Source organism: Brevundimonas sp. LPMIX5, assembly GCF_003576505.1.
GTDB lineage: Bacteria > Pseudomonadota > Alphaproteobacteria > Caulobacterales > Caulobacteraceae > Brevundimonas > Brevundimonas naejangsanensis.
This window is the reverse complement of record NZ_QWTZ01000001.1, coordinates 165,976-207,967: the sequence shown is the minus strand read 5'-3', so window position 1 is coordinate 207,967 and position 41,992 is coordinate 165,976. Positions and strand designations below refer to the sequence as shown.

At 67.3% G+C, this 41,992-nt stretch carries 39 protein-coding genes (1 of these 39 cut by a window edge); 26 read left to right on the top strand and 13 right to left on the bottom strand.

Going from position 1 to position 41,992, the window contains the following annotated elements; genetic code table 11:
• Positions 1-1,407 (top strand): M48 family metalloprotease (locus D1604_RS01020; RefSeq protein ID WP_233551791.1); only part of this gene is annotated, 1,407 nt, incomplete at its 5' end.
• A gap of 45 nt (positions 1,408-1,452) precedes the next feature.
• A complete protein-coding gene (locus D1604_RS01015) occupies positions 1,453-2,250 on the top strand; it encodes a thioredoxin domain-containing protein (RefSeq protein WP_119411841.1) in 798 nt (265 codons plus the stop codon).
• Between the two features lie 25 nt (positions 2,251-2,275).
• Here D1604_RS01015 and D1604_RS01010 read toward each other — a convergent pair whose 3' ends face one another.
• Positions 2,276-3,064, bottom strand: a complete 789-nt coding sequence (locus tag D1604_RS01010; protein ID WP_119411830.1) for a thiazole synthase — start codon at positions 3,062-3,064, stop codon at positions 2,276-2,278.
• Between the two features lie 194 nt (positions 3,065-3,258).
• Positions 3,259-3,456, bottom strand: coding sequence for a sulfur carrier protein ThiS (gene thiS, locus D1604_RS01005; protein ID WP_003168098.1), 198 nt, complete (start codon positions 3,454-3,456; stop codon positions 3,259-3,261).
• Between the two features lie 181 nt (positions 3,457-3,637).
• Here thiS and D1604_RS15540 point away from each other — a divergent pair, with 181 nt between their 5' ends.
• From D1604_RS15540 to aat, 5 genes are all read left to right on the top strand, one after another.
• The gene (locus tag D1604_RS15540; RefSeq protein ID WP_147399858.1) at positions 3,638-4,090 is read left to right on the top strand and encodes a hypothetical protein; all 453 of its coding nucleotides are present in this window, start codon (positions 3,638-3,640) and stop codon (positions 4,088-4,090) included.
• Between the two features lie 110 nt (positions 4,091-4,200).
• Positions 4,201-4,656: a type II 3-dehydroquinate dehydratase gene (gene aroQ, locus D1604_RS01000; RefSeq protein WP_119411829.1), complete on the top strand. Its 456-nt coding sequence runs from the start codon at positions 4,201-4,203 to the stop codon at positions 4,654-4,656.
• A gap of 40 nt (positions 4,657-4,696) precedes the next feature.
• Positions 4,697-5,185: an acetyl-CoA carboxylase biotin carboxyl carrier protein gene (gene accB / locus D1604_RS00995; RefSeq protein WP_119411828.1), complete on the top strand. Its 489-nt coding sequence runs from the start codon at positions 4,697-4,699 to the stop codon at positions 5,183-5,185.
• A 5-nt stretch (positions 5,186-5,190) separates the two neighbouring features.
• On the top strand, positions 5,191-6,543 hold the full coding sequence (gene accC / locus D1604_RS00990) for an acetyl-CoA carboxylase biotin carboxylase subunit (protein ID WP_119411827.1): 1,353 nt from the start codon (positions 5,191-5,193) through the stop codon (positions 6,541-6,543).
• Between the two features lie 6 nt (positions 6,544-6,549).
• Positions 6,550-7,245: a leucyl/phenylalanyl-tRNA--protein transferase gene (aat, locus tag D1604_RS00985; protein ID WP_119411826.1), complete on the top strand. Its 696-nt coding sequence runs from the start codon at positions 6,550-6,552 to the stop codon at positions 7,243-7,245.
• Here the strand turns inward: aat and D1604_RS00980 are convergent.
• Positions 7,212-7,910 carry a DUF2155 domain-containing protein gene (locus D1604_RS00980; protein ID WP_119411825.1) on the bottom strand — a complete coding sequence of 233 codons (699 nt, stop codon included), beginning with the start codon at positions 7,908-7,910 and terminating at the stop codon, positions 7,212-7,214. The genes aat and D1604_RS00980 overlap by 34 nt on opposite strands.
• Positions 7,907-8,299: an NADH:ubiquinone oxidoreductase subunit NDUFA12 gene (locus D1604_RS00975; RefSeq protein WP_024352998.1), complete on the bottom strand. Its 393-nt coding sequence runs from the start codon at positions 8,297-8,299 to the stop codon at positions 7,907-7,909. The genes D1604_RS00980 and D1604_RS00975 overlap by 4 nt, the downstream gene beginning before the upstream one ends.
• A gap of 219 nt (positions 8,300-8,518) precedes the next feature.
• Here D1604_RS00975 and D1604_RS00970 point away from each other — a divergent pair, with 219 nt between their 5' ends.
• From D1604_RS00970 to D1604_RS00960, 3 genes are all read left to right on the top strand, one after another.
• Entirely contained in the window at positions 8,519-11,134 is a 2,616-nt protein-coding gene (locus D1604_RS00970; RefSeq protein WP_119411824.1) for a TSCPD domain-containing protein, read from the top strand.
• 102 nt (positions 11,135-11,236) lie between these two features.
• The gene (locus D1604_RS00965) at positions 11,237-11,731 is read left to right on the top strand and encodes a pentapeptide repeat-containing protein (RefSeq protein ID WP_119411823.1); all 495 of its coding nucleotides are present in this window, start codon (positions 11,237-11,239) and stop codon (positions 11,729-11,731) included.
• Positions 11,732-11,796: 65 nt separating this feature from the next.
• Positions 11,797-12,648 (top strand): pentapeptide repeat-containing protein, encoded by an 852-nt coding sequence (locus D1604_RS00960; RefSeq protein ID WP_119411822.1) that lies wholly within the window; start codon positions 11,797-11,799, stop codon positions 12,646-12,648.
• A 63-nt stretch (positions 12,649-12,711) separates the two neighbouring features.
• Here the strand turns inward: D1604_RS00960 and aspS are convergent, their stop codons facing one another.
• Positions 12,712-14,544: an aspartate--tRNA ligase gene (gene aspS / locus D1604_RS00955; protein ID WP_119411821.1), complete on the bottom strand. Its 1,833-nt coding sequence runs from the start codon at positions 14,542-14,544 to the stop codon at positions 12,712-12,714.
• Positions 14,545-14,740: 196 nt separating this feature from the next.
• On the opposite strand from aspS, the gene D1604_RS00950 reads away from it, so the two are divergent.
• The 3 genes from D1604_RS00950 (at position 14,741) to D1604_RS00940 (ending at position 19,201) form a co-directional block, all read left to right on the top strand.
• Complete coding sequence (locus D1604_RS00950) at positions 14,741-15,400, top strand: DnaA ATPase domain-containing protein (RefSeq protein ID WP_119411820.1); 660 nt, start codon at positions 14,741-14,743, stop codon at positions 15,398-15,400.
• Between the two features lie 79 nt (positions 15,401-15,479).
• Positions 15,480-17,714 carry an RNA degradosome polyphosphate kinase gene (locus tag D1604_RS00945; RefSeq protein ID WP_119411819.1) on the top strand — a complete coding sequence of 745 codons (2,235 nt, stop codon included), beginning with the start codon at positions 15,480-15,482 and terminating at the stop codon, positions 17,712-17,714.
• On the top strand, positions 17,711-19,201 hold the full coding sequence (locus D1604_RS00940; protein WP_119411818.1) for a Ppx/GppA phosphatase family protein: 1,491 nt from the start codon (positions 17,711-17,713) through the stop codon (positions 19,199-19,201). The genes D1604_RS00945 and D1604_RS00940 overlap by 4 nt, the downstream gene beginning before the upstream one ends.
• A gap of 234 nt (positions 19,202-19,435) precedes the next feature.
• Here D1604_RS00940 and rnd read toward each other — a convergent pair whose 3' ends face one another.
• Positions 19,436-20,590 (bottom strand): ribonuclease D, encoded by a 1,155-nt coding sequence (gene rnd, locus D1604_RS00935; RefSeq protein WP_119411817.1) that lies wholly within the window; start codon positions 20,588-20,590, stop codon positions 19,436-19,438.
• 81 nt (positions 20,591-20,671) lie between these two features.
• On the opposite strand from rnd, the gene purM reads away from it, so the two are divergent.
• Positions 20,672-21,709: a phosphoribosylformylglycinamidine cyclo-ligase gene (gene purM / locus D1604_RS00930; protein ID WP_119411816.1), complete on the top strand. Its 1,038-nt coding sequence runs from the start codon at positions 20,672-20,674 to the stop codon at positions 21,707-21,709.
• 248 nt (positions 21,710-21,957) lie between these two features.
• Here purM and D1604_RS00925 read toward each other — a convergent pair whose 3' ends face one another.
• Positions 21,958-23,550, bottom strand: coding sequence for a S10 family peptidase (locus D1604_RS00925; protein WP_024353008.1), 1,593 nt, complete (start codon positions 23,548-23,550; stop codon positions 21,958-21,960).
• A gap of 203 nt (positions 23,551-23,753) precedes the next feature.
• On the opposite strand from D1604_RS00925, the gene purN reads away from it, so the two are divergent.
• Together purN and D1604_RS00915 are read left to right on the top strand one after the other, a co-directional pair.
• Positions 23,754-24,344 (top strand): phosphoribosylglycinamide formyltransferase, encoded by a 591-nt coding sequence (purN, locus tag D1604_RS00920; RefSeq protein ID WP_119411815.1) that lies wholly within the window; start codon positions 23,754-23,756, stop codon positions 24,342-24,344.
• Positions 24,345-24,453: 109 nt separating this feature from the next.
• On the top strand, positions 24,454-26,526 hold the full coding sequence (locus D1604_RS00915; protein WP_119411814.1) for a M13 family metallopeptidase: 2,073 nt from the start codon (positions 24,454-24,456) through the stop codon (positions 26,524-26,526).
• Between the two features lie 81 nt (positions 26,527-26,607).
• On the opposite strand, the gene D1604_RS00910 is transcribed toward D1604_RS00915, so the two are convergent.
• Together D1604_RS00910 and ndk are read right to left on the bottom strand one after the other, a co-directional pair.
• Entirely contained in the window at positions 26,608-26,820 is a 213-nt protein-coding gene (locus D1604_RS00910) for a hypothetical protein (protein ID WP_024353011.1), read from the bottom strand.
• 186 nt (positions 26,821-27,006) lie between these two features.
• On the bottom strand, positions 27,007-27,426 hold the full coding sequence (gene ndk, locus D1604_RS00905; RefSeq protein WP_024353012.1) for a nucleoside-diphosphate kinase: 420 nt from the start codon (positions 27,424-27,426) through the stop codon (positions 27,007-27,009).
• Between the two features lie 103 nt (positions 27,427-27,529).
• Here ndk and D1604_RS00900 point away from each other — a divergent pair, with 103 nt between their 5' ends.
• Both D1604_RS00900 and D1604_RS00895 read left to right on the top strand, forming a co-directional pair.
• On the top strand, positions 27,530-29,416 hold the full coding sequence (locus tag D1604_RS00900; RefSeq protein ID WP_119411813.1) for an ABC-F family ATP-binding cassette domain-containing protein: 1,887 nt from the start codon (positions 27,530-27,532) through the stop codon (positions 29,414-29,416).
• Positions 29,416-29,661 (top strand): DUF2164 family protein, encoded by a 246-nt coding sequence (locus D1604_RS00895; RefSeq protein ID WP_024353014.1) that lies wholly within the window; start codon positions 29,416-29,418, stop codon positions 29,659-29,661. Before D1604_RS00900 ends, D1604_RS00895 begins: the two co-directional genes overlap by 1 nt.
• A 63-nt stretch (positions 29,662-29,724) precedes the next feature.
• Here the strand turns inward: D1604_RS00895 and D1604_RS00890 are convergent, their stop codons facing one another.
• From D1604_RS00890 to D1604_RS00875, 4 genes are read right to left on the bottom strand one after another with little or no spacing between them, the layout of a single operon-like run.
• The gene (locus D1604_RS00890) at positions 29,725-30,030 is read right to left on the bottom strand and encodes a hemolysin (RefSeq protein ID WP_233551789.1); all 306 of its coding nucleotides are present in this window, start codon (positions 30,028-30,030) and stop codon (positions 29,725-29,727) included.
• A gap of 17 nt (positions 30,031-30,047) precedes the next feature.
• On the bottom strand, positions 30,048-30,398 hold the full coding sequence (locus D1604_RS15850) for a hypothetical protein (RefSeq protein WP_233551787.1): 351 nt from the start codon (positions 30,396-30,398) through the stop codon (positions 30,048-30,050).
• Positions 30,399-30,415: 17 nt separating this feature from the next.
• On the bottom strand, positions 30,416-30,877 hold the full coding sequence (locus D1604_RS00880) for a DNA polymerase III subunit chi (protein ID WP_119411811.1): 462 nt from the start codon (positions 30,875-30,877) through the stop codon (positions 30,416-30,418).
• A gap of 25 nt (positions 30,878-30,902) precedes the next feature.
• Positions 30,903-32,378, bottom strand: a complete 1,476-nt coding sequence (locus D1604_RS00875) for a leucyl aminopeptidase (protein ID WP_119411810.1) — start codon at positions 32,376-32,378, stop codon at positions 30,903-30,905.
• Positions 32,379-32,536: 158 nt separating this feature from the next.
• Between D1604_RS00875 and D1604_RS00870 the strand changes: the two genes are divergently transcribed.
• From D1604_RS00870 to D1604_RS00835, 8 genes are all read left to right on the top strand, one after another.
• Positions 32,537-33,670, top strand: coding sequence for an LptF/LptG family permease (locus D1604_RS00870; RefSeq protein ID WP_119411809.1), 1,134 nt, complete (start codon positions 32,537-32,539; stop codon positions 33,668-33,670).
• On the top strand, positions 33,667-34,770 hold the full coding sequence (gene lptG, locus D1604_RS00865; protein WP_119411808.1) for an LPS export ABC transporter permease LptG: 1,104 nt from the start codon (positions 33,667-33,669) through the stop codon (positions 34,768-34,770). Before D1604_RS00870 ends, lptG begins: the two co-directional genes overlap by 4 nt.
• Positions 34,771-34,810: 40 nt before the next feature.
• Positions 34,811-37,303, top strand: a complete 2,493-nt coding sequence (locus D1604_RS00860; protein ID WP_233551786.1) for an LPS-assembly protein LptD — start codon at positions 34,811-34,813, stop codon at positions 37,301-37,303.
• A gap of 102 nt (positions 37,304-37,405) precedes the next feature.
• Entirely contained in the window at positions 37,406-38,773 is a 1,368-nt protein-coding gene (locus D1604_RS00855; protein ID WP_199683605.1) for a peptidylprolyl isomerase, read from the top strand.
• Positions 38,770-39,789, top strand: a complete 1,020-nt coding sequence (gene pdxA / locus D1604_RS00850; protein WP_119411806.1) for a 4-hydroxythreonine-4-phosphate dehydrogenase PdxA — start codon at positions 38,770-38,772, stop codon at positions 39,787-39,789. Before D1604_RS00855 ends, pdxA begins: the two co-directional genes overlap by 4 nt.
• Before the next feature lie 8 nt (positions 39,790-39,797).
• Positions 39,798-40,610 carry a 16S rRNA (adenine(1518)-N(6)/adenine(1519)-N(6))-dimethyltransferase RsmA gene (gene rsmA, locus D1604_RS00845; RefSeq protein ID WP_119411805.1) on the top strand — a complete coding sequence of 271 codons (813 nt, stop codon included), beginning with the start codon at positions 39,798-39,800 and terminating at the stop codon, positions 40,608-40,610.
• Positions 40,607-41,764, top strand: coding sequence for a pyridoxal phosphate-dependent aminotransferase (locus D1604_RS00840; RefSeq protein WP_119411804.1), 1,158 nt, complete (start codon positions 40,607-40,609; stop codon positions 41,762-41,764). The genes rsmA and D1604_RS00840 overlap by 4 nt, the downstream gene beginning before the upstream one ends.
• Positions 41,765-41,800: 36 nt before the next feature.
• Positions 41,801-41,992: the beginning of a L,D-transpeptidase family protein gene (locus D1604_RS00835; RefSeq protein ID WP_119411803.1), read on the top strand. 855 nt of this gene lie beyond the right edge of the window; the window shows 192 of its 1,047 coding nt (coding positions 1-192); the start codon lies at positions 41,801-41,803; the stop codon falls past the right edge of the window.

Below are 41,992 nucleotides of genomic sequence, written 5' to 3'. Positions count from 1 at the left end.
GCCGCACCCCGCTTCCGGCGCTATCTGGCCGCCGGGGTCGGCGCCCTTGCGGTGCTGACCTCGGCTGTTTCCGCGCAGGCCCAGAGCCTGATCCGGGACACCGAGATCGAAGGCATCATCCATGACTGGTCCGAGCCGGTGCTGGACGCCATGGGTCTTGATCCGAACGAGGTCGAGATCCTGCTGGTCAACGACAACGACCTGAACGCCTTCGCCACGCGCGGGCGGATCATGGGGTTGAACACCGGCCTTATCCTGCGGACCAAGAGCCCCAATCAGCTTCTGGGCGTGATCGCTCACGAGGCCGGCCACATCAAGAACCGCCACACCCTGCGCGACGGCGCCCAGAACGCCGGGATGCAGCCGATGATCATGACCATGGCGCTGGGCGCCCTGGCCGCGATCGCGGGCGCCCCGGACGCGGGCGCGGCCCTTTTGGCCTCCAGCCAGTATTTCGGCACGCTCGGCGCCCTGCGCTACATGCAGAGTCAGGAAGGCGAGGCCGACATCACCGGCGCCCGCGCTCTGGAACGCGCCGGGGAATCCGGGCGCGGGATGGTCGAGTTCTTCGAGAACTTCCGCTCGCAGGAAATCTTCTCGGATCAGCGGCGCTATCCCTATTTCCGCAGCCACCCCTTGTCGTCACAGCGGATCGAGGCCCTGCGTCGCCCCGTCGAAGCCGCCTCCAACTATGAGAAGCGCGACAGCCCGCAGCGCATGGCTGAACACGCCCTCGTCGTAGCCAAGATCAGCGCCTTCATGGACGCGCCCAACGCCACCTTGCGCGACTATCCATCCAGCGACACTTCCCTACCCGCCCGCTACGCCCGCGCCATCGCCTGGTATCGCGACGGCCAGACGCAGAAGGCCCTGGACGCGGTCGACGTCCTGCTGACCGAACAGCCCGAAAACCCCTACTTCTGGGAGCTCAAGGGTCAGATCCTGTTCGAGGAAGGCCGGCCAGCCGAGGCCATCGGGGCCCATGAACGCTCCGTTGAGCTGAAGCCGGACGCGCCCCTGCTGCGCATCAACCTGGCCCACGCCCTGATCGAAACCAATGACACGGCCCGGCTGACCGAAGCCGAAAACCAGCTGAAGCGCGCCCTGGCGCTCGAAGGCGATAACAACCTGGCCTGGCGCCTGCTGTCTCAGGCCTACTCCAGCCAGGGCAAGGAGGGCGAGGCGCGCCTGGCCTCGGCTGAATACTGGTTCGCCCTGCGCCGTTCCGAACAGGCGGCCCAGTTCGCCATGCGCGCGCGCGACATGCTGGACCGCAACTCCATCGAATGGCGCCGCGCCACCGACATCGTCCTGGCCTCGGGCGCGACCGAGAAGGACATCACCGACGCCGAGCGCCGCAATGAACAGCGCAGCCGCTCCGGCGTCATCCCGCCCGGCGGGGAGTGAGCCCTTCCCGCCCCCTGCTGCACTGCCTGATAAGACGAGATGCTGATGACTGACGACGCGCGCCCCGAACCGACCCCGACCGCCACGCCGAAGAAGGCGCGCCTGGGGCTGTCGGGCACGACGCTGGGCTGGGCCGCCGCAGGCATGTCGGCCGTCGCACTGGCGCTGTCGGCGGCGCCCTATCTGACCGGCGGTTTCGGCGAGCGGGTGCGGGCCTATCTGATCCAGAACCCGCAGGTGCTGGACGAAGTGCTGGCCGCACGTGAAACGGCGGAATCCCAATCGCGCGTTCAGAGCATCAACGCCGCCGCCGCCGCCAATCCGACCCTGCTGGCCGCCGATCCGCGCGACCCCGCCTTCGGACCCGAGAACGCCAAGGTGACGGTGATCGAGTTCTTCGACTTCCGCTGCCCGGGCTGCAAGGCGGTCGCGCCCGAATACCGCGCCCTGATGGCCGCCCACCCGGAGGTGCGCTTTGTCTTTAAGGACTGGCCGATCCTGGACCGGGGCGAGGACGTGACGTCCCAATACGCCGCGCGCGCCGCCCTGGCCGCGCATCAGCAGGGCAAATACCTGGCCGTCTATGACGCCCTGATGGCCGAGCGCGCGCTGGACCGCGCCGCCATCGACCGCATCCTGGCCGACAACGGCGTCGACATGACCAAGGCCAACGCCGCCATCTCGGCCCCCGAGATGGCGCGCCACGTCACCGACATCCACACGGCGGCGGCGGCGCTGGGCCTGCAGGGCACGCCGACCTTCTTCATCAACGGCGTCGCCAGCCCCGGCATCGACCCGCGCGAAGTCGGCGCCCTGATCGAGGCTGCCAAGAAAAAGGGCTGACCGTTCGGTCAGCCCCGCTTCATCTTCAGATCAGCCCCGCCAGCGGCGATGACGGATCAGCGTAGAACCGCTTCTTCATCCGTCCGGCCAGATAGGATTCGCGCCCGGCGATGACCGCGTGCTTCATGGCGCTGGCCATCAGCAGCGGATCGCGCGCCTCGGCGATGGCCGTGTTCATCAGCACGCCGTCGCAGCCCAACTCCATCGCGATGGCGGCGTCCGAGGCCGTGCCGACGCCCGCGTCGACCAGCACCGGCACCTTCGATTGCTCGACGATCAGGCGGATATTGATCGGGTTCTGCACCCCCAGCCCCGAGCCGATCGGCGCGCCCAGCGGCATGATGGCCACGGCCCCCGCGTCCTCCAGCTTGCGCGCATAGACCGGGTCGTCGGTGCAATAGACCATGACCTCGAAGCCCTCGGCGGTCAGCAGCTTCAGCGACCGCAGCGTCTCTTCCATGTCCGGGAACAGGGTCTTGGGATCCGCCAGAACCTCCAGCTTGACCAGGGTCCAGCCGCCCGCCTCGCGCGCCAGACGCAGGGTCCGCACGGCGTCCTCGCCGGTGAAACAGCCCGCCGTATTGGGCAGATAGGTGTATTTCGTCGGGTCGATGAAGTCCGTCAGCACCGGCTGGTTCGGATCGGTCAGGTTCACCCGGCGCACGGCCACGGTGACCATCTCGGCGCCAGACGCCTCGGCCGCCGCCGCGTTCTGGGCGTAGTCGCGATACTTGCCTGTGCCCACGATCAGGCGCGAGTTGAAGGTGCGGCCGGCGACGGTCCAGCTGTCGGTGCGGGGAGCGGTGTCAGTCATGCTTCTGACCTAGCGCCGCCCGCCGCCGGGGGGAAGCGCCGTTGCGGGATTTGATGCCCCGGCCTCCCCTTCCCGCTCATCCCGGCGGACGCCGGGATCCAGTCCTTTGGCTATGGGCACGCCCTTCAGGAGTTGCGCTTGAGGCTCTCACTGGATCCCGGCGTCCGCCGGGATGAGCGGAGCATGGGGCGGCCTCAGCCGCCGCCCACGAACTGCACCAGTTCGATCCTGTCGCCCTCGGCCAGCGCCGTCTCGCCGTGCAGCGAGCGCGGCACGATCTCCAGATTGCGCTCGACCGCCACCTTCTTGGGGTCCAGCGACAACTCCTGAACCAGGCCCAGAATGGTCGTGGCTGCGGTGTCCCGCGCCTCGCCGTTGACTTCGATACGCAAACTGTTCGCTCCAAACATGCTGGGTAGAGAGGCAAAGCCTCTTCGGAGACATCAGATAATGGGTGTTCAAGCGTGAGACATCAAATCCCGCGGTTAAAATCTGCTTTTAGCATACCCGCAATTTTTTGATTGAACCGCACTGATCAATTATCCAGTCTACACGTCGAATTTGGAGACGGGAATGAAGCTTACTTTAAATATCCTTGTAAACTCCATGATCCTTGCAAGCGCAAGCATAGTCGCGGGCGCTGCATTAGCTTCAGCCGAACAACATTCGATTGTGCCAGAAATGCTATGGACATACGTGCGTGCAGAAGCTTCAGGTCAAGTTCCTTGCCCTTCTATTGCGCCAACGCTCACTCATCGTGAAAAATTTGCAAATAGCTTGCTTATTGGCGACTGGCTAATCCGTACCGAGAAGGGGTCTATTCGCTGCAATTTCCATCAGACAAGCGGCGGGCGCTGTACGTTTGGAAGTCCAGGATATCTTGTTATAGAACAAGGCGATGCAATAACGGTCTACGACATCGCGGATAGATCGCCTGTCGAGTTCGAGATTCGTGACGGCCGACACGCTTGCCGCATAGGGCGACGGATCCACACACACGGCGACACCATCGTTCCACTTTCCTGAGCTTCTCTCCCCCTACGTCACCCTTTTTCCTCGCCCGCTTTGCGCCGCGCGCCACCTGGGCTACAACGCGCGCTCGATTCCGCGCGGCGGCGCGCCTGTTTTGCGAGCGAATGCCCGAAACTCTCACCCTGTATGTCCTGAATGGGCCGAACCTGAACCTGCTGGGGGTTCGGGAGCCGGATATCTATGGCCGCGAGACGCTGGCCGACGTTCAGGCCATGTGCGAGGCGGCGGCCGACGGCGCCCGCGTCGTTTTCCGTCAGTCGAATCATGAAGGCCAGCTGGTCGACTGGATCCAGGAGGCCCGCACGGAGGCCGACGCCCTTGTCATCAATCCGGCCGCCTTCACCCACACCTCGGTGGCCCTGCTGGACGCGTTGAAGACGCTAAGCATCCCCGTGGTCGAATGCCACCTGTCGAACCCCGCCGCGCGCGAGGCGTTTCGGCATCACTCCTATGTGTCCCTGGCCGCGACCGGCGTGATCGCCGGCTTCGGCCCCCGCAGCTATGAATTGGCCGTCCGGGCCGCTCTGGACCTGGCGCGTCGCGCCGGGGCCAAGGGCTGACCGCCGCGCGCCGTCTGAAGATCAATTAGAAGAGACCCCCATGTCCGACGACAAGAACAACCACATCGACGCCGAACTGGTCCGCAGCCTGGCCGACATCCTGAACGACACCGATCTGACCGAGATCGAAGTCGAGCGCGGCGATCTGAAAATCAAGGTCAAGCGCGAAGTCACCGTCGCCGCCACCCCGATTCAGTACGCCGCCGCCCCTGCGCCGGTCGCTCACGCTGCCCCGGCCGCCGCGCCTGCCGCGCCGATGGCCGCTGACGCCACCACCATCGTCGCCCGTTCGGGCGAAGAGGTGAAGTCGCCGATGGTCGGCACCGCCTATCTGCAACCCGCGCCGGGTTCGGACCCCTTCATCAAGACCGGCGACAAGGTCAAGAAGGGCCAGACCCTGCTGATCGTCGAAGCCATGAAGACGATGAACCCGATCCAGGCGCCGCGCGACGGCGTGGTGGCTGAGATCCTGGTGGGCGACGCCCAACCGGTCGAGTTCGGCGAAGCCCTGGTCGTTCTGGAAGCCTGAGCCCCATGTTCACCAAGGTCCTGATCGCCAACCGGGGCGAGATCGCGCTGCGCATCCACCGCGCATGCAAGGAGATGGGAATCTCCACCGTCGCCGTTCACTCCGAGGCCGATCGCGGCGCCATGTGGGTGCGTCTGGCCGATGAGAGCGTCTGCATCGGCCCCGCGCCGGCGGCCAAGTCCTATCTGAACATCCCCTCGATCATCGCGGCGGCGGAAATCACCGGCGCCCAGGCGATCCACCCCGGCTACGGCTTCCTGGCCGAGAACGCCCGCTTCGCCGAGATCATCGAAGCCCACGGCATGACCTTCATCGGTCCCAAGCCGGACCACATCCGGATCATGGGCGACAAGATCACCGCCAAGCAGGCGGTGAAGGACGCGGGCATTCCCGTCGTCCCCGGCTCTGACGGTGAGGTCGAGACGGTCGAACAGGCCATCGAGGCGTCCAAGGCCATCGGCTTCCCCCTGATCGTCAAGGCGGCCGCCGGCGGTGGCGGTCGCGGCATGAAGGTGGCCCAGACGGCCGACGATCTGGTCGAGGCCGTGCAGACGGCCCAGGCCGAGGCCCTGGCCGCCTTCGGCAACGGCGCCGTCTATATGGAGCGCTATCTCCAGAAGCCGCGCCACATCGAGATCCAGGTAATCGCCGACAGCCACGGCAACGTCGTCCACCTGGGCGAACGCGACTGCTCGCTGCAGCGCCGTCACCAGAAGGTGCTGGAAGAGGCCCCCTCTCCCGCGCTTTCCGCTGAAGGCCGGATCAAGATCGGCGAGACGGTCAACAAGGCCATCGCCGCCATCGGCTATCTGGGCGCCGGGACCATCGAGTTCCTGTGGGAAGACGGCGAGTTCTTCTTCATCGAAATGAATACCCGCCTGCAGGTCGAACATCCGGTCACCGAGATGATCACCGGCGTCGATCTGGTGCGCGAACAGATCCGCATTGCTGCGGGCCTGCCGCTGTCGTTCACGCAGGAAGACATCACCTTCGAGGGCCACGCCATCGAGGTGCGGATCAACGCAGAGAACCCGGACACCTTCACCCCCTCGCCGGGCACGATCACCGAGTTCCACGCGCCGGGCGGTCTGGGCGTGCGTCTGGATAGCGCCATCTACGCCGGCTATTCGATCCCGCCCTATTACGACAGCCTGATCGGCAAGCTGATCGTTCACGGCCGCGACCGTGAGGAAGCGCTGGCCCGTCTCAAGCGTTCGTTGGGCGAGACGATCATCAGCGGCGTCGACACCACCATCCCCCTGTTCCAGAAGCTGTTGCAGGAGCCAGACATTCTGTCGGGCGACTATGACATCCACTGGCTGGAGAAGTGGGCGGCGGCTCAGAAGGCCAAGGCCTAACCCCTCTTGGACGAGCCCGGCTTCAGCGCGAGCGGCGCCTCTGACGTCTTCGGACCGGAGGCGCTGCTCGCCTGCTATGCGCGGGGCGTCTTCCCGATGGCCGAGGCGCACGACGATCCGCGCGTCTTTCTGGTCGAGCCGGACCAGCGCGGCCTGATACCGCTGGATCGCTTTCACATCCCCTCGCGCCTGCGCCGCACCGTGCGGGGCGAGCCGTTCGACGTGCGGGTCAACACGGCCTTCGCGGCCGTGCTGGACGCCTGCGCCGCCTCTGCGCCGGGCCGCGAGGACACCTGGATCAACGCCCCGATCCGCCGCCTCTATGTCGAACTGCATCAGCGCGGTTTCGCCCACAGCATCGAATGCTGGCGGGACGAGGCGCTGGTCGGCGGTCTTTACGGCGTGACGCTGGGCGGCGCCTTCTTCGGCGAGAGCATGTTCAGCCGAGCGACGGATGCGTCAAAGCTTGCCCTGGTCCATCTGGTCGCGCGCCTGAAAAAGGGCGGCTGGCGGCTGCTGGACACCCAGTTCCTGACCGAACATCTGGGCCAGTTCGGCGCCGTGGAAACGCCGCAGGAGGCTTACTTACGGATGCTGCCCTGGGCCATGCAGGCCACGCCCGACATGGACGCCTTCACAGCGCCCCTGAGCGGGGCCGACGCCGTGGCCTACGCCTTACAGCCCACCACCCAGGCGTCATAGACCGGGTGCTGCAGGCCGCTGACGCTGGGCGATGAGGCGAACATCCAGCCCTTGAACACCTGGCGCGCCTCGGTCGGCGCCGCCAGACCACGCGGCTGAACTCCGACCTCCATATAGGCGATGGCGTCCTCGGTCATTTCGTCGGAGGCCGAGACCTCGCAGGCGCGGGCCTTGAACAGCAGGGTCCTGCCGAACCGCACCGGACGGCCGCCCACCTCGACTTCGAACCGCATGGTCTCGGCCGTAGTCTTGTCCACCGCCTGGATGACGGCGATGCGGCGGCGCTGACGCACGCCCGGCGGCGAGGCCGGTTCCGTGGGCGCAGGCGCGACCTCTTCGACCGGGATTTCGTCCGGCGCCTCTTCCTGAACAGCCACTTCCTCGCCCTGAGCCACGATGACAGGCGTCGTCGGCGTCGCGGCGGGCGCGGTCGGCATCACAATGGACGGGCTGTTGGACGGCGCCGGTTGCTGCGGCTGCGTCGCCGGGCCCTGCGGATTCTGCAGCGGCGTACGGGTAGTGTCGCGCAGCATGTCGCCGATCGGATCGGCCGGAGCCGGCGTCGCATCCTGCGGCAGGTCCATCAGGACGCTGGCCACGCCGGCGCCCGATATCGCCAGTCCCGCGACGACCACCCCGGCCAGCAGGACATGGCGAAAGCTCATTCCGGGCTCCAGGCCTGATAGTCGCCAGTGGCGGCCGGGCGTTGGCCCAGGGCGGCCAGCGAGCCCTGCGGGCGACGCGCCATCGGCGTGCCCGTCATGTTCGGCAGGTGATCTTTCTCCCACGCCTGACGCGGCAGCGGACGCTCGGCCGGAGTCTCGTCATAGGTGTAGCGCAGCCAGCCCTGCCATTCCGGCGGCACCTTGGTCGCTTCGGCATAGCCGTCATAGATGACCCAGCGGCGCTTGCGCCCGTCATAGCTGACGGTGTCGCGGGATTCGTAATAGCGATTGCCGAACTCGTCCGTGCCGACCTGCTGGCCGCGTTTGCCAACGGTGAACAGGGTGCCGATCGTGGCGCCGTTCCACCAGGTGAAGATCTTGCTCAGCACGTCGTCGAACTCACTCGAATCCACCGCCCCGGGGAGATCCGGCGGCGCGGGCCGATCATAGAAACCGCGACGCCCTACGTCCAGCGCGGAGCGCACGGGAAACGCCTCAACATCTTGTGGGCAACACCCCCGATAGCCGCAACATCTATTGAACGCCGTCATGATCGCCCGATAGGTTGTCTTCAGGACACGCTCCACCTCCAGCGTGGGAGACGCCTGATGCGCTTCAAGCCCCTGTTTACTCCCCTGAGCGCCGCCGTCCCCGTCGCGCTGCGCGAGATCGAACGCGCCGACGCCGTCGAGAGCCTGCTGGCGCCCGAGGCCTGGCCCGATGTGCAGGTCGAAGCGTGGATAGACTGGGCCGATGCATCATCCCCTCCCCAGCCCGACCTGCCGCTGAACGGCGCCGTGCACGATTGGGCGGCCCGTCTCGCCGTCGCAGGGCGCGAGGGCGGCGCCTTCGCCAACGCCGCCGAGTGCGCCCGATTCGAGGCGGAATTAACGGGCGCGGTCCTGCTGGGTCTGGCGGCCGTCAGCGATGCGGATGCGCCCGCCGCAACCGCCCTTCATCTGGATCTGTCCGAGCCCGAGGCCGAACGCCGTCTGGCCGAGCAGGCCGCCGCCTGGCGCCGCGACCGGCTGGCCGGTCAGGCCGCCGAGGCGCTGGCTCTGGCGCTGTCGAATGTGGCCGACGCCGTGGCGCGGTGTGAAGGCGACGCGGCCGCCTGCGCCGATCCCATCTCCAACCCCGCCCTGACCCGCGCCGCCCATGTCGCGCGCCAGTGCGGCGCCGCCGATGCGGACATCCTGCGCGCCATCAAGGGCGAGGGCCTGTCGAGCAACGCCGCGCCGTCGGCCGACGCCCCGCAGACGCCGCTGATCGTGCTGGCCCAACCAGACACGGTTGCCGCCGGCGGGCCTCTGGCGCTCGCCTTGGCCGAAACGGCGCTGGAAGGCCCTGTCGCCGCCGTGTTCACGCCCGCTGACGCCGACGCAGCCGCCGATGCAGCCGTGGCCGCGCGCGCAGCGATCAACCTGCCCGCTCTGGCCGCCGCCTTACCCCAAGCGTTCGCCTCGGCGTTGGCCGCTCTGACCGAGTTGCTGGTTACGGCGCTGGACCTGACGCTGGACGCGCAGGCCCCCCGCGCCGCCGCACGCCCCATCGCCTTTGGTCTGGGCGGCCTGACGGACTGGGCCGTGTCGCAGGACCCCGCCGCGCCCGCCCTCCCCGCCGCTGCCGTGGCCGCACAGGTCGCGCGCTGCGCCAACGCCGCCTCGGCCGATCTGGCCGCACGGCTCGGCCCCTGCGTGGAGTGGGAGGCGGCGAAGGACGAAACCCTCGCCGCCCTGACCGAACGCGGCGAGCCGGTCGAAGCTCTGCGCGCCCACGGCCGCCGCCATGCGGCCATCAGCCTGTTCGCCGACGACGCCGAACTGGCCTTGCGCCTCGGCGTCTCGCCCTTCGCGGCGACGAATGTCTGGCAGACGGCGGACGGCGAGGTCGAACGTCGCCTCCGCCCCGCCCTGGCCGTAGCCCTGACCCGCGCGGGCGCTGATATCGAGGCGGCCGAGCGCCATCTGTTCGGCCGCCGCACCCTGGCCGAGGCGCCGGGCGTCAGCCACGCCCGCCTGCGCGAACTGGGCTTCACCGATCTCGAGCTCGAGGGGATCGAGCGCGCCCTGTCCTCGGTCGAGGATTTCGCCGCCGCCTTCGCCCCGCCTGTGCTGGACGAGGGTTTCATCGGCGACGTTCTGGGCCTCACCCTGGCGCCGGGCGAGGCCCTGCTGCCGCGTCTGGGCTTTGACGAGGCGGCGATCCGGGCGGCGGCCGATTACGTCTTCGGCCGTCCCGATCTGTCCGACTGGGCCGACGCGCCTGAGGCCCTGCGGCCCCTGCTGTCGCAATCCGGCGAGGTGCTGGAAGCCGGCCTGCGCCGCGCTGTCGAGCCGTTCAGCGACGCGCCCGATCTGACGCCCGTCACGCTGGACTGGCGCGCCAACCGGCTGGATCTGGCCCGCGCCCTTTCTGACGCCGCGCTGAACGGCCGACGCGCCGTCGCCCTGCGCCGGGCCGAGGCCCCCGCCGATTTCCGCCTGCGCCTGCCCGAGATGGAGGCCCCGCGCCGCGAAGCATCCCCCGAGCCCGCGCCCCGCACCGTCGAGCGCGTGGTCGAAAAGGTGGTCGAGCGCGACCGCACCCGCCGCCGCCTGCCCGACCGCCGCAAGGGCTATATCCAGAAGGCCTCGGTGGGCGGCCACAAGGTCTACATCCATACCGGCGAATACGAAGACGGCGAACTGGGCGAGATCTTCATCGACATGCACAAGGAAGGCGCCGCCTTCCGCTCGATGATGAACAACTTCGCCATCGCCATCTCCATCGGCCTGCAGTACGAAGTGCCGCTGGACGAGTTCGTGGACGCCTTCGTCTTCACCCGGTTCGAACCGTCGGGGCGGGTCACGGGCAATGACTCCATCCGCTCGGCGACATCCATCCTCGACTATGTGTTCCGCGAGCTGGGCGTCTCCTATCTGGACCGGCGCGAACTGGCGCAGGTCACGCCGGAGGCCGCCAATCTGGACGGCATGGATGGGGGGCCGACCGAAGCGCCCCAGCCCGTGCCCGCCGCCCGCTTCATTTCCAAGGGCTTCGCGCGGGGCGCGGCGCCAGACAACCTGATCGTCGCCCCCTTCGGCCGCAAGGAGCCCTCTGCGCGCACGACGCCGTCCGTACAGGCTGGTCCCTGCCCCGAGTGCGGCGACCTGATGCTGACGGACCGGAACGGGACGCCCGTGTGCGGCGCCTGCGGCGCGGCGCCCAAGGTTCAGGGCTAACAAGGTTCATGGGCTGAAACGGGACGCCCAAAGCGGGACAGGCTGTCCCGAAACGGCGGCCCGCTTCTTGCTGCAACAGGCCCAAAGCCTGGAGCCATTCGCATGATCCGTCCCGCAATCGCCCTTCTCGCCGCCGTCGGCCTGACGCTGACGGCCCTGCCCGCCTCGGCGCAGAACGCCTCGCAGATCGCACAGGTGCGTCGCGGCGCCTCCTGCCCCGGATGCAACCTGTTCCAGGGCGACTTCTCCGGCATGGAGCGCACCGGCCTGAACCTGTCCGGCGCCCGCATTCGTCAGGCGGACATCAGCCTGTCGGTGATGAACCGCACCAACTTCAGCCGCTCTGACCTGCGCGATGTCGAGGCCTATGGCGCCGTCCTGTCCAGCTCCAACTTCAACGGCGCCGACCTGACCAACGCCAGCTTCGTGGGGACCTTCCTGGAAGGGGCCTCCTTCACCGGGGCCAAGCTGAACGGGACCAATCTGTCGGGCGCCGAAATGGCGCGCGCGCGCGGCCTGACGCAGTCGCAGCTCAATCAGGCCTGCGGCGACCAGAACACGGTTCTGCCTTCTGGCCTACGCATTCCCGCCTGTTGAGCGTCGCCTTCGTTACCGCGATTTAAGTAGGGTTTTTACGGACTAAGGCGCATTCAATAAGGGTGATGAAACGCTCGATTTCTCCCCTGCGCCGTCTGGCCCTCGCCGCCTCAGCCCTCACGGGACTGATGGCGGCCGCCCCCGCCACGGCCGGCGCCGTGGACATGACCTGGGCCCAGGATCGCGACGTCGCCCGCATGGTGTCGCTGGGTGGAAGCTGCACGCGTTGCGAACTGTCGGGCCGCGACCTGTCGGGCGCCACCCTGACCGGCGCCAACTTCGCCCAGGCCACCCTGGTCGGCGCCAATCTGCGCGGCGCTGAACTGGTCGGCTCGAACTTCACCAACGCCAAAATGACCGGCGTCCAGTTGATGGGCGCCGAGGCGACGGGCGCCGTCCTGATCCGCGTCGACCTGAGCGGCGCCAATCTGAGCGGGGCCGAGCTTCAGGGCGTGAACATGAACAGCGCCGTCCTGACCCGCGCCCGCCTCAACGACGCCGAGATTTTCGGCGCCACCCTGGCCAACGTCAACGCCAGCGGCGCCGACTTCAGCAACGCCGACATCAAGGCCTCCAACCTGACGGGCGGGAACTTCAACAGCGCCTCCTTCCGCAACGCTGATCTGGACGGCGCGCGGCTGTCCGGCGGCGACTTCACCCGCACCGATTTTCGCGGCGCCTCCATGCGCCGTACGGACATCCGCGGTCTGGATCTGACGCGCGCGCGCGGCCTCAGCGCCGATCAGGTCTCCGAGGCGTGCGGCGACGCCGCCACCCGCCTGCCCGGCGACATGACCGCCCGCAACTGCCGTATCAGCGGCGTGCGCGTCATCCGCACCCCGCCTGCCCCTCCGGCGCCGCCCGCCCCGCCTGTTCCGCCGCGTCAGCGCAACCTGGTCATTTCATCAGGCAACTGAAGCCCGGATGCAAAAAGGGAGGGGTCGCCCCCTCCCTTTGCCAATTCGACGCTGCAGCGCCGATCAGACCTTAATCGGCAGCTGGGTGCGGATCGACAGTTCCTTCAGCTGACGCTCCTCGACCTCGGCCGGGGCGCTCATCAGCAGGTCCTGGCCCTGCTGGTTCAGCGGGAAGGCGATGACTTCACGGATGGCCTGTTCGCCCGCCAGCAGCATGACGATACGGTCGATGCCCGGAGCCAGACCACCGTGCGGCGGCGCGCCATAGCGGAAGGCGTTCAACATGCCGCCGAACTGCTCTTCGACCACCGAGGAATCGTAGCCCGCGATCTCGAAGGCCTTCAGCATGATCTCGGCCTTGTGGTTCCGGATCGCGCCCGAGCACAGCTCATAGCCGTTGCAGACGATGTCGTACTGATAGGCGCGGATGGTCAGCGGGTCCTGCGTCTCCAGCGCCTCCATGCCGCCCTGCGGCATCGAGAAGGGGTTGTGGCTGAAGTCGACCTTCTTCTCTTCTTCCGACCATTCGAACATCGGGAAGTCGACGATCCAGCAGAACTTGAACTGGTCCTCGTCGACCAGCTTCAGCTCCGTGCCGACGCGGGTGCGGGCCAGACCGGCGAACTTGGCGAAGACGCCCGGCTGACCGGCGACGAAGAAGGCCGCGTCGCCCTTGCCCAGACCCAGCGAAGACATCAGAGCCTCGGTCGGCTCCTGACCCAGGTTCTTGGCGATCGGACCGCCCCACGACTGCTGGTCGTCCGACCAGAAGATGTAGCCCAGACCCGGCTGGCCCTCGCCCTGCGCCCAGGAGTTCATGCGGTCGCAGAAGGCGCGCGAACCGCCCGTCGGCGCCGGGATGGCCCAGACGGCGTTCTTCTCGTCGGCGCCCAGGATCTTGGCGAACAGGCCGAAACCGCCGTCGCGGAAGTGGTCGGACACGTCCTGCATCTTGATCGGGTTGCGCAGGTCCGGCTTGTCCGAGCCGTACCACTTCATCGACTGCTCGAACGTCAGGCGCTCGAAGCCCTTGTGCTTCATCGTCTGGCCGAAGTCGTTGGTGAAGGTTTGCACGCCGTCGATCGGCGACACCGGCTTGCCTTCGCCGAACTCGGTGAACAGGCCGTGCATCAGCGGCTCAATTGCCTGGAAGACGTCTTCCTGGGTGACGAAGCTCATTTCCACGTCGAGCTGGTAGAATTCCAGCGAGCGGTCGGCGCGCAGGTCTTCGTCGCGGAAGCAGGGCGCGATCTGGAAATAGCGGTCGAAGCCCGACACCATCAGCAGTTGCTTGAACTGCTGCGGGGCCTGCGGCAGGGCGTAGAACTTGCCCGGATGCATCCGGCTCGGCACCAGGAAATCGCGCGCGCCTTCCGGCGACGAGGCCGTCAGGATCGGCGTCTGATACTCAAGGAAGCCTTGGGCGACCATGCGGGTGCGGATCGACTGGATCACGCGCGACCGCAGGACGATGTTCCGGTGCAGACGCTCACGACGCAGGTCAAGGAAGCGGTTGCTCAGGCGAATTTCTTCCGGATATTCCTGCTCGCCGAAAACCGGCATCGGCAGTTCGGCGGCTTCAGACAGGACTTCCACCGACAGGACGCGCACCTCGACCTCGCCGGTCGGCAGGTTGGCGTTGACGGTCGAGCCTTCGCGCAGGACCACCTCGCCATCGACCTTGATCACGCTCTCGGCGCGCAGGCGCTCGACCACGTCAAAGCCCGGCGTCTCGGGGTGCAGCACCAGCTGGGTCAGGCCGTAGTGGTCGCGCAGGTCGATGAACAGCAGGCCGCCGTGGTCGCGCTTACGGTGGATCCAGCCCGACAGACGAACATTCGCGCCCGCATCCGTTGAACGGAGGGCGCCGCAGGTGTGGGTGCGATAGGCGTGCATATCGGATTTCGTCTGAAAACGGCTGTCGAACAGCGTGAATTAGGAGCGGGGAAAGGCCCATCATCGCCCCCGAAAGTCAAGGCTGACGCCTCAAACGCCCATGATACGCCATCCACAGGGCGAGGCCGGTTGTCCCCGTGATCCCGCCCTATCAACAGAGACGCCCGCGCCCCCGCCCGGCTAGGGTCCAGTCGTTATGAACGCCCCGGCCGCCGAAATCCGACAACTGCGCCTGCCGCTGCAGCAGGAGACGCCCCAGCGCGCCTCGGATCTGGCGATCTCGGTGGCGAACGCAGCGGGCGTGGCGACCCTGGCCGCATGGCCGGAATCGCCCGGCGCCGTCCTGGCCCTGTTCGGCCCGGCCGGTTGCGGCAAGAGCCATCTGGCCGCCGCCTGGGTCGAGCGCACAGGCGCTATCGCCCTGCACGGGGCCGAGGCGGCCCTGGTCGACCCGCTGGAGCTGGAAGGCCGCCCCGTCCTGCTGGACGACGCTCAGGAGGCCGACGACGAGAGCCTGTTCCACCTGATCAACCTGACCCAGTCAGGCGGCGGGGCCCTGCTCTTGGTGTCGCGCGATCCGCCCGCGTCGTGGGCGACGGACCTGCCCGACCTGCGCTCGCGCCTGAACGCCATCCGAACCGTGGGGATCGAAGCGCCCGACGACGTCGTCTTCGCCGCCATGCTGCGCCGCGCCTTCGCCAGCCGGAACATCACCCCGGCCGATGAACTGATCGACTATCTGGTCCGCCGCATCGACCGCTCGGCCGACGCCGCCGAGGCCGTGGTCGACCGCCTGGACGCCCTGCACCGGCCCGTGACGCGCGTGCTGGCGCGGCAAGTGCTGGACGGGGAATAGCCCTCCCCTCTTACCCGCTCATCCCCGCCGCGACACAATCGCGGTTGCAGCCGTCACGGGCGCGCGCGACAACGGAATCATGACCGATATCGCGCCCATCGCCGTCGACACCACCGGCGAGGAAGTCCCCTCCTCGCGAGCACCGCAGCTGGAGCTGTCCGAGGCGCTGATGGCCTCGCCTGAGCGGTTCATCAACCGCGAGCTGTCGTGGCTGGCCTTCAACGGCCGCGTGCTGGAAGAAGCCGCGAACGAGGGCCACCCCCTGCTGGAGCGGGTGCGGTTCCTGTCCATCTCGGCCAACAACCTGGACGAGTTCTTCATGACCCGCGTGGCGGGCCTGAAGGGGCAGTTCCGCGAGCGCATCCGCGTCGTCTCGCCCGACGGCCTGACCCCCGCCGAGCAGTTGGAGCAGGTCAATGCCGCAGCAGGCGGCCTGATGGCCGAACAACAGCGCCAGTGGCGCGTCCTGCGCAAGGAGATGGCGGCCGCCGGGATCGAAATCGTCGAACGCGCCCGCATCACCAAGACCGAGCGCGAGCGTCTGGAGCCCGAGTTCCTGAACCAGCTGTTCGCCGTCTTGACGCCGATGGCCATCGACCCGGCGCACCCCTTCCCCTTCCTGCCCAACCTGGGCTTCTCGCTGGCGCTGAAGCTGAGGCGCAACAGCGACAACCGCGTCCTCTACGCCCTGGTGCCGGTGCCGACGCAGGTGCGGCGCTTCTGGGCGCTGGCGACGGACGGGCGTTCGACGCCGGGGCGGACGCGCTACGTCTCGCTGGAAAACCTGCTGCTGCTGTTCATCGACCACATGTTTCCGGGCTGCGAGATCCTGGAAAAGGGCCTGTTCCGCCTGATCCGCGATTCCGATATCGAGATCGAGGAAGAAGCCGAAGACCTGGTCATGGAATTCGAGGAGGCGCTGAAGCAGCGCCGCATGGGTTCGGTCGTCCGCATCAAGATTCAGGCGGACATGCCCGACGACCTGCGCGACTTCATCATCGCCCAGTTGCACGCCCAGCCGCAGGACGTGGTGCTGGTCGACGGGATGCTGGGGCTGGCCCAACTGTCCGAACTGATCCCCAGCGGCCATCCCGACCTGAAGTTCAAGGGCTATGAACCGCGCTACCCCGAGCGGGTGCGTGACAACGGCGGAGACATCTTCGCGGCCGTGCGCGAAAAGGACATGCTGATCCACCACCCGTTCGAGAGCTTCGACGTGGTGGTCCAGTTCCTGCGTCAGGCGGCGCGCGACCCGCACGTCATCGCCATCAAGCAGACGCTTTATCGCACCTCCAAGGACAGCCCCATCGTCGCCGCCCTGATCGAGGCGGCCGAGAACGGCAAGAACGTCACCGCCCTGGTCGAGCTGAAGGCGCGTTTTGACGAGGAAGCCAACCTGCGCTGGGCGCGCCAGATGGAGCGGGCGGGCGTCCACGTCGTCTTCGGCTTCGTGGAGTACAAGACCCACGCCAAGATGAGCGTAGTCGTGCGGCGCGAGGGCGAATCCCTGCGCACCTACTGCCACTTCGGCACCGGCAACTATCACCCGGTCACGGCCAAGATCTACACGGACCTGAGCCTGTTCACCTGCGATCCGGCGCTGGGCCGCGACGCCACGCGGGTGTTCAACTACATCACCGGCTATGCGGCGCCGGACGAGTTGGAGGCCTTGGTCGTCTCGCCGCTGAACATGAAGACCAGCCTGATCGAAATGATCAGCAAGGAGATGTCGGCCGCCGCCAAGGGCAAGCCCGCCGCCATCTGGGCCAAGATGAACGCCCTGGTCGACCCTGAGATCATCGACGCCCTCTATCGCGCCAGCCAGCAGGGCGTTCGCATCGAACTGGTCATCCGGGGCATCTGCTGCCTGCGCCCCGGCGTGACGGGCCTGTCGGAAAACATCCGGGTCAAGTCGATCGTCGGCCGCTTCCTGGAGCACAGCCGCATCGTCGCTTTCGCCAACGGCCACGACCTGCCCAGCAACCGGGCGCGGCTCTATATCTCCTCGGCCGACTGGATGCCGCGCAATCTGGACCGCCGGGTCGAGGTGATGACGCCGATCCTGAACGCCACCGTCCACGATCAGGTGCTGGATCAGATCATGGTCGCCAATCTGAAAGACGACGCCCAGAGCTGGGTGCTGGAGCCCGACGGCTCCTATCGACGGCTGATCCCCAGCGGGTCCGAACGACCCTTCTCAGCGCACAAATACTTCATGACCAACCCCAGCCTGTCGGGGCGCGGCCGCAAGGTGAAGACCCTGCCCGGCGCCCTGTCCTATCCGGGTCTCAAGGTGCGGAAGCGCCGCTCATGAGCCCCGAGCGCGAATACGAATCGAAACAGATCGCCGTCATCGACATCGGCTCCAACTCGGTGCGTCTGGTGCTGTACCGGCTGGAAGGCCGCGCGGTCTGGACCATGTTCAACGAGAAGGTGCTGGCCGGTCTGGGCCGCGATCTGGCCGCCACCCGGCGCCTGTCTGAACCGGGCGTGGTCATGGCCATGACAGCGCTGCGCCGTTTCGCCGCCGTGATCGAGGGCGTTCAGCCCGATCAGGTGCTGGTGGCCGCCACCGCCGCCGTACGTCAGGCCGAGGACGGCCCTGAATTCTGCGAGCGCGTGGCCACCGAGACGGGCCTGCACATCCGCGTCCTGAGCGGCGAGGAAGAGGCGAAATATTCGGCGCTGGGCGTTCTGGCGGGCGATCCCGGCGCGCGCGGCGTGGCCGCCGACATGGGCGGCGCCAGTCTGGAGCTGACACGGATCGGGGATGGTCCGCGCGGCAAGGGCGTGACCCTGCCGCTGGGCCCCTTCGCCCTGCTGGACGACAGAGGCTTCGACGCCGACCGCCTGCGCGGCCGCATCGCCAAGCGGCTGGAGCCGATCGAGGACCATTACGCCACGCAGACGCTCTACGCCGTCGGCGGCGCCTGGCGCAGCCTGGCCCAGATGCATATGGCGATGGTCGAGCATCCGATCCGCATCGTCCACCAATACGCCATGAGCGCCGCCGACGCCCGAGACATGGCCCGGCTGGTCGCGCGCCAGTCCCGCGCCTCGCTGGAGAAGCTGCCCGGCCTGTCCAAACGCCGCGCCGAGACCCTGCCCTACGCCGCCCTGGTGCTGGAGGGGTTGATCGACAGACTGGGGCTGTCGTCTGTCTGCTTCTCGGCCTGGGGCGTGCGCGAAGGACTGCTTTACCACGGCATGGACCCCGCCATGCGGGCGGTCGATCCCCTGCTGGCCGGGTGTTCGGCATGGGGCGGTCGCCAGGGCGTAGACCCCGCCCTGCCCCGCGCACTCGACGGCTGGCTGCAATCCGTGATCTCCGCCCTGCCCGAAGTGTTCGGCGAGGAACGCGACGCCCTGCTGACCTCATCGGTCTGCCGCCTGGCGGACCTGGGCGCGCGCCTGCACCCCGACCACCGCGTCAGCCTCGTGTTCGATCAGGTCCTGTGGTCGCCCATTCCCGGCCAGACCCACGCCGAGCGCGCCTTCATGGCCGTGGCGATGAACGCCCGCTATGGCGGCGAGGCCCGCACGCCCGCGCCGGAAACAGTCGACCGCCTGCTGTCGGAAAAGGGGCAGAAACGCGCGCGAGCCCTGGGGCTGGCCATGCGGCTGGCCTGCGACCTGTCGGGCCGCTCGCCCCAGCTTCTGGCCAACGCCACGGCCACGGTCGAGAAAGGCGCCCTGCGCGTCACCGCCGCCAACGGATACGCCGACATGCTGCTGGGCGAACAGACGAAACGGCGGGCCAAGGCGCTGGCCGAAGCGATGGATCTGGCGCTGAAGATATAAAGCCCTCTCCCGATGGGAGAGGGCTTGAGCCTCCAAGAGCCGAAGGCGATTGGCTAAGGCGACCCGGAGGGCGGCGCGAAGCAGCCAAAGGGTGAGGGTTCTCGCGTGAAGTCGGTCGAAGACCGTAGCGCGACGGCTTACGCCGACTGACGGGACAAGCCCCTCACCCTTTCGCGCAAGAACGATCACTTCGCTCTCGTGCGCTCAAGCCCTCTCCCGCCGGGAGAGGGTGGATCAGCCCTCGATCTCGACCACTTCGACGCGGGCGCCGTTCAGCACCAGGGCGATCTCGCCTTTCTTCAGCTTCAGCGCGTCTTCTCCGAACAGTTCGCGGCGCCAGCCCTTCATGGCCTCGATGTCCGCATTGTCGTTCAGGGCGATCTTTTCGAGGTCCGAGACCGTGGCGATCAGCTTGGCGGCCACGCCCGCATTGTCGCTCTTGGCCTTCAGCAGCACCTTCAGCAGTTCAACCACCGAGGGCGGCGCGGGCTGGTTGTTGGCCGGGCGCTCCAGCTTGGGCGCATGGGCTTCCGGGTCGGCCAGGACGCGCTTCAGTTCGGCCGCCAGCTCCAGCCCCAGACGCGAGCCGCCGAAGCCCTTGGGCACCGAACGCAGGCGGTTGAAGGCGTCCGGATCGGTCGGCGTCTGGACGGCGATCTCGTCGATGGCCTCATCCTTCAGGATGCGGCCGCGCGGCTGGTCGCGCTCCTGCGCCGCGCGCTCGCGCCAGACGGCCGTGGCGACGAAACCGGCCAGATACTTGGCGTTGAACTTCTTGGGCTTCAGCCGCTTCCAGGCGTTCTCGGGCGAGGTGTCGTACAGCACCGGGTCCGTGACCGCGCCCATTTCCGACATGACCCAGTCCAGACGGCCTTCCTTCTGCAGCCGGTCGCGCAGTTTGGGATACAGCGCCGACAGGTGCGTCACGTCGCCCAGCGCATAGGTCAGTTGCGCGTCCGACAGCGGACGGCGGGCCCAGTCGGTGAAGCGGCTGCCCTTGTCCAGCTCCTGACGCAGCATCTGGCGGACCAGGGCCTCATAGCTGACCTGATCGCCGAAGCCGGCGGCCATGGCGGCGACCTGGGTGTCGAACAGCGGCCGCGGCATGGCGCCCAGCTTGTTGAAAATCTCAACGTCCTGCCGGGCGGCGTGGAAGACCTTCAGAATCGATTCGTCCCGCAGGATGTCGAGGAAGGGCTCCAGATCCAGCCCTTCCGCCATCGGATCGATGATGGCGGCGTCCGTAGGCGAAGCCGCAGCCTGAATCAGGCACAGCTTGGGCCAGTAGGTGGTTTCCCGCATGAATTCCGTATCAACGGTGATGAACGGGGCCTTGGCCAAACGCTCGCAAAAGGCGATCAGCGCGTCATTGGTGGTGATTGGCGTCATTCCGATGCTATAGCCCCGCGCGACGCCGTCGTGGCAAGAGCGCCGCGACAAATTTTCGCCCCCGATTTCGAGCCGTGACCGATGAGCGACACCCCCGAGGCCCTAAAGAACGGCCTGACCTACGCCGATGCGGGCGTCGATATCGACGCCGGAGAACAGCTGGTCGACGCCATCAAGCCGTTGGCGAAGTCCACGCGCCGCCCCGGCGCCGAGGCCTCGCTGGGCGGATTCGGCGCCCTGTTCGACCTGAAGGCCGCCGGTTTTGAAGATCCGCTGATCGTCACCACCACCGACGGCGTGGGCACCAAGCTGAAGATCGCCATCGAGACCAGCCGTCACGACGGCGTGGGCGTCGATCTGGTCGCCATGTGCGTCAACGACCTGCTGGCGCAGGGCGCTGAGCCGCTGATGTTCCTGGACTACTACGCCACGGGCAAGCTGGACGTGGACGCCGCGCGCCGCGTCGTCGCGGGCATCGCCGAGGGCTGCCGCCAGTCGGGCAGCGCCCTGGTCGGCGGCGAGACGGCCGAAATGCCGGGCATGTATTCGGGCGGCGACTATGATCTGGCCGGTTTCTCGGTCGGCGCCGTCGAGCGCGGCAAGGTCCTGCCCTATCTGGACCAACAGAAGCCGGGCGACGTCATCATCGGCCTGGCCTCCTCGGGTCCGCACTCGAACGGCTATTCCCTGATCCGCAAGGTGGTCGAGAAGTCCGGCCTGGCCTGGGGCGACGACGCTCCCTTCGCCAAGGACCAGTCGCTGGCCCAGGCGCTGATGGAGCCGACCCACATCTATGTGAAGCCGGTCCTGCCGCTGATGAAGGCCGACCTGATCAAGGGCGCGGCCCACATCACGGGCGGCGGTTTGATCGAAAACCCGCCGCGCTGCATCGCTGAGGGTCTTGAAGCCAGCTTCGACTGGGACGCCTGGCCCATGCCCGACGTCTTCCAATGGCTGGCCGAGACGGGCGGCATTTCGGACCACGAGATGCGCCGCACCTTCAACTGCGGCGTCGGCTTCATCCTGATCGTCGCGCCCGAGAACGTCGAGCCGGTGCTGGCCGCCCTGCTAAACGCAGGCGAGACGGCGTTTGTCTGCGGGCAGCTTCAGGCGGCGTAAAGCCACCCCATTCCGACAAGACAAAAGCCCCCGGCCAACGCGGCCGGGGGCTTTTTTGTGGTCTGATCCCCTTCATCCCCCCTCATCCCGGCGGACGCCGGGATCCAGTGCTTTGGCTCAGGACGCCGCGCTTGCGGTTCTCATTGGGCCCCAGCCTCCGCCGGGGTGAGCGGAAGAGAGCGTAGTCGCAAAAAAAAGGCCCCGGTCGCACTGACCGGGGCCTTCTTCATTTCAGGCTGTCGCCGGGATCAGCGCAGGCCGCCGTTGACCGTCTCGTCGTAGAATTTCGACAGGTCGACGTGCAGTTGCTCCAGCGCCGGGCGAGCCGTGTACATCATGTGGCCGCCTTCATAGTAGGTGAACTCCAGGTTCCGGCGCAGGTGCGGCTCCAGCATCATCTGAGCCAGATCATACTCCGTGCTGAAGAACGGCGTGGCGGCGTCGTAATAGCCGTTCAGCGCCAGCACCTTCATGTGCGGATTGCGGCGGATGGCGGTGGCCAGGTCGACGGCCGTGTTCGGCGTGGTCTGCGGGCCGCCGACCGGCGGACGGTGGTTCCAGTCCCAGTTGAAGCCCGGCAGGCCGCGCGCCGACTGGCGGTAATCCACATCGGTCCGATAGTTCAGCGTCGTGGCGATATAGTCGCGGAAGATGCCGAAATAGGCGCCGGTGATGGCGCTGCTCGACGGGTCTTCTTCGGGCGAGGCGCCGACGGCGTTGGCGTCGATGCCGGTATAGCGCATGTCCAGACGGCCGATGGTCTGGCGACGGTCGCGCAGCAATTCCTTGCGGAAGGGGCTGAGCTCAAGACGCAGGTTGGCCTGATCCAGCACCGTCGGCGAGATGCCGATCAGGGCGCTCATCTGCTGGGCGATCTGGGCGCGTTCGGCGTCCGAGATCAGGTGTCCCTTCGACAGGGCCGCCGCATAGGGGCCGATGGCGAATTCGCGGGCGCGCTGGACGTGTTCTTCCAGACTGGGCTTGTTCGGGATCTTGTTGTGATACCAGGCCGTCGCCGCGTAGGTCGGCAGCAGGGTGACGAAGTTCTGCGGATAGCCCGGCTGGCGCACGCCGTAGTTCATGATCGACGACAGCAGGACCACGCCGTTCAGCGACATGCCGCGATCTTCCAGCTGGTGCACCAGGGCGCCGGCGCGCAGGGTGCCGTAGCTTTCGCCCAGAACGTATTTCGGGCTGGACCAGCGGTCGAATTTGGTCGTGTAGCGCATGATGGCGCGGGCGAAGGTATCCGCATCCTGATCCACGCCCCAGAAGGCCGAACCCGGCGTCTCGCCCAGCGGACGCGAATAACCGGCGCCGACCATGTCGATGAAGACCAGGTCGGTCTTGTCCAGCAGGGTCATGTCGTTGGGCGCCAGGTTGAACGGCGCAGGGCGCTCCACCACCGGCTCATCGGTCTGGACCCGCATCGGGCCGAAGGCGCCCATGTGCAGCCACACCGTCGGCGAACCCGGCCCGCCGTTGAACATATAGGTGATCGGACGACGGCCGACCGGCTGGCCGTCCAGCGTATAGGCCACATAGAACAGGCTGGCCGTCGGCATGCCTGCATCGTTACGCACCGTCAGCGTGCCCGCCGTCGCCTTGTAGCGCAGGGTGCGGCCGTGGGCGTTGATCGAGTGGCTGGTGGTCACTTCCGATTCATCGGCGGTGGCGCGCGCCCAGTTCTTTTCGATCTGTTCGGCGGTGACGTTGCGCAGGCGATCAGAGGCCGAGCGGACCGGCCCCGAGCCGCCGCTGGACGCGGCTTCCTGAGCCATGGAAACGGCCGGCGCGGCCAACAGGGCCGCGGCGCAGGCGGCGGTCAACAGACGACGCATATAGGATACTCCCCCTTGGATTCCGGACTCCCCGGCGCATGGACGCTAACGCCGCCGTTTCCGAAGAAGCAACGGAGTTTGCGTCAGTTCAACGACAATGGTTCGGCGGCGCTGCGCCCTTCCCCTCGACCCTGCCGTCCCTCTTGCTAAGTCGCCTCCGGGGCCGCATGGCAGTCACGCCATCTTCCACGCGTGAGCCGCCCATGTCCGTCGCCAAAACCCGTGTCGCCGTCCTGATCTCCGGGACCGGCTCGAACATGGTCAGCCTGATCGAGGCAGGACAGGCGCCGGATGCGTCATATGAAGTCGTGCTGGTGGTCTCCAACATCGCAAACGCCGCCGGTCTGGACAAGGCGCGTGCGCTGGGGGTCGAGGCCGTCGCTGTCGAACACGCCTCCTTCGGCAAGGATAGAGAGGCGCACGAACGCGCCGTGGACGCCCTCCTGCGCGAACATGGCGTCGAGGCCGTGGCCCTGGCCGGTTACATGCGCCTGTTGACGCCGTGGCTGGTGCGCGGGTGGGCGGGCCGGATGCTGAACATCCACCCGTCGCTGCTGCCGCTCTATCCCGGCCTGAACACCCACGCCCGCGCCATAGAAGCGGGGGACCATGAGGCGGGCTGCACCGTTCATATCGTCACCGAAGGCGTCGATGAGGGCCCCGTCCTGGGCCAGGCGCGCGTGCCCATTCTGCCCGGCGACACGGCTGAAATTCTCTCCGAGCGCGTCAAGGCGGCGGAACATCAGCTTTACCCCCGAATTCTGATGAATTTTCTGAACGCTCCGAAACCTTAACGATTTTTAATGCGACAGCCGGTCGCAGGCGGGCGCAGTTTGCCGTCAAGCATGAATGCGCCGCCCTGACGGCGCAATCGCGCACGTCTGCACCACTGGGAAAGACCCGATGATGAAAACCCGCCTGATGGGCGCCGCCGCCATGGCCCTCGCCCTCGCCTTCACGGCTCAACCGACCCTTGCTCAATCGAATTTGGCCCAACACGCCCACGCCTCGGCGGCGGCCTCCACCGCGCCCGAGATCAAGCCCTGGGGCTTCGACCTGGATGGCCGCGACCTGACGGTGAAGCCGGGCGACGACTTCAACGCCTACGCCAACGGCGTCTATCTGAAGAACACTGAGATTCCGTCCGACAAGGCCCGCTTCGGTCCGTTCGACGTCCTGTATGAAAATTCGCAGGCCCAGTTGCGCGCCATCATCGAGGCCAGCGCCGCCAATCCGACCAACGCCAACGCCCAGAAAGTCGGCGCCCTGTACGCCAGCTTCATGGACGAGGCCCGCGTCAACCAGCTGGACGCCCAGCCCCTGGCCGCCGACCTGGCCGCCATCCGCGCCGTGACGAACCATAGCGACATGGCCCGCCTGATGGGCGCCAGCCATGAAGGATTCGGCGGCTCCCTGTTCGGCCTGGCGGTGTTTGAGGACCTGCAGGATCCGAACATCAACTCGGCCTATCTGGGTCAGGGCGGGCTAGGCCTGCCGGACCGCGACTATTATCTGAAGCCCGACTTCGCCTCGCAGCGCGAAGCCTATGTCGCCTATATCACGCGCGCCCTGACCGCCGCCGGTTGGGACCATCCGGCACAGGCCGCCGCCGACATCCTGGCCTTCGAGACCAAGGTGGCCGAGAAGCACTGGACCACGGTCGAGCGTCGTCAGATCGACAAGATCTACAACCCGACCCCGGCCGCGCAACTGGCGACCTTCGCACCGGGCTTCGACTGGGCCGCCTTCCTGCAGGCCTCCAAGGTCGAGAACGTCCCGACCCTGGTGCTGATGGAGAACACCGCCATCCCCGGCATCGCCCAGGTGTTCGCTGATGCCCCGATCGAGACGCTGAAAGCCTGGCAGGCCTTCCAGACCGTCGATCAGGCCAGCCCCTATCTGTCCGACGCCTTCGTCGACTCGCGCTTCGAGTTCCGCGGCAAGACCCTGCGCGGCCAACCCGAAAACCGTCCGCGCTGGAATCGCGGCGTGGTTCTGGTCGACGGCCAGCTGGGCGAGGTGCTGGGCCAGGAATATGTCCGCCTGCACTTCCCGGCTTCGTCCAAGACGCAGATGGAGACGCTGGTCGCCAACCTCAGCGCCGCCATGACCGAGCGCCTGAAGGCCCTGGACTGGATGAGCGAGGCCACGCGCGAGCAGGCCCTGCTGAAGATGTCCAAGTTCGGCGTGAAGATCGGCTACCCCGAGAAGTGGCGCGACTATGATGGTCTGGAGCTGAAGGCCGATGACCTCTACGGCAACGTCGAGCGCGCCGCCGCCTTCGACTGGGCCTGGAACCGCGGCAAGATCGGCCAGCCGGTCGATCCGCTGGAGTGGGGCATGACGCCCCAGACGGTGAACGCCTACTACAACCCGCCGCGCAACGAGATCGTCTTCCCCGCCGCGATTCTGCAGGCGCCCTTCTTCGACCCGAACGCCGATCCGGCGGTCAACTACGGCGGCATCGGCGCAGTGATCGGTCACGAGATCACCCACGGCTTCGATGACCAGGGCCGCAAGACCGACGCCAACGGCGTGCTGCGCGACTGGTGGACGCCCGAGGACGCCGCCCGCTTCGAAGAGCGCGCCAAGACGCTCGGCGCCATCTACGCCGCCGAAGAGCCGGTGCCGGGGATGCACATCAACGGCGACCTGACGATGGGCGAAAACATCGCCGATCTGGGCGGGCTGCTGATGGCGCTGGACGCCTATAAGCGCAGCCTGAACGGTCAACCGGCCCCGGTGATCGACGGCCTGACCGGCGAACAGCGCGTCTTCCTGGGCTGGGCCCAGGTGTGGCGCGAGAAGTCGCGTGACGAGGCTCTGAAAGAGCAGCTGACCACCGACCCGCACTCGCCCGGCATGGCGCGCGCCGCCACCCCGCCACGCAACATCGACGCCTGGTACGCCGCCTTCGACGTCACCCCGGATCAGGCGGAATACATCGCCCCTGAGAAGCGCGCCCGCATCTGGTAAGCGGCGCGTCCGGCGACGGACAAAAGGAAAGGGCGTCGGCTTCGCGGCCGACGCCCTTATTCTTATCGCGCGGCGAAAGCCTTACTCGTGCGGCTTTTTCGGCGTGGTGGCGGCGCCGCCGATGGCGCCGATGGCCGCGCCGGCGACCGTCGCGCCGGTATTGCCGCCGATCGCCTGACCGGCGACCGCGCCGCCCAGGGCGCCCGTGGCGGCGCGTTGTTCCGTGGTGGTGCCGCACGCGGCCAGCAGGGCCGTCAGGCCCAGCACCGGGGCAAGCTTCAGCATCGTCTTCATGGCGGTCATCCTTGTTCTTCTTCGAGAGGGACGGCGTGACCGTAAAAACGAAACGGCCCGCCCCCGGTTCCGGGAGCAGGCCGAATTGTCACAAGCCGCGTCGGGTCGAAAAGGCGGAGCCTTTTGACCGCGGCTTACAAAAAGCTTCCCGAAGGGTCGACGATCGCGGCCCCTCAGAAAAGCCCCTTAGCCGACGATGTCGGCGTCCGTGAAGAACTGCTCGATCTCGATCTTGGCGTTGTCCAGCGAGTCCGAACCGTGGACCGAGTTCTCGCCGATCGACAGGGCGAACAGCTTGCGGATGGTGCCTTCGGCGGCGTCGTTCGGGTTGGTGGCGCCCATGACTTCGCGATACTTGGCGACGGCGTTGTCGCCTTCCAGCACCTGGACGACGACCGGCTCGGCGATCATCTGCGACACCAGTTCGCCGTAGAAGGGACGCTCGGCGTGCACTTCGTAGAACTTCTTGGCCTGGGCTTCGGTCAGCTTGACGCGGCGCTGGCCGACGATGCGCAGGCCGGCGCCTTCGATCACGGCGTTGATGGCGCCCGTCAGGTTGCGGCGGGTGGCGTCGGGCTTGATGATCGAGAACGTGCGTTCGGTCATGGGAGTGACTTCTTGTTTGGGAGTTTGAGGGTCGGCGGCTTATAGCGAGCGCCGCACATCTTTCCAATATCCCCGCGCGTAAGCCTTTTTCTTTCCGGTTCCCATGCTGCAGATCAAAAACCTGACCTACAACGCCTGGGGCCGCGAGTTCCTGGACGACGCCTCCGTCAGCCTCCCCCCGGGCTCCAAGGTCGGGCTCGTCGGCCGCAACGGCATCGGCAAATCGACCCTGTTCAAGCTGATCCTGGGCGAGCTGGCCGCCAACGGCGACGAAATCTCCCTGCCCAAGACCGCCCGCATCGGCTCAGTCGATCAGGAACACCCCGCAACGCCCGTCAGCGTGCTGGACACCATTCTGGAAGCCGACATCGAGCGTCACGACCTGCTGACCCGGCTGGAAACCGCCGAACCGGAAGAGATGGGCGAGATCTGGGGCCGCCTGATCGAGATCGACGCCGACAGCGCCCCCGCCCGCGCCTCGGAAATCCTGGTCGGCCTGGGCTTCAGCCAGGACGACATGCTTCGCCCGATGGCCGAGTTCTCGGGCGGCTGGCGGATGCGCGTGGCCCTGGCCGCCGCCCTGTTCGCCGAGCCGGACATGCTGCTGCTGGACGAACCGACCAACTACCTCGATCTGGAAGGCGCCCTGTGGCTGGAGCAGCGGCTGAAGCGTTATCCGCACACGGCCCTGATCATCAGCCACGACCGCGAACTGCTGAACGGCGTCTGCACCCACATCCTGCAACTGTCGAACCGCAAGCTGGACCTCTACACCGGCAACTACGACACCTTCGAAAAGACGCGGGCCGAAAAGCTGCGCCTGATGGAGGCCAACAAGTCCAAGCAGGACGCCGAACGCGCCCACCTGCAGAAGTTCATCGACCGCTTTAAGGCCAAGGCGTCCAAGGCCACCCAGGCCCAGTCGCGCGTCAAGCGGCTGGAGAAGATGCAGCGCATCGAACTGCCGCCCGAAGAGCGCGTCGCCCCCTTCACCCTGCCCTCGCCCGAACGCCCCCTGCCCCCGCCGCTGATCCGGCTGGAAAAGGCCAATGTCGGCTATGAGCCGGGCAAGCCGATCCTGAAGAACCTGAACCTGCGGATGGACCTGGACGACCGCATCGGCCTGCTGGGCGTCAACGGGGCCGGCAAGTCGACCTTCGCCAAGCTGATCGCCAAGGCCCTGACCATCGAGACGGGCGAGTTCCACCGCGACGGCAAGATGCGCGTGGGCTGGTTCCACCAGCACCAGATCGAGGCGATGGACCCGACCGACACGCCGCTGGAGATCATCCGCCGCGCCATGCCGGACGCCTCGGAAAGCAGCCGCCGCAGCCGTCTGGCCCAGTTCGGCCTGCCGTTCGAGAAGCAGGAAACCACCGTCGGCGCCCTGTCCGGCGGCGAGCGCGCGCGCCTGCTGCTGAACCTGGTGGCGATGGATGCGCCGCACATCCTGATCCTCGACGAACCGACCAACCACCTGGACATCGACAGTCGCCGAGCCCTGCTGGACGCGCTGAACGAATATACCGGCGCGGTCATCCTGATCACCCACGACCGCTCGCTGATGGAGCTGGCGGCCGACCGCCTGTGGCTGGCCGCCGACGGCTCGGTGAAGCCGTTCGACGGCGACATGGACGACTATCAGAAGTTCGTCCTCGACCGCGCCAAACAGGCGGGCATGAAGCCCAGCCAGGTCAAGCATGAGGAGGTCGCAGCCGAGGCTCCGGTCCCCGCCGCCGCGCCCAAGGCCGAAAAGAAGAAGGGCCCCTCGCCTTCAACCCTTCGCCATGCGGTGAAGAAGGCCGAGGACCGGATGGCCCAGCTGACCGCCGATCTGGCCCGTCTGGACGACGATTTGGCCAACGCCGCCGTCAGTGATCCGAAGAAGCTGGAAGGCCTGACCCGCGCCCGCGCCAAGGCCCAGACCGATCTGGATCAGGCCGAAGCTGACTGGATCGCCGCCGAGGAAGCCCTGGCCGAGGTGTCGTGATGAGCAAGGCCCCGCCGCCCCTGTTGACCAAGGACGAAATGCAGGAGGCGGCCGCCCGCCTGCAAACCTATCTGCGCGACGAGCTGGAGGTCGAGGTCGGCCGCCTGCCCGCCGAGATGCTGGTCGAGTTCATCGGCCGGGACATCGGCCGCCTGTTCTACAACCGCGGCCTGCGCGATGCCGAAACCGTGGTGCGCCAGAAGGTAGAGGACGTCGCCGACGCCCTCTACGGCCTGGAGCGCTAAGTCCCGCCGCCCTGTTCCCGCTCACCCCGGCAGACGCCGAGATGAGGGAATATTCTAAGGACCTCAGCCGCAGCTGACGCGGGTCACGATTTCCGTCTTCTCGTCATAGGTGAAGGTCACGCGGTTCTCGCGATAGTCCATCGTCGCCGCGCAACTGCTGCACAGGACGCGGAAAATACGCCCGCGTGGCGCATCGGCCGGAATGGTCGAGCGATTGCGGCCGACATACTCCTGATAGTCGCTGGCCTTGCAGGCCACCGGTGTCGCCTCGCCGCCCGGCGCGGTCGTCGCCCCGCCCCCCTGCGTCGGCGCACAGGCCGCCAGAGCCAGGAATCCTGCCGCGGCGGTCAGCGTCAGAAATGACTTCATAACGTCGTCCCTCATGATCATCCGCAGCGGACCTGTTCGATCAGGCCCGTGCGCTGGTTGTAGAAGATGTTGAGCCGATAGGGCGAATAATCCTCGGTGATCGGGCAGGTCGTACAGGCGACCCGACGGTTGACCACATCCACCGGAACGGGGATCTCAGTGCGAGGTTTCCCGATCAGCCACTGAAACTCATCCGCCTTGCACATGGCGGCGCCCGAAGCGTTGCGCACGCCCGGCTCAGACAGATAGGGGCGCTCGGTCGGCGACACGGGCGCGACAGGCGTTGTGGCCGGATAGTTCGGATAGGACGGGGTCCGCGCCGTGTTCGTGGTGTTCGGCGGCGGCGAGGCGCAAGCCGCGACAGCCAATGCGCCTGCAACGGCGATCAGGCCGCCTTTTCCCAGCGCCCCTCGTCCGATTGTTTCCAGTAGGCCAGGTCGGCGCCGTCCGCCTTCAGCGTCCGCCAGCGCCCGCGCGCATGGTTCAGCGCCTGCTCGTCCCGACCGTCGAAGATGATGAAGCAACGTGCGAACTCCTGCGTGGCCCCAAGCTCTGAATCATCGACGATGAACAGCGCCTGAGCGCCGTTCAGATTCTCGCCCGATTCGGACAGAAGCACAGGCTGACGCGCGGCGTGATCGCCGTCGGCTCGTCCGTGAGGCAGGAAGCTGTCGTCGCGATAGGTCCATAACAGCTCGTCGATGTCGTCGAGCCGATGCGAGGTCGCGCCCCGGATCAGGGCGCGCCAGCCCCGCTGAAGCGTGCGCTCCAGCAGGGTCGGCAGCACCTGGTCCAGCGTCGACCGCTCCAGATGGTAGAACCAGATTTCCGGCTTGGCGTCAGACACCCGGCCCTACCTTCCTGAACAGGGGTCAGCCTTCGTAGTGGTCGGCGACCATACGGTCGAGCAGACGCACCCCATAGCCGACGGCGCCGTCCGGCACGGTCGGGTTCTTGGAGTCCTTCACCCAGGCGGTCGAGGCGATGTCGATGTGCGCCCACGGCACGCCGTTGGTGAAGCGCTGCAGGAACAGGGCGGCGGTGATCGAGCCGCCGGCGCGGCCGTTGCCCATGTTCTTCACATCGGCGATCGGGCTGTCGATGTGGCGGTCGTATTCGGCCGGGATCGGCATGCGCCAGGACTTCTCGCCCACCTTCGGACCAGCGTCGGCGATGTTGGCGGCCAGTTCGTCGCTGTTGGTGAAGACGCCCGCATATTCCAGGCCCAGCGAGATGATGATGGCGCCGGTCAGGGTGGCCAGGTCGATCATGAACTTCGGCTTGAAGCGATCCTGCGTGTACCAGAGGGCGTCGGCCAGAACGAGGCGGCCCTCGGCGTCGGTGTTCAGCACTTCGATGGTCTGGCCCGACATGGAGGTGACCACGTCGCCCGGACGCTGGGCGTTTCCGTCCGGCATGTTCTCGACCAGACCCAGAACGCCGACGACGTTCACCTTAGCCTTGCGGCCCGCCAGGGCGTGCATCAGGCCGGCCACGGCGGCGGCGCCGCCCATGTCCCACTTCATCTCTTCCATGCCGTCGGCTGGCTTCAGGCTGATGCCGCCGGTGTCGAAGCAGACGCCCTTGCCGACGAAGGCGATGGGGGCCTCGCCGTCCTTGCCGCCGTTCCACTGAATGACGGCCAGCTGGCTTTCACGCACCGATCCCTGGCCGACGCCGAGCAGCGAGCCCATGCCCAGCTTCTCCATCTCGGCCTCGCCCAGGATTTCGACCTTGGCGCCCAGAGCTTCCAGCTCCTTCACGCGGCGCGCGAACTCGGCCGGGTACAGGATGTTGGCGGGCTCAGAGACCAGATCGCGCGAGAACAGCACGGCGTCGGCCACAGCCGACAGCGGGCCGAAGGCGGCCTCGGCGGCGGCGACGTCAGACGTCACGATACGCACCGTCGTCACCGACGGAATCTTATCGGCCTTCTGCTTGGTCAGGTATTTGGCGAAGCGATAGGCGGCCAGGCGAACGGCGAAACCGGCGCGGGCGGCCAGTTCGGGCGACAGGTGCGACACGTCGATGGTCAGGACTTCGGCGCCCGACAGCTTGGTCGCCTGATAGGCGGCGGCGGCGGCGGTTTCGACCGCCAGATCGTCCTGCTTGTCCTGCGCGCCCGCGCCGACCAGCAGGACGGCGTTCGCGTCGATCCCGGCCGGGGCCGCAACGTTCAGGCTGCTGTTGGACGCGCCGTTGAAGCGGCTGTTCTTCATCGCCTTGGTCAAGGCGCCCGAGGACGCCTGATCCAGCGCCGCGCCGGCGCCTGCGAGGGCTCGTCCTTCATTCACCAGCACGGCGAGAATTTCTGCGACGCCGGTCGAAGCGACGAATTCGATTTTCATGAAACTGACTCCAGACCGGAAAAACCTGTCCCGATCACGCTTGAATTTGCCATGGTCGCGGCGACGGTTTCGTCGGGGCGGCCGGATGTGTATTACATGGCTCGCATCGCCCTGGGCTGCAACACGTTCGCAGCCGATTATACGACCTTTCCGGCCTTATGACCCTGATCCAGAGGTATCTTTTCCGCCAGATCGGCCTGCCCGTCGTGGCGGCGGTCGCGGCGCTGGCCGGCATCGGCCTGCTGAGCCAGAGCCTGGATCAGCTGGAAGTCATCGTCGAGCGCGGACAAAGCGTCTGGGTCATGGTCAAGCTGACCCTTCTGGCCCTGCCGCAGTTGATCGCCGTCATCCTGCCCATCGGCCTGTTCGTCGGCGCCCTGATCGCCCTGACGCGGTTGCAGCGCGAGCAGGAGCTGACCGCCGCCTACGCCGCCGGGGTCAGCCGCTGGGCCCTGATCCGACCCGCCCTGCAGATCGCCCTGATCGTCACCGTCATCGCCCTGCTGGTGAACGTCTTCGTCCAGCCCTGGGCGCAGCGCGAGGGCCGTCGTCAGGCCTTCGCCATCCGCACCGACCTGGCCGCCCTGCTGGTCGAAGAAGGCCAGTTCGTACAGGGGCCCGACGGCCTGACCGTCTATGTCCAGCAGATCGAGCAGAACGGTCTGATGAAGAACCTCTTCGTCTACCTGGACAACGGCAAGACGGTCACCACCTGGGACGCCGAAACCGCCCGCTTCGGCCGCGTCGACGGCCTGCCGGTGCTGACCATGCAGAACGGGTCGATGCAGCGTTATTCCTCGCGCGAGGTGCTGAACCAGCTGTCGTTCGACCAGCAGGTGTTCGATCTGTCGCCTTACGCCCAGACAAGCGAGCGCATCCGCTTCAAGCCGTCGGATCTGTGGCTGACTGACCTGTTCGACCCGACGCCCGCCCTGCTTGAGACCGCCGGAACGCGCGGCGAGCTGGCGGCCGAGGGCCATTCGCGCCTGGCCTCGCCCTTCTACGCCCTGGCGGCGATGGCCTTTGCGCTGGGGGCCATTCTGGGCGGCGCCTTCAGCCGGACAGGCTACACCGGCCGCATCGCCAAGGCGGCGGGCGCCTTCCTGATCCTGCGCGTCATCGGCTACGGCCTGGTCGCGGCCAGCGCCTGGAACGGCGCCCTGAACATCCTGCAATACGTCGTGCCGTTGGCCGCCACGGCCCTGGCCCTGCGCATCCTGTTCCGCGCGCTCAAACCGCGCCGTCGCCGCGCCTTGTCGCCGCTGGCCCGCGTGAAGGCGAGGACCGCATGAAGCTTCGTCTCGGCCGCATCGAACGCTATGTGCTGATCCAGCAGATGAAGTCGCTGGGCGTGGCCTTGGCCGTCATCGCCGCCTTGGTCATGTTGATCGATTTTGTCGAGGTGTCGCGCGGGCTGAACTCCTCGGGCGAGCTGTCCAGCGCGCGGATCTTCGGCCTGGTGCTGATGAAATCGCCCTCGGTCATCCTCCAGCTCCTGCCCTTCGTCTTCCTGTTCGGCACCCTGGGCGCCTTCGTCAGCCTGAACCGGCGCAGCGAACTGATCGCCATGCGGGCGGCGGGCGTGTCGGCCTGGCGCTTCGTCCTGCCCGCGGCGGGCGCCGCCGTGCTGCTGGGCGCGCTGACCGTCACCGTTCTGGGCCCTATGGCCGCAGCGGGCGACGGCGTCTGGCAGCGTGAGCGCGGCCGCATCTCCGGCTCGACGCCCGGAGGCGATTCACGCGAATCCGTCTGGCTGCGGGAAGGCGACGAGAACCGCCAGATGATCATTCGCGGCGGACGGCAGGAACAGGCCACCGGCCGCCTGCTGGACGCGACCTTCTTCATCTACACCACGACCTCGGGCGGCCATCGCGTCTTCACCGAACGGGTTGATGCGGCCACGGCCACCCTGAACGCCGGGCGCTGGCGCCTGACCGACGCCTCGGGCGCGCAGACGGGCCAGCGGGCGGTCCGCTACGCTACCCTCGACCTGCCCTCCAACCTGGCCGACAAGGAAGCGTTCCAGCGCTTCGCCCGGCCGCAGTCCACGCCCTTCTGGTCCCTTCCCAATCAGATTCGCCGCATCGAGGACGCCGGCTTCGCCTCCACCGCCTATCGCCTGCGGTTGCAGCAGTTGCTAGCCACGCCGCTGGTCTTCGGCGCCATGTCGATCCTTGCGGCGGCCTTCTCGCTGCGGCTGATGCGTCTGGGCGATCTGGCGCGGATGACGGTGGCGGCCGTGGTGCTGGGCTTCGCCTTCTTCTTCCTGAACCAGTTCTCCTCGGCCATGGGCTCGGCCGAAGTGGTGCCCCCGGTCATCGCCGCCTGGCTGCCGCCCATATTGACGGCTCTCGCCGCCTTTACCTTGCTGATCTATACCGAAGACGGCTAATCGGGCGGTTTCCGCCCGGCCGGTAATGAGTGGACACCGCATGACCCATCGCCGCCTCCCCCGTATGGGAGCCCTGCGCCTTCGGCTGTTGACCGGCGCGGCGTTGGTCATAGGCGCGCCCCTCTCATCCCTGGCCTTCGCCTCGGCCGCACAGGCCCAGACGGCGCCCGTCCCGGTTCAGGCTCCCGCGCAGCCCGCGCCCCAAACCACGACCGAGGCCGCGCCCGGCGCCGACGGCCTGACGCCCGACGCCGTTTTCGTGGACGCCGATTCCGCTCAGCGTCAGGGCGACGTCATCTCGGCCCACGGCTCGGCCGAGGATCGGGTCATGGCGCGCTTTCAGGACCACAGCCTGCGCGCTCAGGACCTCACCTATGACCTCCAGAACCAGGTCGCCACGGCTTCAGGCGACGCCGAACTGACGGCGCCGGACGGTTCGGTCGTCCACGCCCAGCGGATCGAACTGGATTCCGACCTCAAGGCGGGCGTCGCCGTCGACCTGGCCACTCGGCTGTCCAACGGCTCCAGCCTGATGGCCGCCACCGCCGTTCGTCGCTCCGAGACTGTCAGCGAGCTGAACAACGTCATCTTCACCCCCTGCCCGATCTGCACCGTGGACGGCGCGGCCAAGACGCCCAGCGTCTCCATCCAGGCCTCCAAGGCCGTCCAGAACGAAGAGTTGCGCGCGATTCTGTATCGCGACGTGGTGTTCCGGCTGGGCGGGGTTCCGATCTTCTACCTGCCCGCCTTCTCTCATCCCGACCCGACCGTGGACCGGGCGTCAGGCTTCCTGGTGCCGTGGGGGGATTATCAGGCGGGACGCGGGGTCTCGCTGGAGATTCCCTATCTGCATGTCATCTCGCCCTCTGAAGACGTGCTGGTCAGCCCCCAGTTCAACACAAAGGTCGCCCCGCTGCTGAACCTGCAGTGGCGCAAGCGATTCACCGACGGGATGATCGTCGCGCGCGGCGGCGCCACCTACGGCCGCAGCTTCGGCGACTTTGATCTGGACGGCGACGGCCAGGCGGAAAGCAACGTCCGTTTCGGCGACAAGACGACCCGCAGCTATCTGCTGGCCCACGGCAAGTTCGATCCCGACGGCCCGTGGCGCTGGGGCTTCACGGCCGAACGTGTCTCGGACAAGACCCTGTTCGACCGCTATGACATCCGCGACGCCTATCAGGACAACGGCCTCTACTACGGCGACAGCCGCCGCCTGATCAGCCAGATCTACGCCGAGCGCCAGACCGAGCGGTCCTATCTGTCGGTCGCGGCCTTCACCCTGCAGAGCCTGCGGGTGGCCGAGTTCAACCCGATCACCCCGGCCCTGAACGTCTTTGAAGACGACAACACCCTGCCGCTGGTCGCACCGCTGATCGAGGCGCGCTGGGAGCCTGAAGGCCCCGTGCTGGGCGGTCGCCTGCGCCTGCGCGGCTCGGCCGTGGCGCTGACGCGCGACGCCTATGTCGGCTTCCCGACCCTGGCGCCCGAACTGATTCCCGGCGGGCCGACCGACGGCCTGCCCGGCGTCGACAGCCGCCGCATCACCGGCCAGGCCGAGTGGCGCCGGGTGCTGACCTCGCCCTTCGGCGTGCGGTGGGAGCCTTTCGTGGACCTGCGCGCCGACGTCTATTCAGTCGATGACCTGCCGCCCGCCCTCGGCGTCGAGAACGGGACCTACACGCGCGCCCGCACCAGCGCTGGCATCGACGTCAGCTATCCGCTGTACCGTCCCATCAGCGCCTCGTCCGACCTGATCCTTGAGCCGATGGCCCAGCTGTCGATTTCCAACAAGGCCGACCTGGACCCGCGCATCCCGAACGAAGACAGCCAGATCACCGAGCTGGACCACCTGTCCCTATTCCGCATGGACCGCTTCCCCGGCTACGACCTGCTGGAGGGCGGCCTGCGCTTCACGGCAGGCGCCCGCGCCACCCTGCGCTGGGACGAGGTGCGTTCGGCCAGCCTGTTCATCGGCCGCAGCATGCGCGCCGACGACCAGGACGAATATCTGACGCCGATCCCGGATGATCCGAGCCGCCTCTACGACCCGTCGGGACTGGCCAGCCGGACCTCGGACTGGGTCGTTCAGGGGACTTTCAATCCGTCAGACCGGATGCGCGGCTGGTTCCACGCCACCGTCGACGGCAATGGCGAGATTCGCCGCGCCGAAGCGACGGTCGACGGTCGCTGGGGGCGCCGTAACCTGGCCAGCGTCAGCTACATTGTCGACCGCTCCAATCCGCTGGACGGACCCGAAAACCGCAACTACGAATTCGTCCAGTTGTCGGGTCACCAGTTCGTCTATGGCAACTGGGGCGTGGCGGTGACCGGCATCGCCGATCTGGAACGCGACATCATCACCCGCTCGGAGGTCGGCCTGTTGTTTGACGACGACTGTTTCCGCATCGAGCTGGGCTGGCGTCGCGACAACACCCGCGTGCGCCCCACCGGCCCGGCCGAGGGCGTCTATATCCGTCTTAACCTCGCCACTTTTGGAGGTTCAGGCTATGATCGCGGCAATATGCGGTAGGCATGGCGTGGATTGCGGCTTACGGGGGTGTATCCCCTTGCGCGGCGGTGCGGACAGCATCGCTCACCGGGTCGGGACCGCTTTAGGGAATCAGGACTGACGATGCGTTTGAAGCGTTACTCTATGGGAGCCGCCCTGGCCGCCCTTATGGTCGTGACGGCCGTGGAGCCTTCGTGGGCCCAGACGGCGCCTGCTCAGACAGCGCCTGCTCAGACGGCGCCCGCAGCCGGCGCTCTGAATCCCGCGGCGGAAGAAGCGCCACAGCGCGCGACCGCCGCGCCCCAGTTCCGCATGGCCGACGGCATCATCGCCACGGTCAACGACCGCATCATCACGGGCTTCGACCTGCGCCAGCGTATGCTGGTCGTCATGGCCATGTCCCAGTTGCAGCCGACCGAAGAAAACATCGCCGCGATCCAGCAGCAGGCGCTGAACGACCTTATCGAACAGCACCTTCAGGCGCAGGAAATCGCCAAGTTCGACCAGTTGAGGATCACTGACGACGAGGTCGATCGCGAAATCGCCGACATGGCGCGCCAGGCGGGCGCCAGTCCTGAATCCTTCCTCACCTTCCTGCAGCAGGGCGGCATCGCCCTTCCCGCCTTCCGCGAACAGATCCGCACCGAGGTGGGCTGGCGCGAACTGGTCGGCGGCCGCTTCCGCGACCGCGCCCGCGTCAGCAAGAGCCAGGTCGATCAGGCCATGCGCCAACTGACAGAATCGGCCACCAAGCCCCAGTATCTGGTCGGCGAAATCTACCTTGAAGCGGCTCGTGTCGGCGGGATGCAGGAAGCCATGAGCGGCGCCCGCCAGCTGGTGCAGCAGATGATCCAGGGCGCTCCCTTCATGGCCGTGGCGCGCCAGTTCTCGGCCGCCCCTTCGGCTGCGCGCGGCGGCGACGCCGGCTGGATCGTCCAGGGCACGACCCAGCCCGCCCTGGAATCGGTCATGGACACCCTTGAGGTCGGCCAGCTGTCGAACCCCATTCCCGTCGATGGCGGGGTCTACATCCTTTACATGCGCGACAAGCGCTCGGGCGTCTCGACCAGCATGGTCAAGATGAAGCAGGTCATGATCGAACTGCCCGAGACCGCCGACGAGGCCCAGGTCGCCGCCGCCACCCAGCGTCTGGACGCCCTGCGCGGCCAACTGACGTGCGACAACATCCTGACCCGCGCCCGCTCCGAAACCGGCCTGCTGGGCGCTGATCTGGGCGAAAGCGACGTCGCGGATCTGCTGCCACAGTTCCAGCAGGTCGCCCGCTCGGCCGAGGTCGGCTCCATCAGCACCGCAGTGCGCACCCCGCTGGGCGTCCATCTGCTGGCCGTCTGCGACCGTCGCCTGGGCGGCCCCGAGGCTCCCTCGGCGCAACAGGTCGAAAGCCGCCTGCAGAACCAGAACTACGCCATGCTGGGCCGCCGCTACCTGCGCGATCTGCGCGAAGACGCCCTGATCGAAATCAAGCAATGACGATGCTCCGGCCGCTCATCGTCACGATGGGCGACCCCGCCGGGGTCGGGCCGGAGATCATCGCCCGCGCCTGGTCGGTGCTGTCGTCGCCGCCCGGCCCGCTGGCTCCGATCACGCCCTTCGTCGTGGTCGGCGACGCGGAGACGATGAAAGCGCAGGGCCAGCCGGTCGAGGCCGTGCTCAGCCCGTCAGACGCAGCTTCCGTCTTCGGCCGCGCCATCCCTGTTCTGCACCATCCGGCGCCCGCGCCCGTCACCCCCGGCCAGCCCGACCCCGCCAACGCCGTCGCCGTGGCCGACTGGATCGAGCGCGGCGTCGATCTGGTGCTGTCGGGCGAAGGCTGCGGTCTGGTGACGGCGCCCATCGCCAAGGCGCCCATGTACGCCTCCGGCTTCCGCTTTCCCGGCCACACCGAGTTCATCGCCGAACTGACCGCCGACATCCCCTTCAGCGGCACGCGCGGCCCTGTAATGATGCTGACGGCGAAAGATCTGCGCGCCTGCCTCGTCACCATCCATGTGCCGATCGACCAGTTGCCTGAACTGGTGACAGGCGAACGCGTCGCCCGCGTCGCCCGCGTAGTCCACGAATCGATGAAGCGCGACTTCGGCATCGCCTCCCCGCGTCTGGCGATGGCCGCCCTCAATCCGCACGCAGGCGAAGGCGGCGCCATCGGCCTGCAGGAGGTGACGGTGCTGCGTCCCGCCGCCGAGGCTCTGCGGGCCGAGGGGCTGAACATCACCGATCCCCTGCCCGCCGACACCCTGTTCCACGAAGAGGCGCGGGCGCGCTACGACGCCGTGGTTTGCCTCTATCACGATCAGGCGCTGATCCCGGTGAAGACGCTGGACTTCTGGGGCGGGGTCAACGCCACCCTCGGCCTGCCCATCGTCCGCACCTCGCCCGATCACGGCACCGGCTTCGACATCGCCGGCAAGGGCGTGGCTCGCGCCGACAGCTTCATCGCCGCCGTCCGCCTGGCTTCGGAGATGGCGTCCGCCCGCGCGGCGCGCTAACAGGCTTCGTGACCGATCATCTGCCCTCCCTGCGTGAAACGCTCGACGCCCACGGCCTGTCGGCCAAGAAGAGCTTCGGCCAGCACTTCCTGCTGGACCTGAACGTCACGCGGAAGATCGTCCGCTACGCCGGGCCGTTCGACGGCCGCGCCGTCATCGAGGTCGGCCCTGGCCCCGGCGGCCTGACCCGCGCCCTGCTGGAAAGCGATGCGGGCAAGGTGGTGCTGGTCGAGAAGGATCCCCGCTTCATCCCCCTGCTGTCCGAACTGGACGACGGCTCGGGCCGCCTGACCATCGTCGAAGCCGACGCCCTGAAGGTGAAGGAAGCCGACCTGGCCGAGGGACCGGCGCATCTGGTCTCCAACCTGCCTTACAACGTCGGCACTCCGCTGCTGATCAAATGGCTGACGGGGCCGTGGAGCCCTTGCGCCCTCACCCTGATGTTCCAGAAGGAGGTCGCCGAGCGCGTGGTGGCCCAGCCGGGCGAGGACGCCTATGGCCGTCTGGCCGTCATCAGTCAGGCCGTGGCCGAGGCGCGCATCGTCATGCACCTGCCCGCCGCCGCCTTCACCCCGCCGCCCAAGGTGGCCTCGGCCGTGGTGCATCTGGTACCCTTGGCCGAGCGCCCCGCCCCCGACCGCCTGAAGCGGCTGGAACGGGTTACGGCGGCCGCCTTCGGCCAGCGTCGCAAGATGCTGCGCTCCAGCCTGAAACAACTCGGCGGCGCCGCCCTGTGCGAAGCCGCTGGAATCGAACCCGACGCCCGCGCCGAAACCATCGACGTGGCGGGCTTCCTCAGATTGGCCGACGCTCTGACATGACAGTAGAAATCGAACCCTTCCGCGCCATCGCCATCAGCCGCATCGCCCATGAGATGAAGGCGCAAGGCCAGTCGGTCATCCATATGGAGTTCGGCCAGCCCTCGACCGGGGCCCCTGCGCCCGCCCTGGCCGAGGCGCACCGCGTGATCGACGCCGAGGCTGGCGGCTATTGGGAAAGCCCCCTGCTGCGCGCCCGCGTGGCCAAGCTGTACAAGGACCGCTACGGCGTCGTCATAGATCCCGAGCGCGTCATCATGACGGCCGGCGCCTCGCCCGCTCTGGTGGTGGCGCTGAACATGCGCTTCGCCCCCGGCGACCGCGTCGCCATCGCCCGCCCCGGCTACGTCGCCTATCGCAACACGATGAAGGCCCTGCACATCGTCCCGCAGGAGATCGACTGCGGCGCCGACGTGCGCTTCCAGCTGACGGCTCAGGCCCTGCGCGACCTGGACCCGGCGCCCCAGGGCGTCATCGTCGCCAGCCCGGCCAACCCGACCGGCACCGTCATCGCCGAGGACGAGCTGAAGGCCATCGTCGAGGCCTGCCGCGAGCGCAACATCAGCATCATCTCCGACGAGATCTATCACGGCATCACCTACGGCCACGACACGCCTTGCATGCTGCAGTTCGACGACAAGGCCATGATCGTCAACAGCTTCTCCAAATACTGGAGCATGGCGGGCTGGCGCCTCGGCTGGCTGATCCTGCCGGAAGAAGAGGTCCAGCAGGCCCGCGCGCGCATGGGCAACATGTTCCTGACGCCGCCGACGCTCAGCCAGTTCGCAGGTCTGGCCGCCATGGACTGCGAAGACGAGCTGGAAGCCAACATCGACGTCTATCGCGCCAATCGCGAGCTGATGCTGAAGGCGCTACCCGCCATGGGCCTGCGCTCGATCGCCCCGCCGGACGGCGCCTTCTACATCTATGCGGACATCGGCCACCTGACCAACGACAGCATGGCCTTCTGCGAGAAGCTGGTGCGCGAGACGGGCGTGGCCACGGCGCCGGGCGTCGACTTCGATCCGGTCAACGGCCACCGCTTCATCCGCTTCAGCTTCGCCGTCTCGACGCCCGAGATCGAGGACGCGCTCAGCCGCCTTAAGCCCTTCTTCGCCGCCCGCACCGAAGAGACCCAGGAACAGCAGACCGCGTAAGCGCGTTCGACAAGCCCCGGAACCTTCGGAGCTTTCATGTCGAAATCGCGCCTCGCCGCCTCTGCCCTGCCCTTCATCGCGGCCGCCCTGACGGCCTGCGGCTCTCCGGCCGAAACGTCCAGGCCGGAGCAGCCCCCGGCCGCCGCCCAGCCCACCGCGCCCGCCGCTCTGACGCGTGAGGCCGTCGAAAGCGCCGTATTCGAAACCGCCCCCGCTCCCGTCGAGGGC

Bases quoted from the DNA above. Each gene is read 5' to 3' on its own strand.
- D1604_RS00915 (WP_119411814.1), top strand. From the start codon at position 24,454: ATGATGAAAACCCGCCTGATGGGCGCCGCCGCCATGGCCCTCGCCCTC.
- D1604_RS01015 (WP_119411841.1), top strand. From the start codon at position 1,453: ATGACTGACGACGCGCGCCCCGAACCGACCCCGACCGCCACGCCGAAG.
- D1604_RS00950 (WP_119411820.1), top strand. From the start codon at position 14,741: ATGAACGCCCCGGCCGCCGAAATCCGACAACTGCGCCTGCCGCTGCAG.
- D1604_RS00925 (WP_024353008.1), bottom strand. From the start codon at position 23,550: ATGCGTCGTCTGTTGACCGCCGCCTGCGCCGCGGCCCTGTTGGCCGCG.
- ndk (WP_024353012.1), bottom strand. From the start codon at position 27,426: ATGACCGAACGCACGTTCTCGATCATCAAGCCCGACGCCACCCGCCGC.
- D1604_RS15540 (WP_147399858.1), top strand. From the start codon at position 3,638: ATGAAGCTTACTTTAAATATCCTTGTAAACTCCATGATCCTTGCAAGC.
- D1604_RS00875 (WP_119411810.1), bottom strand. From the start codon at position 32,378: ATGAAAATCGAATTCGTCGCTTCGACCGGCGTCGCAGAAATTCTCGCC.
- accC (WP_119411827.1), top strand. From the start codon at position 5,191: ATGTTCACCAAGGTCCTGATCGCCAACCGGGGCGAGATCGCGCTGCGC.
- D1604_RS00860 (WP_233551786.1), top strand. From the start codon at position 34,811: ATGACCCATCGCCGCCTCCCCCGTATGGGAGCCCTGCGCCTTCGGCTG.
- D1604_RS00910 (WP_024353011.1), bottom strand. From the start codon at position 26,820: ATGAAGACGATGCTGAAGCTTGCCCCGGTGCTGGGCCTGACGGCCCTG.
- D1604_RS00965 (WP_119411823.1), top strand. From the start codon at position 11,237: ATGATCCGTCCCGCAATCGCCCTTCTCGCCGCCGTCGGCCTGACGCTG.
- rnd (WP_119411817.1), bottom strand. From the start codon at position 20,590: ATGACGCCAATCACCACCAATGACGCGCTGATCGCCTTTTGCGAGCGT.
- D1604_RS00960 (WP_119411822.1), top strand. From the start codon at position 11,797: ATGAAACGCTCGATTTCTCCCCTGCGCCGTCTGGCCCTCGCCGCCTCA.
- D1604_RS00970 (WP_119411824.1), top strand. From the start codon at position 8,519: ATGCGCTTCAAGCCCCTGTTTACTCCCCTGAGCGCCGCCGTCCCCGTC.
- D1604_RS00870 (WP_119411809.1), top strand. From the start codon at position 32,537: ATGACCCTGATCCAGAGGTATCTTTTCCGCCAGATCGGCCTGCCCGTC.
- purN (WP_119411815.1), top strand. From the start codon at position 23,754: ATGTCCGTCGCCAAAACCCGTGTCGCCGTCCTGATCTCCGGGACCGGC.
- purM (WP_119411816.1), top strand. From the start codon at position 20,672: ATGAGCGACACCCCCGAGGCCCTAAAGAACGGCCTGACCTACGCCGAT.
- D1604_RS00980 (WP_119411825.1), bottom strand. From the start codon at position 7,910: ATGAGCTTTCGCCATGTCCTGCTGGCCGGGGTGGTCGTCGCGGGACTG.
- accB (WP_119411828.1), top strand. From the start codon at position 4,697: ATGTCCGACGACAAGAACAACCACATCGACGCCGAACTGGTCCGCAGC.
- D1604_RS00900 (WP_119411813.1), top strand. From the start codon at position 27,530: ATGCTGCAGATCAAAAACCTGACCTACAACGCCTGGGGCCGCGAGTTC.
- lptG (WP_119411808.1), top strand. From the start codon at position 33,667: ATGAAGCTTCGTCTCGGCCGCATCGAACGCTATGTGCTGATCCAGCAG.
- pdxA (WP_119411806.1), top strand. From the start codon at position 38,770: ATGACGATGCTCCGGCCGCTCATCGTCACGATGGGCGACCCCGCCGGG.
- D1604_RS00890 (WP_233551789.1), bottom strand. From the start codon at position 30,030: ATGAAGTCATTTCTGACGCTGACCGCCGCGGCAGGATTCCTGGCTCTG.
- D1604_RS01010 (WP_119411830.1), bottom strand. From the start codon at position 3,064: ATGACTGACACCGCTCCCCGCACCGACAGCTGGACCGTCGCCGGCCGC.
- aspS (WP_119411821.1), bottom strand. From the start codon at position 14,544: ATGCACGCCTATCGCACCCACACCTGCGGCGCCCTCCGTTCAACGGAT.
- D1604_RS00945 (WP_119411819.1), top strand. From the start codon at position 15,480: ATGACCGATATCGCGCCCATCGCCGTCGACACCACCGGCGAGGAAGTC.
- D1604_RS00840 (WP_119411804.1), top strand. From the start codon at position 40,607: ATGACAGTAGAAATCGAACCCTTCCGCGCCATCGCCATCAGCCGCATC.
- D1604_RS00895 (WP_024353014.1), top strand. From the start codon at position 29,416: ATGAGCAAGGCCCCGCCGCCCCTGTTGACCAAGGACGAAATGCAGGAG.
- D1604_RS00855 (WP_199683605.1), top strand. From the start codon at position 37,406: ATGCGTTTGAAGCGTTACTCTATGGGAGCCGCCCTGGCCGCCCTTATG.
- aroQ (WP_119411829.1), top strand. From the start codon at position 4,201: ATGCCCGAAACTCTCACCCTGTATGTCCTGAATGGGCCGAACCTGAAC.
- D1604_RS00940 (WP_119411818.1), top strand. From the start codon at position 17,711: ATGAGCCCCGAGCGCGAATACGAATCGAAACAGATCGCCGTCATCGAC.